We start from the raw sequence: 56,687 nt of genomic DNA on the forward strand, positions 1-56,687 counted from the left end.
AGGACGAGACCGGGGGCCGCGGCCCCGACGCCGTCATCGACGCCGTCGGCACCGAGGCGCACGGCAGCACCGTGGCCAAGCTGGTCCAGCAGTCCGCGGCCGTGATGCCCCGGGCCATCGGCGGCCCGCTCGCGGAGCGCTTCAGCGTCGACCGGCTCGCGGCCCTGTACACCGCGATCGACCTGGTGCGGCGCGGCGGCACCATCTCGCTGAGCGGCGTCTACGGCGGCATGGCCGACCCGATGCCGATGCTCACCCTGTTCGACAAGCAGATCCAGATGCGGATGGGGCAGGCCAACGTGCGCCGCTGGAGCGACGAGATCGTCCCGTATCTCACGGACGAGGACCCGCTCGGCGTCGACGACTTCGCCACCCACCGGGTCCCGCTCGCCGAGGCGCCGCGCGCGTACGAGATGTTCCAGAAGAAGCAGGACGGAGCGGTCAAGGTGCTCATGAAGCCGTAGCCGTAGCGCTCAGGGGCCCCCGAGGATCTCCGCCAGGTCGTAGCGGACCGGTTCCTCCAGCTGGGCGTAGGTGCAGCTCTCCGGCGTGCGGTCCGGGCGCCAGCGGCGGAACCGGGCCGTGTGCCGGAAACGCGCCCCGTTCTCCATGTGGTCGTACGCCACCTCGACCACGCGCTCCGGCCGCAACGGCACCCAGGACAGGTCCTTCTTGCCCGACCAGCGGCTGGGCGCGCCGGGCAGCCGCGCCGACTCGTGCGCCGCCTCCTCCGCCCAGGCGGCCCACGGATGCCCCCGGACGTCGTCCATGCGCAACGGCTCCAGCTCCTCCACCAGCTCGGCGCGGCGCTTCATGGAGAACGCGGCGCTCACCCCGACGTGCTGGAGCCGGCCCCGGTCGTCGTACAGGCCCAGCAGCAGGGAACCGACCACGGGTCCGCTCTTGTGCAGGCGGTAGCCGGCGACGACGACGTCCGCCGTCCGCTCGTGCTTGATCTTGAACATGGCCCGCTCGTCCTGCCGGTAGCGCAGGTCGGGCGGCTTGGCCACGATGCCGTCCAGCCCCGCCCCCTCGTACTGCTCGAACCACTGCCGGGCCACCTCGATGTCTTCCGTCGCCGGGGCCACGTGCACCGGTGGCGTGGCCCCCGACAGCGCCCGGACCAGTAGCTCCCGCCGGTCGGTGAGCGGCACGTCGAGCAGCGACTCGTCGTCCAGCGCCAGCAGGTCGAAGGCGACCAGCGAGGACGGCGTCCGCTCGGCCAGCATCCGCACCCGGGAGTCCGCCGGGTGGATCCGCTCGGTCAGCGCGTCGAAGTCCAGGTGCCCCTCCCGCGCGATCACGATCTCCCCGTCCACCACGCACCGCTGCGGCAACCGCTCCCGCACGGCCTCCACCAGCTCCGGGAAGTACCTGGTCAGCGGCTTCCCCGTCCGGCTGCCGAACTCCACCTCGGCGCCGTCGCGGAACACGATCACCCGGAAGCCGTCCCACTTCGCCTCGTACCGCATGCCCGGCGGGATCTTCGCCACGGACTTGGCGAGCATCGGCTTCACGGGCGGCATGACGGGAAGATCCATGCACCGATTCTGCGCGCACCCCGCACCGAATGCGCGATATGCGAAGTGCGCGGGGTACGCCTACCGTGGCTCGCATGGCGGAAGCGGTGGAACTGGAGACGGACGGACGGACCGTACGGCTGTCCAGCCCGGGCAAGGTGTTCTTCCCGGAGCACGGCTACACCAAGCTGGATGTCGCCCGCTACTACCAGGCGGTCGCCCCCGGCATCCTGCGCGCCCTGCGCGACCGGCCCACGACCCTGGAGCGCCACCCCGACGGGATCACGGGCGAGTGGTTCTACCAGAAGCGCGCCCCCAAGGGCATGCCCGACTGGATCCCCACCGCGCACATCACCTTCCCCAGCGGACGCAGCGCCGACGAGATGTGCCCCACCGAAGAGGCCGCGGTCGTGTGGGCCGCCCAGTACGGCACCCTCACCTTCCACCCCTGGCCCGTGCGCCGCGACGACGTCGACCACCCCGACGAACTGCGCATCGACCTGGATCCCCAGCCCGGCACCGACTACGACGACGCGGTCCGCGCCGCGCACGAACTGCGGGCGGTGCTGGAGGAGTTCGGGAACCTGCGCGGCTGGCCGAAGACCTCCGGCGGGCGCGGCATCCACGTCTTCGTGCCGATCGAGCCGCGCTGGACCTTCACCCAGGTGCGCCGCGCCGCCATCGCCGTCGGGCGGGAGCTGGAGCGGCGGATGCCGGACCGGGTCACCATCAAGTGGTGGAAGGAGGAACGCGGCGAGCGCATCTTCGTCGACTACAACCAGACCGCCCGGGACCGCACCATCGCCTCCGCCTACTCCGTGCGCCCCCGGCCGCACGCCCCCGTCTCCGCGCCGCTGCGCTGGGACGAGGTCGGTGTCGCGCACCCGCGGGACTTCGACATCACGACCATGCCCGCGCGCTTCGCCGAACTCGGCGACGTGCACGCGGACATGGACGATCACGCCTACTCCCTCGACGCCCTGCTGGACCTGGCGACGAAGGACGAGCACGACCACGGACTCGGTGATCTGCCGTACCCGCCCGAGTATCCGAAGATGCCGGGAGAACCCAGGCGGGTACAGCCGAGCCGGGCGAAGAAGCCCGTCTCAGGAGCGGAGTGAGCTACAGCTCCTTGATGCGGACGTCCCGGTACGAGACCACGTCCGTCGTGCTGTGCACCTGGAGCCCGACGTAGCCGGAGGCGAACCGCCGCCCGTCCGTGCCCGGGTCGTCCGAGCGCGCCGGGTAGAAGTCCTGACCGCCGATGTTGTCGAACTCGTTGATCAGCACGCCGTTGCGGTACACCGAGTAGTGCTGGTCGACCACGCGGATCTCGTAGTCGTTCCAGGTGCCCTTCCCGGTGACGCCGGCCCCGGCGAGCCCGACCCGGTCGAATCCGTAGAGGGACCCGGTCTTGTACATGTCGCCGGTCGGGCTGTCGAGCACCTGCACCTCGTGCCCGTACTTGATGGCGACCCACTCCGGCCGCGTCTCCTCCGGGTGGTCGTGGACCCACGGGAAGCGTACGAACACGCCGCCGTTGGCGTTCCCGGAGGCCGGTGCGTCGTCACGCCACTGGAGCTTCAGCGAGAAGTCGCCGTACTTCCGCTCGGGGAACCACAGCATGCCCATGCCCGGCGTGCTGGTGCTGGAGGTGATCGACCCGTCCGCGTTCAGCGCGAACGAACCACCGCCCACCTGCTCCCACTTCGCGAACGACTCCTGGGTGCCGTCCATGATCTTGCGGTAGCCGTCGGTCTGGCCGGGCTTGCCGATCCCGGACTGGCGGGCGGCCTTGTTGATCGCCTTGACCTCCCGCTTGTCGACGACGCCCTCGTCCAGGAGCGCGTCCAGGACCTCCCCGACGTGCTTGAGGAAGAGCGCCTGGGACGTCCACTCCTTCTCGTCCTCGATCAGCTCGTTGATGCGGCACCGGTTGTTCGTCACCCGGTTCGGCACCCCCGAGTCGACCGTGCCGACGATCACCGTCAGCCGCTCGTCGTACTCCGGGCACGGCGGCGCCGGCACGCCTCCGCCCGCCACCACCGTGAAGCTCACGCTCAGCGGCTCGGACGTGTTGCCCGCCCGGTCGCTCGCCCGGTAGGTCACGGTGTGCCGTCCGGCCCGGTCGACGACCACGGGCGCGGTGTAGGCCAGGTAGGGCCCGGCGTCGAGGGAGTACTCGATGCCGGCCACGCCGGAACCGCCCTCGTCCGCGGCGCTGACGGTCACCCGCGCGTTGCCGACGTACGCGCCGTCGGAGTTCTTCGTGCCCTCCACGGTCGCGCCCGTCACCGGGGCGGTGGTGTCCTGCGGGGGAGCGGCGACGACCGTGAACTCGACGCTCTTGTCGGCCGCGACGTTGCCCGCCTTGTCGGTGGCGCGGTACCGCACGGTGTGGGTGCCCACCTGATGCACCATCACCGGCGCCGTGTACGCCTGCCAGGCACCGTCGCCGACCGCGTACTCGATGCCGTTGACGCCGGAACCGGTGTCGGAGGCCGTGACGGTCACCGTCGCCATGTCGATGTAGGCGCCGTCCGCGTTCCGCTCGCCGCCGACCGTCGCCGAGGTCTCCGGCGGCGTGGTGTCGTCGGTCGGCGGGGTGACCACGGTGAACGTGACGCTCTTCTCGGCGGCTGCGTTGCCCGCCTTGTCGAACGCCCGGTAGCGCACCGTGTGTTCACCGACCTGGTCCACCACGACCGGCGCGGTGTACGGCTGCCAGGCACCGTCGGCGCCGATCGCGTACTCGACGCGGTCCACCCCGGAACCGCCCTCGTCGGTCGCCGCGATCGTGACGGCCGCGGAACCGACGTACGCGCCGTCGGCGTTCTTCGTGCCGTCCACCTTCGCCGAGGTCGCGGGCGCCGTGGTGTCGTCGCCGCCCCCGCCCTCGGTGACCGTGAGCACGCCCGTCATCTGACCGTGGCCGGGGATCGTGCAGTGGTACAGGTAGCGGCCCGGGGTGAGGGTGACTTCGACGCTGTGCTTGCCGCCCTGGGCGTCGAACGGGTTGGCCAGGATGTTGAGCTGCACGTCGGTGTTGTACGCCGGGTCACTGGTCACGAACGTCAGCGTGTGCGGCATACCGGTGGTGTTGCCGGTCGCCTCGCTGTTCTCGAAGACGATCGTCGCCGGTCCGGCCACCGCCGTCTCGGGTGCGGACGTGTACTTGGTGATGTCGTCACCGGCGGTCCAGGTGAGGACCTGCTCGGCGGCCGGCGCCTCGGCCCGGGGCCGTCCGGAGGCGGACGTGGCCTGGAGGCCGAGCACCATCAGCAGGCCGGCCAGCAGGGCGGCCCACATTCTTCGTCGGCGTATCACTCGGTCCCCCTCGCCAGTTGTGCGGCGGCCGGGGTCGGCCCACCGCCCTTGTAGGTGACCCGCCACAGGGCCGACTTGGAGTCGGAGGTGAAGAAGCCGCGGCCGTAGTCGAGGACGTACAGCGCGCCGTCCGGGCCGAACTTCCAGCCCATCAGGTTCTTGATGCCGTCGTTGCCGACCGGCACGATCTTCTTCAGCGACTCCGCGTGCACCGGCAGACCGCCGTCGCCCTGCGTCCTCGGGTCCATCAGCACCGCGTTGCGCGGCTGGTCGGCGTCGTAGAAGTCGCCGACGAACCACTTGCCGTCCCAGTAGGCCGGCCACTTGGTCTCGCTGGTGCTCGCCGCGTCGTAGCGGTAGACCGGGCCGTTCATCGCGGCCTGGCCGCCGCCCTTCAGCCAGGGCAGCCTGTAGGTGGCCTCGTCCTGCTTGTACGACGGGACGCCGTTCTCGTCGCGCGGGAAGTCGGGGCCGCCGCCCTGCGGCGAGTACCAGATGTTGTTGCCGGTCACCGGCGGCAGGTTGACCAGGCCGTCGTTGTTCGGCGACTCGTTCTTCGGGTGGTCGCAGTCGTACCAGCCCAGCGGCTTCGACGGGTCCGGCAGGTTCCGGTCCCGGTACGGCTGCTTGTCGCCCATGCAGTACGGCCAGCCGCGGTTGCTCGCCTTGGTGATCACGGCGAAGGTGTCGTACTTGGCCGGGCCCCACGTCGGCGACGGCGCGCCCGCGTCCGGGCCGACCCAGCCCGCGTAGAGGGTGTCGGTCGACTTGTCGACGGAGATGCGTGCCGGGTTGCGGACGCCCATCACGTAGATCTCGCCGCGCGTCTTGCCGCCGCCCTCGGCGGTCTCCTTGCCGGTGAACAGGTTGCCCTCGGGGAGCGTGTAGGTCCCGTCCGGCTCCGGGTGGATGCGCAGGATCTTGCCGTTGAGGTTGTTGGTGTTGCCGGCGGTGCGGCGCGCGTCGGCGAAGGACACACCCTTGAAGTTGGGCTGCGGGTTGTTGCCCGAGTAACCGTCGCTGAAGCCGCTGGAGTTGTTGTCACCGGTGGCGATGTACAGGTTGCCCTTGGAGTCCCAGGCCATCCCGCCGCCCGCGTGGCAGCAGCTGTGGATCTGCACCGGCCACTTCAGCAGCACCTTCTCGCTGCCCAGGTCCAGCTTGTTCGTCGCCCGGTCGAGCGTGAAGCGGGAGACGCGCCGCTCGGCCATGTGGGTGTCGCGGTTGATGCCGGAGTGCGGCGTGTAGTGCAGGTACACCCACCCGTTCTGTTCGAAGGCCGGGTCCAGCTCGATGCCGAGCAGGCCCTCCTCGACCTTGACCAGTTCGTCGCCGCCGCCCTTGTTGCCGAAGACGGTCAGCTCACCGGCCAGTGTCACCTTCCCGGTCTTCGGGTCCCAGACGTGGACCTGGCCCTTGCCCTTGCCGATGTCCGGGTTGTTCCAGTCGGTGACGACGTGCTGCGACGAGTCCGCGCCGCCCCGGCCGATGTAGAACACCCGGCCGTCGGGCGCGGTGACCAGGCCGTGCGGCTCGCCGATCTGGTCGTTCTGGCCGGCCTGGTTGGGCTGGGTCAGCCGCTCGGCCCGGTAGTTGCCGGTGATGGTCGCCTTGCAGTCGGCCTGCACCAGCCGTGTCGTCCACAGCAGGGCGCCGCGCAGGTGGGCGCGGAAGTCGGTCTCGTCGTACGACGACACCGTCCCGCCCATGCCGGTGTAGAAGGACCGCCCGCCGTCGTAGTCCCGGCACCAGCTGACCGGGTGGTCGGCTCCGTTGGCGCTCGCGCCGGGAGCGTACGTCGACTCGCGGACCCGGGCCACGGTGTGGACGTCACCGGACGGGTTCTTCTGCCAGTTCAGCCACGCGTCGGGGCGCTTCCACTCCAACGGCAGGTCCTTGGTGGCCGGATGACGCCGGTCGCCGACCTCCACCGTGGCCCGCTGGACCTTCGCCGGGCTGGAGGCGGCCGGCCGCGCCCCCACCAGACCGGTGAACCAGTCCGAGTAGGGCTCGGCGCGGGCCGCGTCGTGGACGCCGACGAAACCGCCGCCGGCCTCCATGTACGCCTCCAGACCCGCCTCCTGGTCCGGATCGAGGACGTCACCGCCCCCGGTCAGGAACACGACCGCGTTGAAGCGGCCGAGCTTCTTCCCGTTGGTGAACACCGAGGCGTCGTCCGTCGCCTCGACCTTGAAGCGTTCCCTCGCCGGGCCGGTCAGCCCGATCCGCTCGATCGCCGCGATCCCGGCGTTCACCACCGGTGACTCGTCCCCGGCCGCGGCGGAACCGTAGAAGATCAGGACGCGGACGTTCTCGCCCCCCGGCGGCGACTTGATCGACATCGTTGTCAGGGATGGATCCGGCGCGGGCCGCGCACTGGCGGCGGGGCCTGACAGCAGTCCGGCGGCGACGAACCCGGCGGTCGCGAACGCCGCCCAGCCCCTTCTTCTCGTGCTCAACCCTCGTAAGCGCATGGGCACCTCCTAGGTCACGGCAGCAGCGCCATGGAAGTTAGACCTCTTTGCGCGATTCGCCAATAGGTATCACCGGGATGGGTCGAACTTTGTCCTGAGTGTGGATAAACAGAGCGGGGCCCGGTACCGTCTCACAGGGTCATCACAGCTACGTCTGAGCAAATTCCGTACCAGTGTGGGGAGTTCGGCATGGACAGACGGGGCTTCAACCGCCGCGTGCTGCTGGGCGGCGCTGCCGCGGCGACATCGTTGTCGGCGGCCTCCGGAGCGGCCGGCGCCGCCGACCGTACGCAGGCGGTGCAGGCGGTGCAGGCGGTGCAGGCGGTGCAGGCGGGAACGGCGACGGCGCCGGCCGGCGGCAAGGTGAAGCACATCAAGCTGTACGCCGAGAAACTGCCCGACGGGCAGATGGGGTACGGCCTGGAGAAGGGCCGGGCGACGATCCCCGGCCCGCTGATCGAGCTCAACGAGGGCGACACGCTCCACATCGAGTTCACCAACACGATGGACGTGGCGGCGAGCCTGCACGTCCACGGTCTCGACTACGAGATCTCCAGCGACGGCACGAAGATGAACCGGAGCGACGTCGAGCCCGGCGGCACCCGCACCTACACCTGGCGCACCCACGCCCCCGGCCGCCGCCCGGACGGCACCTGGCGGTCGGGCAGCGCGGGCTACTGGCACTACCACGACCACGTCGTCGGCACCGAACACGGCACCGGCGGCATCCGCAACGGCCTCTACGGTCCGGTCGTCGTCCGCCGCAAGGGCGACGTGCTGCCGGACGCCACGCACACCATCGTCTTCAACGACATGCGGATCAACAACCGTGCGCCGCACACGGGTCCGGACTTCGAGGCCACCGTGGGCGACCGCGTCGAGTTCGTGATGATCACGCACGGCGAGTACTACCACACCTTCCACATGCACGGTCACCGCTGGGCGGACAACCGCACCGGCATGCTCACCGGTCCGGACGATCCGAGCCGGGTCGTCGACAACAAGATCGTCGGCCCGGCGGACTCCTTCGGCTTCCAGGTGATCGCGGGGGAGGGGGTCGGTGCCGGGGCGTGGATGTACCACTGCCACGTGCAGAGCCACTCCGACATGGGGATGGTGGGGCTGTTCCTGGTGAAGAAGACGGACGGCACGATTCCCGGGTACGAGCCGCACGAGCACTCCCAGCCGGCCGGGGACGCCCCGGAGCACGAGCACTGACGACGGGCGGCGGCCGGTGCGCCGGCCCCGCCCGCGCCCTCCCCGAGCATCCCGGCCGCAGGGGCCGGGAGCCGGCTCCCGCCCGGCGACCTGCCGCTATCCTGAGCGGCAGCCGCCGAGGAGGAGCCCGTGACCGAGACCGCGCCGCGTCCCACGCTGGAGGCCGTGGCCGCGCGGGCCGGGGTCTCCCGGGCCACCGTCTCCCGTGTGGTCAACGGAGCGCACGGGGTGCGGGACGCGCTGGCCGAGCGGGTCCGGCGCGCCGTGGAGGAGCTCGGCTACGTCCCCAACCAGGCCGCCCGCAGCCTGGTGACGAGACGCCACGACGCCATCGCCGTCGTCGCCGCCGAACCGGAGACCCTGGTCTTCGCCGACCCCTACTTCGCCCAGCAGCTCCGCGGCATCAGCAAGGAGCTGACCGCCCACGACAACCAGCTCGTCCTGCTGCTCACCGAGGGCCGCGAGGACCACGCCCGCGTCGGCCGCTACCTGGCCGGCGGGCACGTCGACGGCGCCCTCGTCTTCTCCCTCCACCTCGACGACCCGCTGCCCGGCCTCGTCCGCGGCGCCGGCCTGCCGACCGTGTTCGGCGGACGGCCCGGCTGGGACGACGGCCGGGAGGACGCGCTCTACGTGGACAGCGACAACCGCGGCGGCGCCCGAGAGGCCGTACGCCATCTGGCCGGACTCGGCCGCACCCGCATCGCGCACATCGCCGGCCCGCTCGACCAGACCTCCGCCGCCGACCGGCTCGCGGGCTTCCGGGACGTCCGGGTGGACGCCGGCCCGGGCCTGGTCGCGCAGGGGGACTTCACGCCGGGCGGCGGTGAGCGGGCGATGCGCGAGCTGCTGGACCGGCGTCCGGACCTGGACGCCGTGTTCGCGGCCAACGACCTCACCGCGGCGGGCGCCCTGCGGGTGCTGCGCGAGCGGGGACGGCGGGTGCCGGACGACGTGGCCGTGGTCGGCTTCGACGACATGGCGCCCGTCGCCGAGCAGACCGACCCCCCGCTCACCACGGTCCGCCAGGACATCGAGGGGATGGGCCGGCTGATGGCCCGCCTGCTGCTGCGGGTGCTGGACCGCGGGACGGCGGGCGACGGCGGGGACGCCGCGGTCCACGGGGCGGGAGCCGCGCCGGACACGGACACGGACCCCGGCGTGATACTGCCGACCACCCTGGTCCGCCGCGCCTCCGCCTGAGCGCGCCGGACCGGGCGCGCCGCTCAGCCCTGCCGCGGCGCCGGCCTGAGCACCGCGAACCGGGCGCCGTACGGGTCGGCGAGCCGGGCGAGGCGCCCGACGCCCTCGATGTCCGTCGCGGGCATCCGCACCGTGCCGCCCAGCTCCCCGGCCCGGGCGACCGTGGCGTCCGTGTCGGCGACGGCGAAGTACGGCAGCCAGTGGGCGTCCGTCTCCACCGCGTCGTCGGCGAGCGGCACGACACCGCCGAACATGCTCTCCTCGCCCTCCCCGGCCGGGTTCACGCACGTGTACGTCCCGGCGCCGGGGAAGGGGACGGCGGAGGTCTCCAGTCCCAGCGCCGCGTGGTAGTAGGCGGCGGCGGCCGCGACGTCCGGCGTGTACAGCTCGACCCAGCACAGGGCACCGGTCTCGCCGGCCACGCCGAGGCCGCCCAGCCGCCCCGGCTGCCAGACGCCGAACGGCACCCCGGCCCGGTCGGCGAGGATCGCCACGGTGCCCTGGCCCATCACGTCCGCCGGCCGCATGAGCACACCGCCGTGGGCCTGCTCGGAGGCCTTGGCGGTGGCCTCCGCGTCGGGGGTCTGGAAGTAGACCGTCCAGGACGGCGGTCCCTGGTCCGCCGTGGTCCGCATGCCGCCGGCCGCGATCCGGCCGTCCAGGTCGAAGAAGCCGTACCCCCCGGCCTCGGGCCCCGCCGACCGGAACCGCCAGCCGAAGAGACCGCCGTAGAAGGCCGCGGCGCCGTCGAGGTCGGACGTGCCGACGTCGATCCAGTTCGGCGCGCCGGTGACGAAACGGGTGGTGAGCATCATCGCCCTCCTCGGAAGGGTCCCGTTGCCTGCACTGCCGAGTCTTCCACCGGTCGCCGGCGATCGCTTCCGCGCGCCGCCGTGCCTGTCCCCCCGCGTGGGGGCGATCATCGGGGTGTTCGCCGGGGCGGCCGTCGCCCGGCCGCGGCGGCGTTGATCCCGCGTTGATCGAACGTTTTTCTCCGGCGGGCACCATCCTGCGCATGCACATCGACACGATCGCGACGCCCGACCTCACCTGGCAGCAGGAGGCGTTGTGCGCCCAGACCGGGGCCGATTTCTTCTTCCCCGAGCCCGGAAGCTCCGTGCGGGACGCGAAGCGGATCTGCGCGCTGTGCCCGATCCGCTCGGCCTGCCTGGAGTACGCGCTGAGCAACGACGAGCGCTTCGGCGTCTGGGGCGGGCTGTCGGAGAAGGAACGGCTGGCACTGCGGCGCACCGCGCGCTGAGCCGGACCGGCCCGCGCCCCCGCCGGACACCCCCGGCACACCGGAGCCCCGGGCGGTGTCGTCACCGCCCGGGGCCCCCGCGCCGTGCCCGCACCGGACCTCGCGGACCGGCCGGGCGGGACGCCATCGGGTCAGCCCGCGGCGCGCGCCGCCATCCGGGCCTTGCGCGCCGCCAGCTTCTCGTCGAACTTGGCGGCCTCCGCGTCGAGCCCGCCCATGTACAGGCCGAGCTCCTCCTGGGCCCGCTGCCCCTCGGGGCCGAGGCCGTCGATCTCCATGATCTTCAGGAAGCGCAGCACGGGCTGGATCACGTCGTCGTGGTGGATGCGCAGGTTGTAGACCTCGCCGATGGCCATCTGGGCCGCGGCGCGCTCGAAGCCGGGGATGCCGTGGCCGGGCATCCGGAAGTTCACGACCACGTCCCGCACCGCCTGCATCGTCAGGTCGGGCGCGAGGTCGAACGCGGCCTTGAGCAGGTTCCGGTAGAAGACCATGTGCAGGTTCTCGTCGGTCGCGATGCGGGCCAGCATGCGGTCGCAGACCGGGTCGCCGGACTGGTGGCCGGTGTTGCGGTGGGAGACGCGGGTGGCGAGCTCCTGGAAGGCCACGTACGCCACCGAGTGCAGCATCGAGTGCCGGTTGTCCGACTCGAAGCCCTCGCTCATGTGGGACATGCGGAACTGCTCCAGCTTGTCCGGGTCGACGGCGCGCGAGGCGAGCAGGTAGTCGCGCATCACGATGCCGTGCCGGCCCTCCTCGGCGGTCCAGCGGTGTACCCAGGTGCCCCAGGCGCCGTCGCGGCCGAAGAGGGAGGCGATCTCGTGGTGGTAGCTGGGCAGGTTGTCCTCGGTCAGGAGGTTCACCACCAGGGCGATCCGGCCGATCTCGGTGACCTTGGACTGCTCCTTCTCCCAGGCCTCGCCGTCCTCGAAGATCCCCGGGAAGTTGCGGGCGTCGCTCCACGGCACGTACTCGTGCGGCATCCAGTCCTTGGCGACCTTCAGATGCCGGTTGAGTTCGGTCTCGACCACTTCCTCCAGGGCCTGCAGCAGCCGGGCGTCGGTCCAAGCGGCGGAAGTGCCGAGGTGCGGGGAAGTGATCGTCACGGGTACTCCAGGGGACGTGCGACAGAGCGGATGGTGAACCGGCGAGCGGTGCCGGGAACCTACGGGATCGTAGGCTACGAAACCGTAGGTTACGAGACCGTAGGTTAAACGCACCGTAAAGGCACCTGATCAGCCGCTGTCCAACGGGGTGTGGCGCGGCCCGACCCGCAGGTCCTGGGCCGAACGGGTGAAAGGCGGTGGCGCCGACGGGCCATCATGCAGTGCCGGCACCCGCGCGCGGAACCCCCGGAGGCGTCCAGTGACGCCTCCGGGGGTTCCGCCCCGGCCGGAACGCCTCCGTCAGCCGGCCCGCTCTCCCGCGGCCGGGCCCGCCTCCCGCGTGACGTCCCTCAGCTCTCCCTCCTCCAGCAGCAGCCGGCGCGTGATGCCGAGCGAGTCCAGGAACGGCATGTCGTGACTGGCCACGATCAGCGCCCCCTCGTACGACTCCAGGGCCGTGGTGAGCTGCCGGACGCTCGCCATGTCCAGGTTGTTCGTCGGCTCGTCCAGCAGAAGCAGCTGGGGTGCGGGTTCGGCCAGCATCAGCGCGGCCAGGGTGGCCCGGAAGCGTTCGCCGCCGGACAGCGTGGCCGCCTTCCGGTCGGCCCGGGCGCCCCGGAACAGGAAGCGTGCCAGCCGCGCCCGGACCCGGTTGCCGGTCACGCCCGGCGAGAGACGGGCCACGTTCTCGGCGACGGTCAGTTCGTCGTCCAGGACGTCGAGCCGCTGCGGCAGGAACCGCAGCGGGACGTGCGCGGTCGCTTCGCCCGACACCGGTTCCAGCTCGCCGGCGATCGTGCGCAGCAGCGTGGTCTTGCCCGTGCCGTTGCGCCCGGTCAGCGCGATCCGCTCGGGACCGTGCAGATCGAGGCCGCCCCGCACCCGCGCGCCGTACACGAGCTCCAGGTCCCGCAGGGTGAGCACCGTCCGGCCCGGCGGGACGGCGGTGTACGGCAGGTCGACGCGGATCTCGTCGTCGTCCCGCACGGCCTCCACCGCGTCGTCGAGCCGCTCTCTCGCCTCGGCGAGTTTCTCCTCGTGCATGATGCGGTACTTCCCGGCCGACTCCTGGGCGGTGCGCCTGCGCATCCTCATCACCGCCCGGGGCTCGCGCTTGGTGTCGTACATCTTCTGCCCGTACCGCCTGCGCCGGGCCAGGACGACATGGGCGTCGGACAGTTCGCGCCGCTGTCTGCGCAGGTCGGCCTCGGCGACCCGCACCATGCGTTCGGCCGCCTCCTGCTCGACGGCCAGGGCCTCCTCGTAGGCGGAGAAGGTGCCGCCGTACCGGGTGATCCCGCCGGCCCGCAGGTCGGCGACCTGGTCGACGAGCTCGAGGAGCTCACGGTCGTGGCTGACCACGACCATCACCCCCGGCCAGGAGGCGACGGCCGCGTACAGCCGCCTGCGGGCGTACAGGTCCAGGTTGTTGGTCGGCTCGTCCAGCAGCAGGACGTCCGGCCGGCGCAGCAGCAGGGCCGCCAGCCGGAGCAGGACGGACTCGCCGCCGGACACCTCGCCGATGGTGCGGTCCAGCGCCACGTGGCCGAGGCCGAGTTCGCCGAGCGTGGCCAGCGCGCGCTCCTCGACGTCCCAGTCGTCGCCGACGGCCTCGAAGTGCTCCTCGGACACGTCACCGGCCTCGATGGCGTGCAGCGCGGCCCGCCGCGCGGCGATGCCGAGCACCTCGTCGACCCGCAGGCCGGTGTCGAGCGTGACGTTCTGCGGGAGGTGGCCCACCTCGCCGGCCACCCGGACGGTGCCGTCGGCGGGGCCGAGCCGCCCGGCGATCAGCTTCAACAGGGTGGACTTGCCGGACCCGTTGACACCGACGAGCCCGGTCCGGCCGGGGCCGAACGAGGCGTCGAGGCCCTCGAAGACGGAGGTGCCGTCGGGCCAGGAGAAGGAAAGGGCCGTACAGGTGATGGAAGCGGTCATACGAAGTCTCCGCGGTTGCTCGATGCGGTCAGGGGCAAACGCGTATCGAGACACCGGAAGGCGGCGGCCGCCGCAGGGCGGGGAAAGGAGGAGCCCGCCGGTGGCGGGCATGAGAAATGCCCTGTTCCGCCAGGGACGGCTCGAACGCCGAGGCCGCACGCGACGTTCACCCACGCTGGGCGGGTGACGCGGTGTCTCAGAACCTCAGACGAACAACGTCCTTCTCCGATCGGCGGCAACAGAAGCGTTGTACACCGTAGGAGCGCCCGATTCGGGCTGTCAACGCATTTACCGCGGAGCCGGTCCCACAGCCCCGAGGAGGCCCTCGTGCCCAACGGCCCACTCTCCCCGCCCTCCCGGCTCTGCCTGCTGGCCTGGAACCCGGCGCGGCCCGGAAGTGCCGACACGGCGCGGCTGCACCACCTGGTGCGCGCCGGCGCCCTCACCGAACTCGCCCGGCGCGGCCTGCTCACCGACGACGACGGCATCGCCACGCCCGTCGACCCCGACTCCCGCACCGGTGACGCCGTCCTCGACGGACTGCTGGACCTCGTCCGCGAGTCCGTGCCGCGCCGCTGGCGGGCGTGGGTGCGGCCGTACGCGCGTGTCACCTTCGACGCCGTCCGGGAGCAGCTCGTGGCCGACGGGTACCTGCGGGCGGAGAAGAAGCGGGTGCTCGGGGTTTTCCCCTCCGTGGACCACGTCCTGACCCGGGTCGCCGCGGCGCAGGCCCTGCGCGAGGAGGCGCGGGACGTCCTGGAGGGCCCGCTGCCGGCCGGGGAGGTCTCCGGGCGGGACGCGATCGTCGTCGCGCTGGCGGCCTCCGCCGAACTGCGCGCCCTGGGGCCCGTGGGGGACCGGGCGCGCAGGGAGGGCCGGATCGAGGAGCTGACCGCGCGCGGCGCGGCGGGGACGCCCGGTCTGGGGAAGGTGCTGCGGGAGGTGCGGGCGGAGGTGAGCGCGGAGACGGCGCGCGCGGTGGCTCCCGCGGGCCGCTGACGGACGTCCGTCAGGGGGACGGGCCCGGATCCGCGCCCGGGACCCGCCCGTCTCGGCCGCGCGGCGCGCGCCGGCCGGCCGGTCCGCTCAGCAGGTGCCCCGCATCAGCTCCGCCAGGTCGTGGTCCAGGTCCAGTTGCAGATGCTCCAGGCCCACCGGGACCAGCTCACTGGTGGCCTGCAGGAACCGGCGCAGCTCGCCGGAGCGGACGTGGACGACGGCGGTGCCCTCGGGGGCGTGGAACTCCAGGACGGTGCGGTCGTACCCGTAGGGCCGCACGCGCACGTCACCGTGGCCGTCGGGTTCCCGCATCCCGGCGATGAGCAGCTCGCGGGAGAAGGTCCAGCACACGTCCACGCCCTCCAGCGTGGCCGGGGCCGGGAAGCTCATGCGGACGGCGAACGGATCGCTGCGGTCGTAGTGCAGCGTGGCGGGAATGCTCGGCATACGCGGCGCGGCAGCGACGAGACGCGCCTCGACGGGCTGCTCGATGACGGTGGACAACGCCTTGCTCCCTCGTGACGGCTGGACGGGCTTCCGGGGGTGGTACGGGCCGGGCACTGGAAGAGACGACGGAATCAGCCAATCCGTGCACACGATGTGCGAGTGACCTCTGTCACCGCCTTCATGCACCCGAGTGACGAGACTCTCCTCGGCTGTCGCACAAGCCACTTGCGGCCGCCGCGCCACGCGCCCGTCCGCTGCCCCGCCCGGCGGAGCTCCGGACGCCGGGCAGGGTGTTCGTCCGTAACGTGGGTATCCGTTCGCTGAACGCGAGAGGAAGTGAGCGGACATGCCACGTGGTTCGAGCCCCAAGCGGGAGCGGCAGTACGAACACATCAAGGAGAGCGCCGAGGACCGTGGCGAGAGCACCGGCCGGGCGAAGGAGATCGCGGCCCGGACGGTGAACAAGGAGCGCGCGCAGTCGGGCGAGTCGAAGACCGCCGGCCGTACGTCCACGCAGGACAAGTCGCCGAGCAAGCGCGGCGGACAGCGCTCCGGGTCGCGGCAGGGCGCGCAGGGCCCCACCTTCGACCAGCTCTACCAGGAGGCCAAGCGCCGTGACATCAGCGGTCGTTCGAACATGAACAAGGGCGAGCTGCGGCGCGCGCTCGGCAAGTGAGCCGCGTCCGCCCTAACCGGGCGTCTCCCGGTAGCGCTCCAGCGCCGGGGCCGTCTTCGTGGCGACGAACTCGGTGACGCGGTACGCGCACACGCCCGCCTCGACGAAGGGATCGCCCGCGGTGATCTCCTCGATCCGTGCCCGGTTCTCCGCGACGGCGATGATCACTCCGCCGTTGCGGGGTTCCTGGCGCCCGGAGGCCAGGAACACTCCCTGTTCGTACAGGGCGTCGAGCCAGGCCACGTGAGCCGGCAGCACGGCGTCGACCGCTTCGAGCGGCGCGGTGTAGGACAGCTCCAGTACGAACATGACCGGGAGCCTACTCCCGGGGTCCCGTAGGCTTGCGGCCACCATGACGACCGTGACCGCGCAGACCCCCGCCGACTGGCCCACGACGGAGGAACGGGCCCGCGCCGTCCAGGACGAACTGCGGGCCCGGGTGGTGCTCGACGAGCCGGGCCCGCCCCCGGGCTCGGGACGGGTGACCGGCGTGGACGTCGCCTACGACGACGAGCGGGACGTCGTCGCGGCGGCCGCCGTCGTCCTCGACGCGGCGACCCTCGCCGTGGTCGCCGAGGCCACCGCCGTCGGCCGGATCTCCTTCCCCTACGTGCCCGGCCTGCTCGCCTTCCGCGAGATCCCCACCGTCCTCGCCGCTCTCGACGCCCTGCCCTGCCCGCCCGGCCTGGTCGTCTGCGACGGCTACGGACTGGCCCATCCGCGCCGCTTCGGCCTCGCCAGTCACCTCGGCGTGCTCACCGGACTGCCCACGGTCGGCGTCGCCAAGAACCCGTTCACCTTCACCCACGACGACCCCGGGGCTCCGCGCGGCAGCGCGTCCCCGCTGCTCGCCGGTGCCGAGGAGGTCGGGCGCGCGCTGCGTACGCGCCACGGGGTCAAGCCGGTCTTCGTCTCCGTCGGCCACCGCGTGAGCCTCGACAACGCCTGTGCGCACACACTGGCGCTGGCCCCCGCCTACCGCCTGCCGGAGACGACCCGCAGGGCGGACGCCCTGTGCCGCGCCGCCCTGCGGGATGCCACCTACTCGGCCCGGTCCTCGACGCTCCAGCGGCCCACCTCCCCGTACCGCGAGTCGTAGACCGCCGAGCCGTCGCCCGGGCGCAGTGCGTAGTGCCGCAGGTTGCCTCCCCAGTACCGCAGGATCCGCTGGACCTCACCCACCGGGTCCTCGGCGACCGCGCCGTCGTCCAGATCCACCTCGAGCAGGAACTTCGTCATGCCTCAATCGTTTCACTGAACTTCCCTTTGGTACTTGAGTCCGCGGCGACGCAGGTGAGGAGTGAAAGAGGCCGGCGAAGTCTCAAAGCAGGTGGATGCCAGGGGGTCAGCGCGCGGCGGCCACCCGGAAGGCGATGCCCGCGGTCCGCAGCCGCTCGGTGAGCGCGTCGCCCATCGCCACCGCCGTGGTGACCTGACCGGCCGTCGCCGGCAGGTCGTCGAGGGCGAGGGACAGTGCGGCCTCGGCGAACATCTTCGCCGTCTCGTCGTACCCGGGATCACCGCCCGCGACCTCGGTGAACACCCGGCGGCCACCGCCCTCGCCCACGAAGCGGACCCGGAACCAGCTCCTCGCGCGCTTCTGCGGGCTCGGTCCGTCACCCGGTGCGAGCAGGCCGGACAGGCGGCGCCGCACCGGCGGAACCTGCGCGGCGGCCACCAGTGCGCCGAGGGCCGTCACCGAGCCCACCGCGACGGGCAGATGCCGGACGGCCGCGTAGTGCCGGTAGCGGAAGTCGGGGCCGTACCGGTCGAGTGCCTTGGCGGAGCGGCGCACGATCTGCGGGTCGACGGTCGGCAGCGGCAGCGCCCAGGCCCCCACCTCACCGGCGTACCGCGGGGCGCCCGTCGGCGTCACCGCCCGGCGGCCCACCAGCCGCGGCTCGTGCCGGCGCCGTTCCCGCGCCGCGTCCCGCATCTGCCGGCCGCGTGCGAACTGGCCCAGTGCGGAGGCGAACGTGCCGCCGGAGAAGGCGGCACCGGCGGTCACGAAGCCGTCCACGGTCAGCGGCACGCCCTCCGGCAGCTGCCGCACCGTGAAGTACACGCCCAGGTCGTGGGGTACGGAGTCGAAGCCGCACGCGTGCACCAGCCGCGCTCCGGTCTCCCGGGCGCGTGCGTCGTGCCGCACGTACATGAGGTCCACGAACTCGGGCTCGCCGGTCAGGTCCAAGTAGTCCGTGCCGGTGTCCGCGCAGGCGGCGACGAGCCCCTCGCCGTACCGGATGTACGGGCCCACCGTCGAGGCGACCACGCGTGCCTGCTCGGCGAGCGCGCGCAGGGAGGCCGGGTCGGACACGTCCGCCCGCAGCATGCCGATGTCCGTGCCGCCGGGCAGCCGCTCGGCGAGCCGGCGCAGCCTGCCCTCGTCGCGCCCGGCGATCGCCCAGCTCAGTCCCTCCGGCGCGTGCGCGGCGAGGTACTCCGCGGTGAGCTCGCCGACGAATCCCGTCGCCCCGAAGAGCACGATGTCGTACGGCCGGTCCGACCTTTTTAGCCTGTTCATGACACTCCTTCGCCACCGTCCGGCATCCCGTCGGTGTCACTCGGCGGCCTCGCCGGCACCCCTGGGCCCACAGCACGCGCCGTCGCCGGTGGCTGAGGCTAGCGTGAGGAGTACCGGGCCCGGCGACGCGCCTGCCCCATAATTGGCTAAGCGCTTGCTCGTCAGGTCTTGTGTCGAGTGGAACACGTTCTTAGCATCGCTGGTGTTACATCAGTTGTGTCACAGAGCTTGGGGGCTCGATGACGGAGGCGAAGACGCCGGGTGACGGCCCGCTCAGCGGCGTGCGCGTGGTCGAACTGGCCGCCATCGGCCCCGGGCCCTTCGCCGCCATGCTCCTCGCCGACCTCGGCGCCGACGTGGTCCGCGTCGACCGGCCCGGCGGACCCGGCCTCGCCATCGACCCCGCCCTCGACGTCACCAACCGCAACAAGCGCTCGGTGGTCGTCGACCTCAAGGCGCCCGACGGCCCCGCCCGCGTCCTCGACCTCGCCGAACGCGCCGACGTCCTGATCGAGGGCTACCGCCCCGGAGTCGCCGAGCGCCTCGGCGTCGGCCCCGGGCCCTGCCACGCCCGCAACCCGCGCCTGGTCTACGGGCGCATGACCGGCTGGGGCCAGGACGGCCCCCTCGCCCAGCGGGCCGGCCACGACATCGGCTACATCGCCCTCACCGGCACCCTCGGCATGATCGGCGCCCCCGACGGACCGCCGGCGGTCCCCGCCAACCTGCTCGGCGACTACGCGGGCGGCTCGCTCTACCTGGTCGTCGGCATCCTCGCCGCCCTGCACCACGCCCGCGCGACCGGCACCGGCCAGGTCGTCGACGCGGCCATCGTGGACGGCGCCGCCCACCTCTCCGCGATGATCCACGGCATGCTCGCCGCCGGCGGCTGGCAGGACCGGCGCGGCAGCAACCTCTTCGACGGCGGCGCCCCCTTCTACGGCACCTACGAGACGGCCGACGGCGGGTACATGGCGGTCGGCGCCCTGGAGGCCAGGTTCTACGCCGAGTTCCTGGAGCGGCTCGGCATCCCGGACCAGGTGCCGTCCCGCGACGACCCGGCGCGCCGGAGCGAGCTGCGCGAGGCGATCGCCGCCCGCTTCAAGGCCCGCACCCGGGACGAGTGGACGGCCGTCTTCACGGACTCCGACGCCTGCGTGGCCCCCGTCCTGTCGCTGCGCGAGGCCCCGCGCCACCCGCACCTCGCCGCCCGCGGCACCTTCACCGACCACGGCGGCATCACCCAACCGGCCCCCGCGCCCCGCTTCTCGGCGACCCCCACCGCCGTCCGTACCGGACCCGCCCGGCCGGGCGCCGACGCGGAGGCCGTCGCCCGCGACTGGGGCCTGCCCCGCACCCCTCAGCAGAACAGCCCCGCGAACCCTCAGTGAAAGGCCTGCCAGTGAGCACCGAAGCGTACGTGTACGACGCGATCCGCACCCCGCGCGGACGCGGCAAGGCGAGCGGCGCCCTGCACGGCACCAAGCCCGTCGACCTGGTCGTCGGCCTCATCCACGAGATCCGCGCCCGCTTCCCCGGCCTCGACCCGTCCGCCGTGGACGACATCGTGCTCGGCGTGGTCGGCCCGGTCGGCGACCAGGGCTCCGACATCGCCCGCATCGCCGCCATCGCCGCCGGACTCCCCGACACGGTGGCCGGCGTCCAGGAGAACCGCTTCTGTGCCTCGGGTCTGGAGGCCGTCAACATGGCGGCCATGAAGGTCCGCTCCGGCTGGGAGGACCTGGTCCTGGCCGGCGGCGTCGAGTCCATGTCCCGGGTGCCGATGGCCTCGGACGGCGGCGCCTGGTTCAACGACCCGATGACCAACCTCGCCACCAACTTCGTCCCGCAGGGCATCGGCGCCGACCTGATCGCCACCATCGAGGGCTTCTCCCGCCGCGACGTCGACGAGTACGCGGCCCTCTCCCAGGAGCGCGCGGCCACGGCGTGGAAGGAGGGCCGCTTCGAGCGGTCCGTCGTGCCGGTGAAGGACCGCAGCGGCCTCACCGTCCTCGACCACGACGAGCACCTGCGCCCCGGCACCACCGCCGACTCCCTCGGAAAGCTCAAGCCGTCCTTCGCCGACATCGGCGAGCTCGGCGGCTTCGACGCCGTCGCGCTGCAGAAGTACCACTGGGTGGAGAGGATCGACCACGTCCACCACGCGGGCAACTCCTCCGGCATCGTCGACGGCGCGTCGCTGGTCGCCATCGGCTCCAAGGAGGTCGGCGACCGCTACGGGCTGACCCCGCGCGCCCGGATCGTCTCCGCCGCCGTGTCCGGTTCCGAGCCCACGATCATGCTGACCGGGCCGGCGCCCGCTACCCGCAAGGCCCTCGCCAAGGCCGGGCTGACCATCGACGACATCGACCTGGTCGAGATCAACGAGGCGTTCGCGGCGGTCGTCCTGCGCTTCGTCAAGGACATGGGGCTGTCGCTGGACAAGGTCAACGTCAACGGCGGCGCCATCGCGCTGGGTCACCCGCTCGGCGCCACCGGCGCGATGATCCTCGGCACCCTCGTGGACGAACTGGAGCGCCAGGACAAGCGGTACGGCCTCGCCACCCTGTGCGTGGGCGGCGGCATGGGCATCGCCACCATCGTCGAGCGCATCTGACCCCCTCCCGACGGATCACCTGGAGCACCCCCTCATGACCACCGAGTCCACCACCATCCGCTGGGAGCAGGACGACACCGGCGTCGTCACCCTCGTCATCGACGACCCCGACCAGTCCGCCAACACCATGAACGCCGCGTTCCGGGCGTCCCTCGCGGCCGTCGCCGACCGCCTGGAGGCCGAGAAGGACGCGATCCGCGGCGTCATCGTCACCTCCGCCAAGAAGACCTTCTTCGCCGGCGGCGACCTGCGCGACCTGATCCGGGTCACCCCCGAGACCGCGCAGGACCTCTTCGACGGCGGCATGGCGATCAAGCGCGACCTGCGGCGCATCGAGACCCTCGGCAAGCCCGTCGTCGCCGCGATGAACGGCGCCGCCCTCGGCGGCGGCTACGAGATCTCCCTCGCCTGCCACCACCGCGTCGCCCTGGACGCGCCCGGCTCCAAGATCGGCTGCCCCGAGGTCACCCTCGGCCTGCTCCCCGGTGGCGGCGGCGTCGTCCGCACCGTCCGGATGCTCGGCATCACCGACGCGCTGCTGAAGGTCCTCCTCCAGGGCACCCAGTACAGCCCGCGCCGCGCCCTGGACAACGGCCTGGTCGACGAGGTCGCCGACAGCCGCGAGGACATGCTCGCCAGGGCCCGCGCCTTCATCGACGCCAACCCGGAGTCCGCCCAGCCCTGGGACCGGCCCGGCTACCGCATCCCCGGCGGCACCCCCGCCCACCCGAAGTTCGCCGCCAACCTGCCCGCCTTCCCGGCCAACCTGCGCAAGCAGACGGCCGGCGCCCCCTACCCGGCGCCGCGCAACATCATGGCCGCCGCCGTCGAGGGCTCCCAGGTCGACTTCGAGACCGCTCAGGTCATCGAGGCCCGCTACTTCGTCGAGCTGGCCGCCGGCCAGACCGCGAAGAACATGATCCAGGCGTTCTTCTTCGACCTCCAGGCCGTCAACTCCGGCGCCAACCGCCCGAAGGACATCGAGCCGCGCAAGGTCACCAAGGTCGCCGTCCTGGGCGCCGGGATGATGGGTGCCGGCATCGCCTACTCGTGCGCCCGCGCCGGCATCGACGTCGTCCTCAAGGACGTCTCGCTGGAGGCGGCACTCAAGGGCAGGGCCTACTCCGAGAAGCTGTGCGCGAAGGCCGTCGCCAAGGGCCGCACGAGCCAGGACAAGGCCGACGCGCTGCTCGCCCGCATCACCCCGACCGCCGAGGCCGCCGACCTGGCGGGCTGCGACGCGGTCATCGAGGCGGTCTTCGAGGACACCTCCCTCAAGCACAAGGTGTTCCAGGAGATCCAGCACGTCGTCGCCCCCGACGCGCTGCTCTGCTCCAACACCTCCACACTGCCCATCACCGCGCTGGCCGAGGGCGTCGAGCGCCAGGACCACTTCATCGGGCTGCACTTCTTCTCGCCCGTCGACAAGATGCCGCTGGTCGAGATCATCAAGGGCGAGCGCACCGGGGACGAGGCCCTGGCCCGGGCCTTCGACCTGGTCCGGCAGATCAGGAAGACGCCGATCGTGGTCAACGACTCGCGCGGCTTCTTCACCTCCCGCGTGATCGGCCACTTCATCAACGAGGGCGTCGCCATGGTCGGCGAGGGCGTCGAGCCCGCCTCCGTCGAGCAGGCCGCGGCCCAGGCCGGCTACCCGGCCAAGGTGCTCTCCCTCATGGACGAGCTGACCCTCACCCTCCCCCGGAAGATCCGGAACGAGACCAAGCGGGCCGTGGAGGAGTCGGGCGGCACCTGGACCGCGCACCCCGCCGAGGCCGTCATCGACCGCATGGTCGACGAGTTCGAGCGCCCCGGCCGCTCCGGCGGCGCCGGCTTCTACGAGTACGGCGAGGACGGCAAGCGCGCCGGACTGTGGCCGGGCCTGCGCGAGCACTTCACCAAGCCGGGCTACGAGATCCCGTTCCGCGACATGCAGGAGCGCATGCTGTTCTCCGAGGCGCTGGACACCGTCCGCCTCCTGGAGGAGGGCGTGCTGACCTCCGTCGCCGACGCCAACATCGGCTCGATCTTCGGCATCGGCTTCCCCGGCTGGACCGGCGGCATCCTCCAGTACATCAACGGCTACGAGGGCGGCCTGCCCGGCTTCGTCGACCGCGCCCGGGAACTCGCCGAGCGCTACGGCGACCGGTTCACGCCGCCCGCGCTGCTCGTGGCGAAGGCGGAGAACGGGGAGGTCTTCACCGACGGCCGCTGACGGCAGCCTCCCACCGACGGCGAGCGACTGAGGAACTTCTCAGCGCTCGCCGTCGGCGTCCAGCCACTCCCGCAGCTCGTCCCGCAGCGACCGCTGGAAGGTGGTCAGCAGCGCCTGCACCACGATCGGGTGCATGTGGGCGGACAGGGACCGCACGTCCCGCGCGTCGCGCTCGGCGACGGCGTCGCGCAGCAGCCGCGACAGGTCGCGCGCGGCGGCCCGGGAGTGCTCGAGCAGAGAGGTGCGTGCGGCGAGGACCGTCTCGGAGGACAGGGGCACGTCGAGCAGCTCGACGCCGAGCCGGAGCAGCCCCGCGTCGACGCGGTAGGCGTCCCCGCGCCCCGTGTTCCCGCGCCCCGCGTTCCCGTTCTCCGCGTTTCCGTTCTCCGCGTCGCCGTCCCGCGCGACGATGTCCATCTCCGTCAGCCGGGCCACCTCGTCGTCGGTCAGCGGCCGCCCGGCCCGCCGGCCCAGCTCCTCGCGCGTGACCCGCTCCACCGTCTCCGGCGCCCAGGACGCCACCACCGCGCGGTGCAGCGCCAGGTCGTGGGCGGTCAGGTCGGGCGGCAGCTGCTTCAGATACCGCTCGATCGCGGCCAGCGTCATGCCCTGGTGCTGCAGCTCCTCGATCAGCGCCAGCCGGGCCAGGTGCTCCCGGCCGTACCGTCCCACCCGCCGAGGGCCGATCGCGGGCGGCGGCAGCAGGCCCTTGGTGCCGTAGAAGCGGACCGTGCGCACCGTGACGCCGGCCCGCGCGGCCAGCTCGTCGATCGTGAGGGCCGGCTCCCCGGTGTCGCTCGTCGTCATGTGCAGCAGTATCGCTGTCTCACCAGTGCTGTGACACCTCATGTGCCCCACGTGAAGGCACCCGGCGGGTCCTGTGAGAAGTCACGCTGTGTGACATGAACCACCGCATGTGAACGCAGAGTCGTGGGAAAGTGCTGCACTGGTCTGTGCCGCGAAGGGTGGTGCGGGCCACGTCACTGTACGGACGACCCGGGCGCACCCCGCCCGGGCGCACCAGAGAGTGGAACCACCCGTGAGCAAGGACGCCGTCGACACGGCACAGGCCGCCGCCCATCCCCAGGCGGCCGGGACACCCGCGGACGCGGGCGACGCCGGCTACAGCAAGGACCTCAAGGCCCGCCACGTCAACATGATCGCCATCGGCGGCGCGATCGGCACCGGCCTCTTCCTCGGCGCCGGCGGCCGGCTGCGCGACGCGGGCCCGGCGCTCGCCGTCGCCTACCTGGTCTGCGGTGTCTTCGCCTTCTTCGTGGTCAGGGCGCTCGGCGAGCTCGTGCTCTACCGACCCTCGTCCGGGTCGTTCGTGTCGTACGCGCGCGAGTTCCTCGGCGAGAAGGGCGCCTACGTCGCCGGCTGGATGTACTTCCTGAACTGGTCGACCACCGGCATCGCCGACATCACCGCGATCGCGCTGTACACGCACTACTGGAGCCTGTTCACGAGCATCCCGCAATGGGTGCTCGCCCTGGCCGCCCTCGCGGTGGTCCTGGCCGTGAACCTCATCTCGGTGAAGATCTTCGGCGAGATGGAGTTCTGGTTCGCGATCATCAAGGTCGCCACCCTGGTGGGCTTCATGCTGATCGGCATCTTCCTGCTGGCCACCCAGCACGACGTGGGCGGCTACACCCCGGGCGTCGGCATGATCACCGACCACGGCGGCATCCTCCCGCACGGCGTGATGCCCGTGGTGCTCGTGATGCAGGGCGTGATCTTCGCCTACGCGGCCCTGGAACTGGTCGGCGTGGCCGCCGGCGAGACCGCCGAGCCGGAGAAGGTCGTCCCGCGCGCGGTGAACTCGATCATGTGGCGCGTCGCCCTCTTCTACGTCGGCTCGGTCGTCCTGCTGGCCCTGCTGCTGCCCGGATCGCTCTACTCCGGCGACGAGAGCCCCTTCGTCACAGTGCTGTCCAAGGTCGGCGTCCCGGCGGCCGGCGACGTGATGAACCTCGTCGTCCTCACCGCCGCCATGTCGTCGCTGAACTCCGGCCTGTACTCCACCGGCCGCATCCTGCGCTCCATGGCGATGGCGGGCTCCGCGCCCAGATTCACCCGCGTGATGAGCCGCAGCCAGGTCCCCTACGGCGGCATCCTGCTGACCTGCGGCATCTGCGTGCTCGGCGTGGGCCTGAACTACCTGATGCCGAGCAAGGCCTTCGAGATCGTGCTGAACGTGGCCTCCCTCGGCATCATCAGCACCTGGGTGATCATCATGATCTGCCACCTGGTCTTCGTGCGCCGCGCCCGGGCCGGGCTGGTCACCCGCCCGCACTTCCGCCTGCCCGGCAGCCCGGTCACGGAGATCGTCACGGTCGTCTTCCTCGTGGCCGTGCTCTGCATGATGGGCAACGACCCCGAGATCGGCCGCTGGACCCTCCTGCTGATCCCGGTGATCGCGCTCATGCTGGTCGTCGGCTGGTTCGGCGTCCGCCGCCGGGTGGCGCACAACGCCGACCGGGAACTCGGCCGGCTGAACGGCTAGCGATCCGGGCCGCTGTCAGTGGCGGCCTCTACGGTGGCGTCATGCCGGAGATCGCGTACGTCCGTGGTGACGCCACCGCCCCGTCGGTGAAGGGCGTCAAGGTGATCGCCCATGTCTGCAACGACCTCGGCGGCTGGGGCAAGGGCTTCGTCCTGGCCCTGTCCCGCCGCTGGCCGGAGCCGGAGGCGGCCTACCGCGCCTGGCACCGCGACCGCGCCGCGAACGACTTCGGTCTGGGCGCCGTGCGGTTCGTCCAGGTCGAGCCCTGCGTATGGGTGGCCAACATGATCGGCCAGCGCGGCACCAGGACCGGCAGCAAGGGCGTCCCGGTGCGCTACGAGGCGATCGACACCGCGCTGGGCCGCGTCGCCGCCCGGGCGGCCGAGCTGAACGCCTCCGTGCACATGCCCCGCATCGGCTGCGGCCTGGCCGGCGGAAAATGGTCCCGCGTCGAGCCGCTCGTCACGCAGCGGCTCACCCGGCAGGGCATATCCGTGACCGTGTACGACCACGGGGACGGCGCCTGAGCGGACGCCGTCCCCGGTGCCTCAGTGCTCGTGCACGTCGTTCGTCGCGGCGATCCTCGTCCACGACCGCGGCTGCGCGGGCGCGGTCGGCGCCTTCGCGAGGGACGCCGCGCGAGCCGCCGGCGCGTCCGGCCTCGACGGCTGGAACAGCCAGATGTCGAACAGCGCGGCCAGCGGCTTGCCGGACACCTCCTCGGCGTACCGCCGAAAGTCGGCGACCGACGCGTTGCCGTAGGCGTACCGCTGCGGCCAGCCCTTCAGGACCTCGAAGAACGCCTTGTCCCCGATCTCGTTGCGCAGTGCCTGCACGGCCAGCGCGCCCCGGTCGTAGACCGCGGCGTCGAACTGGTTCTCCGGACCGGGGTCACCGGGCCGCACCGTCCAGAACGGGTCGTCGGCCGGATGCGAGGCGTACGTGTAGTCGGCGAGCTCCTGCGCCGTGCCCTCGCCCTCGTGCTCGGACCACAGCCACTGGGCGTACCGCGCGAAGCCCTCGTTGATCCAGATGTCCTTCCAGCCGCGCACGGACACCAGGTCGCCGTACCACTGGTGGGCCAGCTCGTGGACGACGACGGACACGTTCGACCCGTTCGCGAACTGCCGTGGGCTGTAGAAGGGCCGGGTCTGCGTCTCCAGCGCGTACCCGGTGGTCGTGTTCGGCACGTACCCGCCGAGCGCGTTGTAGGGGTACGGCCCGAAGTAGCCGCTCAGCCAGTCGGCGATCTCCCCGGTCCGCTCCACGCTGGCCCGCGCCGCGCCGTCGTGGGCGCCGAGGTCCTTGCTGTAGGCGTTGACGACCGGGATGCCGCTCTCGGTCGTGCCGGTGGTGAGGTCGAACCTCCCGACCGCCAGGGTGGCGAGATACGTGGCCTGCGGCTTGTCCGACCGCCAGTTGTAACGGGTCCAGCCGAGCCGTGAGCTGCTGGACTGGAGGGTGCCGTTGGAGATGGCCTGGGTGCCGTCCGGCACCTGCACCGACACGTCGAAGGTGGCCTTGTCGAGCGGGTGGTCGTTGCTGGGGAACCACCACCAGGCCGCCTCGGGCTCGTTCGCGCCGACTCCGCCGTCGGGGGTGCGGTGCCAGCTGGTGAAGCCGTACGCCTGCTCGGAGGACGGCACCCCGCTGTAGCGCACCACCACGGTGACGGGCGTGTCCTTGCGCAGCGGGCTCCTCGGGGTGATCACCAGCTCGTGCTCGCCCGACGTCGTGAACGACGCCTTCGCACCGTTCACCCGCACTTCGCCCACGTCCAGCAGGAAGTCCAGGTCGAAGCGCGACAGGTCCTGCGTGGTGCGGGCCAGGATCGTCGCCGTGCCCTCCAGGCGGTCGGTCGCCGGCTGGTACTTCAGGCGCAGGTCGTAGTGGGAGACGTCGTATCCGCCGTTGCCGTAGGCCGGGTAGTAGGGATCGCCGATGCCCGGAGCGCCGGGGGAGTGGGCCGCCGCCGACGCCGGGATCGCCAGCATGAGGGAGGCGGCGCCCAGTGCGCCCGGCACGATGAATCTGCGGTGCACGAAAGCTCCAAGTCGTCAGGTTGAGCGGTCTGTTCGGAGCCTATTCAGCACCTGTGCGCCCGGTCATGTCCACGGCCACCGCGGTCACACGATCGTCATCCGGCCGTCATGGAACACCGAGGGGCCCCGACACCCGCCGCCGGAGAGGTGAGTTCCGCGTCGCGCGTGGTATGGGCGTACCAGAGGACTATTTTCGGCCTCACCGATGTGAAAGGTGCCGCCTGTGACGCAGGACCGATCGAGCGACGAGGAACACCATGAAAGAGGCACGCTTCCGGGTTCGGAGGCGGCTCTCCCCGGGCAGGAGAAGCACCCCCGGACCGACCGGGTCGTCTTCGGCGTCACGGCTGCCCTGACCCTCGCCTTCGTCATCTGGGGCGCCGCCTTCACCGACTCGCTGGAGAACGCCTCCAGCACCATGCTCGGCGGCCTGATGCACAACGGCGGCTGGGCGTTCATGCTGGCCGCCTCGGGCTTCGTCGTCTTCGCCCTCTGGCTCGCGGCCAGCCGCTACGGCCGGATCCACCTCGGCAGCGAGGGCGAGAAGCCCGAGTTCCGCACGGTGTCCTGGGTCGCGATGATGTTCAGCGCGGGCATGGGCATCGGCCTGATGTTCTACGGCGTCAGTGAGCCGCTGGCGCACTACACGACGCCCCCGCCGGGCACCTCCCCGGCCGACTCCGGCGACCGCATGGAGACGGCCATGGCCACCACCCTGTTCCACTGGACGCTCCACCCGTGGGCGATCTACGCGGTGGTCGGTCTCGCCATCGCCTACAGCACCTTCCGCAGGCGCCGCCGCCAAACCATCAGCGCCGTGTTCACCCCGCTCATCGGCGAGAAGAACGCCAACGGCGTCGGCGGCCGGATCATCGACATGCTCGCCATCATCGCGACCGTCTTCGGCTCCGCCGCCTCGCTCGGCCTCGGCGCCCTGCAGATCGGCTCCGGCGTGGAGAAGCTGGACTGGCTGGACAAGGTCAGCACGGGACTGCTCGTCACCATCATCGCGGTGCTGACCGTGGCGTTCGTGGCCTCCGCGATCTCCGGTGTGGAGAAGGGCATCCAGTGGCTGTCCAACATCAACATGGTGCTGGCCCTGATCCTCGCGGTGTTCGTCTTCGTCGCCGGCCCGACCATCGTGGTCCTCGACCTGGTGCCCACCTCGGTCTTCGCCTACCTCGGCGACCTGCCCCAGCTGGCCGGCCGCACGGAGGCCAGCGGCGGCAAGGGCGTCGCCGACTGGCTGGGCAGCTGGACCGTCTTCTACTGGGCCTGGTGGATCTCCTGGACGCCCTTCGTCGGCATGTTCATCGCCCGCATCAGCCGGGGCCGGACGATCCGGCAGTTCATCGGCGGCGTCATCCTCGTGCCCAGCACGGTCAGCCTGATCTGGTTCGCGATCTTCGGCGGCTCGGCGATGAAGCTGCAGGAGCAGGGCCGTCTCGGCAACGACTCGACGCCTGAGGGCCAGCTCTTCGCCGTCCTCCAGGAATTCCCCGTCGCCACCGTCACCAGCCTGCTGGTGATGATCCTCGTCGGCATCTTCTTCGTCTCGGGTGCCGACGCGGCCTCGATCGTGATGGGCACCCTCTCGCAGAAGGGCGCGCTCGAACCCAGCCGCTGGGTGGTCGTGTTCTGGGGCGTGGTCACCGGTGCCGTCGCCGCGATCATGCTCCTGGTCGGCAGCGGCCAGGGCGACGCGCTGACCGGCCTGCAGAACCTCACGATCCTCGCGGCGGCGCCGTTCGTCATCGTGATGATCTTCATGTGTGTCGCCCTCATGCGCGACCTGCGCCGGGACCCGCTCATCGTGCGGGGCGAGATGGGCTCCGAGGCCGTCGAACTGGCCGTCATCGCGGGCCACGAGAAGTACGACGGCGAGTTCGAGCTCCGCATCGGCCCGGGCGCCGGCACGGAGGTGGAGGGCGACCCGATCGGCAAGCACGACGCCTGACCACCGCCGGGGCGGTCCCCGCGTCCCGCATCCGCGGGGCGGCCGGGGACCATGCCTCGCCTCGGTGGGAGAGGCGTCGCTCACGGGTCCGGCCTCCGGGTGGCTCCGCCCCCGGCCGGCCGGGCCCGCCCGGAGCCCGGCAGCCCCTTCGGTCTCGCCGAGGCCAGGGTGGCTGACCGCCGGTACCTGTCCGACCGCCCATGGGGTCCGACTGGTGGCGGTGCCGCCGGGGCCACCGGGTCATCTCCGGGCCCCGGCACCCGCCCGCCTGACCGCCCGCGCCGACCGGCGGCGGCTCCCACGGGGAGGGGCACCCCGCACCGTCCGCCGGCCCCGGCGGTGCCACCCGTGGTCCCGTCGTCAGCCTGCCGCCAGTCGCGCCGCCTCCCGGGCGCAGCCCCAGGCCACCGTCACGCCCGCGCCGCCGTGACCGTAGTTGTGGACCAGCAGCCGCCCGTCCGGCAGCCGCTCGCTCTCCAGCCGCACCGCGTCCCGCGCCGGCCGCAGCCCCACCCGGTGCTCCAGCACCCGCGCCCCGGCGATCTCCGGCCGCAGCGCGGCACACCGCCGCACGATCGCCTCCGCGACCGCCGGGTCCGGCTCCGCCGACCAGGCGTCCTCCTCGGCCGTGCCGCCCAGCACGAGCCGGCCGGGGTGCGGGAACAGGTACGCCATCTCCCCGGAGACCGGGTCGGTGGAGACCAGCCAGGTGTCGATGCCCGGGTTCTCCACCACGACCAACTGCCCGCGCACCGGACGCACGGACGCGTCCGGCACCAGCTCCCGGGCGCCCAGCCCCGTGCAGTTGACCACCACCGGCGCCCCGACCTCCGTCAGGTCGGCCACCGCCCGCGTCTCCACCACACCGCCCGCCGCCGCCAACCGCTTCCGGAGCCACGGCAGATGGGTCGACATGTCGATCAGGGGCAGCCGCGCCCACAGCCCCGACCCGCCGTACTCGTCGGCGCGCGCCGGACGGAGCCCCGGCAGCCGCGCGGTCGCCCATCCGTCGACCTCGGCCGGTTCCGTCTCGCCCAGCACCCCCTCGACCACGCGGACGCCCGTCCCCTCGGGCCGCGTCGCGAGTTCCTCGTACACGTCCAGGGAGCGCAGCGCCCATTCCCGCGCCAGCGCCACCGGTTCGATGCGGTACGGCCACCACAGCGCGCCCGCGACTGCGGAGGTGGTGCGCTCGACGGGCTCCCGCGTCCACACCCGCACCCGCCGGCCGCGCTCGGCGAGCACGACGGCCGTCGTCAGCCCGATCACACCGCCGCCGACCACGACGACCTCGTCATCCAGTTCGGTTTCCACACCGGGACGATAGGCCCTCGCCGCCCGAGAACGTCAGGGCGTGCACAGCCGAACGGCGCCGGCTGCCCCGCCCGACGGCGGCCGCCCGACGGCGGCGGGGCGCGGTTAGGATCGACGGTCTGATGACTGCCACCCTCGTCGCCAAGAACCTCGCCGCCGGCCACGGCGACCGCTCCCTGTTCACCGGGCTCGACCTCGTCGTCGCCCCCGGTGACGTGATCGGACTCGTCGGGGCCAACGGCGCCGGCAAGTCCACCCTCCTGCGGATGCTCGCCGGCCTCACCGCCCCGGAGCAGGGCGAGCTGCGCCTGTCCCCGCCGAGCGCCGCCGTCGGCCACCTCCCGCAGGAGCCGGAGCGCCGGCCCGGCGAGACCGTCCGGGCGTTCCTCGCCCGCCGCACCGGCGTCACCGAGGCCCAGCGCGCCATGGACGAGGCCACCGAGGCGCTGGTCGAGGGCGCCCCGGGCGCCGACGACGCCTACGCGACCGCCCTGGAACGCTGGCTCGCCCTCGGGGGCGCCGACCTCGACGACCGTGCGGAGGAGACCGCCGCCGCGCTGGGCCTCACGGTGGGTTTGGAGCAGCCGATGACGTCCCTGTCCGGCGGCCAGGCGGCGCGGGCGGGCCTCGCCTCCCTCCTCCTGTCCCGCTACGACGTCTTCCTCCTCGACGAGCCGACCAACGACCTCGACCTGGACGGCCTGGAGCGCCTCGAGCGCTTCGTGACCGGCCTGCGCGCCGGCACCGTCGTCGTCAGCCACGACCGCGAGTTCCTCACCCGCACCGTCACCAAGGTCCTGGAACTGGACCTGGCCCAGCGGCGGATCAACCTCTACGGCGGCGGCTACGAGGCCTACCTGGAGGAACGCGAGGTGGCCCGCCGGCACGCCCGCGACGAGTACGAGGAGTACGCCGACAAGCGCGGGGCGCTCCAGGACCGGGCGCAGATGCAGCGCACCTGGATGGACAAGGGCGTCAAGAACGCCCGGCGCAAGGCGGGCAACGACAACGACAAGATCGGCCGCAAGTTCCGCAGCGAGGCCAGCGAGAAGCAGGCGGCCAAGGCCCGCCAGACCCAGCGCATGATCGAACGTCTCGACGTCGTCGAGGAGCCGCGCAAGGAGTGGGACCTGCGCATGGAGATCGCGTCGGCGCCGCGCTCCGGCGCGGTGGTCGCCACGCTGCGCGACGCGGAGGTCCGGCGCGGCGACTTCACGCTCGGCCCGGTCTCCCTCCAGATCGACTGGGCGGACCGCGTGGCGGTCACCGGAGCCAACGGCGCGGGCAAGTCCACCCTCCTCGGCGCCCTCCTGGGCCGCGTCCCGCTCGACGCCGGGCACGCGGCGCTGGGCTCGGGCGTCCTGCTCGGCGAGGTGGACCAGGCCCGCGCGCTGTTCCACGGGCCCGAGTCCCTGCTGGACGCCTTCCGCACGGCGACACCGGACACCGAGCCGGCCGACATCCGCACCCTGCTGGCCAAGTTCGGCCTCAAGGCGGACCACGTCGTGCGCCCGGCGTCGACCCTCTCCCCGGGCGAACGCACAAGGGCCGCCCTGGCCCTCCTCCAGGGCAGGGGCGTCAACCTCCTGGTCCTCGACGAGCCGACCAACCACCTGGACCTGCCGGCCATCGAACAGCTGGAAGCGGCCCTGGACGCCTACGAGGGCACCCTCCTCCTGATCACCCACGACCGTCGCATGCTGGACGCCCTCCACGTCACCCGCCGCCTGGAGGTGACGGACGGCAAGGTGACGGAGACACCCGCATAGCTGCAGCCGGACCCGGCTGCGGGCAGGCGTGCCTCCCCCAGTGCCTTGAAGGCCTGGGAGGTACCCCCAGGGCGGCACGGGTGGGCGCAGCGGCACCCGGCAAGCGCCGTTCCGCGCACCCACCCCCCGCCATCACCCCGGCGGCCTACGCCAGCCCGGCCCGCCGCAACGCGTCGGCCATCGCCCCGTTGGAGGGCGCCGGAGCCGCCGAGGACCGCCCCTTCCCCCCGGAGCCCTGTCGCTGCTGCCGCTGCTTGGGGGGCCGGGCCCCCTGCCGCGGCTCCCGCTTCTGCTCCGTCTGCGGGGCGGCCTCGTCGTCCAGCCGCAGCGTCAGCGAGATCCGCTTGCGCGGGATGTCGACGTCCAGCACCTTCACCTTCACGATGTCCCCGGGCTTCACCACGTCCCGCGGGTCCTTCACGAACGTCTTCGACATCGCGGACACGTGCACGAGCCCGTCCTGGTGCACGCCGACGTCGACGAACGCCCCGAAGGCGGCCACGTTCGTGACGACGCCCTCCAGGACCATCCCGGACGCCAGGTCGGAGATCTTCTCCACGCCCTCCTTGAAGGTGGCGGTCCTGAACGCCGGCCGCGGGTCGCGCCCCGGCTTCTCCAGTTCCTTCAGGATGTCGCTCACCGTCGGCAGGCCGAACTTGTCGTCCACGAACTCCGCCGGCCGCAGCGACCGCAGCACCGAGGTGTTGCCGATCAGCCCGGCCACCTCCTGCCCGGCGGTCTTCACCATCCGCCGCACCACCGGGTAGGCCTCGGGGTGCACGCTGGACGAGTCCAGCGGGTCGTCGCCGCCCCGGATCCGCAGGAAGCCCGCGCACTGCTCGTACGCCTTCGGCCCGAGCCGCGACACCTTCTTCAGCTCGGTCCGCGAGCGGAACGGCCCGTTCGCGTCGCGGTGCGCCACGATGTTCTCGGCGAGCCCGGAGGTGATGCCGGAGACACGGGTCAGCAGCGGCGCGGAGGCCGTGTTGACGTCCACGCCCACGCCGTTCACACAGTCCTCGACCACCGCGTCCAGCGAGCGCGACAGCTTCACCTCGGACAGGTCGTGCTGGTACTGGCCGACGCCGATCGACTTCGGGTCGATCTTCACCAGCTCGGCCAGCGGGTCCTGGAGGCGCCTGGCGATCGACACGGCGCCGCGCAGCGACACGTCCATGTCGGGCAGTTCCTGCGAGGCGAAGGCGGACGCCGAGTACACCGAGGCGCCCGCCTCGGACACCATCACCTTGGTGAGCTTCAACTCCGGATGTTTGGTGATGAGTTCACCGGCGAGCTTGTCGGTCTCGCGGGACGCCGTGCCGTTGCCGATCGCGACCAGCTCGACCGCGTGCTCCTTCGCGAGCCGTGCCAGCCTGGCGATCGCCTCGTCCCACCGGTTGGCGGGGACGTGGGGGTGGATCACGTCCGTGGCCACGACCTTGCCGGTCGCGTCGATCACGGCGACCTTGACACCGGTGCGGAAGCCCGGGTCCAGGCCGAGCGTCGCACGCGTTCCGGCCGGGGCGGCCAGCAGCAGGTCGCGCAGGTTGGCGGCGAAGACGTTCACCGCCTCGTCCTCGGCGGCCGTGCGCAGCCGCAGCCGCAGATCGATGCCGAGGTGGACCAGGACCCGCGTGCGCCAGGCCCAGCGGACCGTGTCCGCGAGCCACTTGTCGCCGGGCCGCCCGCGGTCGGCGATCCCGTACCTGCTCGCGACGATCGCCTCGTACGACGACGGCCCGTCGGTGGGCTCCTCGGGCTCCAGGACGAGGTCGAGGACGTCCTCCTTCTCGCCGCGCAGCATCGCGAGGATCCGGTGCGAGGGCAGCTCGGTGAAGGGCTCGGTGAAGTCGAAGTAGTCGGCGAACTTGGCGCCGGCCTCCTCCTTGCCCGCCTTCACCTTGGCGGCGAGCCGTCCGCGCACCCACATCCGCTCGCGCAGCTCACCGATCAGGTCGGCGTCCTCCGAGAACTTCTCGGTCAGGATCGCCCGGGCGCCGTCCAGGGCGGCCTGCGGATCGGCCACCCCCTTGCCGGCGTCGACGAACGCGGCGGCCGCGGCGAGCGGGTCCACCGACGGGTCGCCGAGCAGCCCCTCGGCCAGCGGCTCCAGACCGGCCTCCCGCGCGATCTGCGCCTTCGTGCGCCGCTTGGGCTTGAACGGCAGGTAGATGTCCTCCAGGCGGGCCTTGGTCTCCGCCTCCAGGATCCGGGCCCGGAGCTCCTCGGTGAGCTTGCCCTGCTCGCGCACCGAGTCGAGGATCGCGGAACGCCGCTCCTCCAGCTCCCGCAGATAGCGCAGCCGTTCCTCGAGCGTGCGCAGCTGCGCGTCGTCGAGCATCTCGGTCGCTTCCTTGCGGTAGCGGGCGATGAAGGGCACCGTCGAGCCGCCGTCGAGCAGCTCCACCGCGGCCTTCACCTGCCGCTCCCGTACGCCGAGCTCCTCGGCGATCCTGCTTTCGATGGACCTCACGTCGATGGACGCGCTGGATCCGGGTGTCGTCACGATCCCGTACCGCCTTCTCACAGAGGTTGCGCGGCAATTGTGGCAGGTGACGACGACAATCGGGGATCAGGGCGCCGCCCGGCCCCGTCGCGGCCGGACGGCACGGCGACGGGGCATCAGGCCCTGCGGGCCGAGGACGAGGCCCCGCCGAACAGCCGGGCCACCGCCCGGAACGGAAGCGTGACGACGGTGGCGACGGCGCCGCCGATCTGGCGCAGGACGTCTGCGATGGCACGGAACACGTGAAGCCCCTTTCCTGCTCCCGGCCCCTCCGGCCGGGAGTAGTACAGGTACCTCGGGATCGGCCCCGCATGCCCCGTGCGCACGGACCGGGGGCTCAGCGCTTGCCGAGCAGGTCCGCCGGGAAGGCGCCGGCACCGAGTGCCCTGCGCGCGAAGACCGCCCCCAGCTCCGTCAGACGTGCCACGCCCTCCGCGCCCAGGTGCGCGTACGGGGCCTCGTCCATCCGGTCCGTCTCGCGCTCGATGCCGTCGCGCAGGGCGACGCCCCGCTCGGTCAGCTCACCGGCGCCGTCGAGCACCCCGCGCTCCCGCAGCCGGTCCGACGCCGCGTCCCACTCCTCCTGGTTCCAGCCACGGGTGGTGAACACCCACTTCGGCGTCATGCCCCGGCCGGTCGCGGTGTGCGTCACCAGCGCCTCCAGGCCGTCGAGGCCCGCGGCCAGCAGCGCGGCGACGTGCCCGTCGCCCCGGTGCTCGCGCAGCAGGGTCGCCGCGTGCCACAGCGCGAGGTGCGGATCGCCGGGCACGGGCAGGTCGGCGTGGGCCGAGTACAGCGGGCGTGCGCCGCGCGAGCAGCCCTCGGCGGCCCGCAGCGCCAGTCCGGCCGCCTCCGCCATCTCCGCGGACGCCACGGCCTCCTCGCCCAGCAGGCGGCGCAGGGTCGCGTCGACGGCACGCAGGCGGGCCTCCAGGACCTGAGCGGGCGTGACCGTCTCCCACACGGCGGGCACGTGCCGCGCCACCAGGTCGTGCTTGTAGTTGTAGAACGTCGCCGTCACGGCACCGGCACCGACCGGACCGAGCGCGGCGGCGCGCACCGCGAAGTTGACGGCCCGCGGGTCGGTGACCCCGAGGGCCGCCAGCTCGCGGCCCACGTCGGGCGAGAAGTAGTGCGTCGAGTGCAGGGAGTTCAGCGCGTTGTGGCAGCGGCGGCCGGCACGGGCGTCGAGAGCGGCGGTTGTCATGCTCGGCAGGTTACCAACCGCTCAGTACGCCCTACAGGGGTGTGGGAGGCACGGCAGGAAAGGTGGGGAACTCGTCATTGCGGTCACCGCGGGGCGGCCGAAGAATCGGCGGCATGGCGCAGCGCACCGTTCTCGTCGTCCTCTTCGACGACGTCCAGAGCCTCGATGTCACCGGCCCCGTGGAGGTCTTCGCGGGCGCCGAGACCCACACGCCCGGCACGTACCGCATCCGCACCGCCTCCCTGGACGGCGCTCCCGTGCGGACGTCCAGCGGCCTGACCGTCGTACCGGAACGGGCCCTCACCGAGGTGTCCGGCCCGCACACCCTGCTGGTCCCCGGCGGCCCCGGTACCCGGAAGCCGGACCCGCGCCTCATCGCGTGGCTGCGCACGCACGGGCCCCGCGCCCCGCGCCTGGTTTCCGTCTGCACCGGAGCCGGCCTGCTCGCCGCGGCCGGCCTGCTGGACGGCCGCCGCGCCACCACCCACTGGACCTACTGCGACCGGCTCGCCCGTGAGCACCCGGCCGTCGAGGTCGACCCCGACCCGATCTACGTCCGCGACGGCCACGTCGCCACGTCCGCCGGTGTCACCTCCGGCATCGACCTCGCGCTCGCCCTGGTGGAGGAGGACCTGGGCAGGGACGCCGCCCTCACCGTCGCCCGCCACCTGGTGGTCTTCCTGCGCCGGCCCGGCAACCAGGCCCAGTTCAGCGCCCAGCTCGCCGCCCAGACCGCGCGCCGCGAACCGCTCCGCGAGGTCCAGCAGTGGATCACCGAGCACCCCACCGAGGATCTGAGCGTCGAGTCCCTCGCCGCCCGCGCGGCCCTGTCCCCGCGCCACTTCGCCCGCGCCTTCCAGGCCGAGACCGGTACGACGCCCGGCCGGTACGTCGACCGGGTGCGCCTGGAACACGCCCGCCGGCTGCTGGAGGACGGCGGCGACGGCATCGAGGAGATCTCCCGCGCCAGCGGCTACGGCACCCCGGAGGCCATGCGCCGCGCCTTCGTCAAGGCCCTCGGCACCTCACCGGCCGAGTACCGCCGCCGGTTCCGGCCCGCGGCCGCCCGCTGACGACCACCCCCGCCCACCGGATGAACACGAAGCCCACGAGTCCCCACGAAAGGCCACACGTGCAGATCGCCATCGTCCTCTTCGACCGCTTCACCGCCCTCGACGCCGTGGGCCCGTACGAGATCCTGAGCCGCATCCCGGACGCGGAGACCGTCTTCGCCGCCGAGCGGACCGGCCCCGTCCGCAACGACACGGGGAGCCTCGCGCTGACCGCCGACCGGACCCTCGCGGACGTACCGGCCCCGGACGTCGTCCTGGTGCCGGGTGGCCCCGGTCAGGAGGCGCAGATGGACAACGGGACGCTGCTGGAGTGGCTGCGCGCCGCGGACGCCACCAGCACCTGGACCGCCTCCGTCTGCTCCGGCTCCCTGCTGCTCGCCGCGGCGGGGCTGCTCACCGGCCGCCGCGCCACCTCGCACTGGCTGGCCCTGGAGCTGTTGAAGCGGTTCGGCGCCGAGCCGACCGGGGAGCGGGTGGTCACCGACGGCAAGTACGTCACCGCGGCCGGCGTCTCCTCCGGCATCGACATGGGCCTCACCCTGGTGGGCCGGATCGCCGGAGACGAGCACGCCCAGGCGGTCCAGCTGCTGACCGAGTACGACCCGCAGCCGCCCTACGACGCCGGGTCCCCGCAGAAGGCTCCGGCGCGTCTCGTCGAGGAGTTCCGCACCGGGAGCCGCTTCATCCTGACGTAGGCACGCTCCAGCCGAAGCGCGGCTGCCTGCGCTCCAGGAACGCGGCGACGCCCTCCGCGGTGTCGCCGCTGCCGCGTGCCTGCGCGGTCCAGTGCTCGTCCCGGTCGGTGCGGCCGCCCGCGAACTCCTTCGCCGCCGCCTGCGTCAGCTGCGAACGCGAGACCAGGACGCGGGTGAACTCGGCCACCCGCTTGTCGAGTTCGTCCCCCGGCAGCACCTCGTCGACCAGACCGGTGCGCAGCGCCCGTCCGGCGTCGATCAACTCGCCGGAGAACAGCAGGTACTTCGCGGTGGCCGGTCCCACCAGCGACACCAGCCGCCGGGTCGCCGACGCCGGATACACCACGCCCAGCTTCGCGGGGGTGACGCCGAACAGCGCCCCCTCCTCGGCGAACCGCAGGTCGCAGGCCGCCGCCAGCTGGGCGCCGCCGCCCACGCAGTGACCGCGGATCGCCGCCAGCGTGGGCTTGGGAAAGGCCGCGAGGGCCTCCTCGGCGCGCACGGCGAGCAGCTGCGCCTCCTCCGCGGACTCCCGCAGGGTCGAGATGTCGGCCCCGGCGCAGAACGTCGCGCCCTCACCGGTGAGCACCAGCGCCCGCACCGAGGGGTCGCCCGCCAGACCGCCGAGCAGCTCCGGCAGCGCCCGCCACATCGCGGCCGTCATGGCGTTGCGCTTGACCGGGTGGTGGACGACGACGGTGGCTACCGAGTCGCGGACCCGGTGCAGCAGATGCGGTTCCATGCGCCGGATGCTATCCACCCGTGCCGGCGCTCCACGGAGCAGGTACGCGCGGGACAGGAACGGTCCCACAACCGACCGGGTCAAACGCCAACGGTCAGAACCGTTCGATAATTGCTGACTTGTGTTCAGTTCCCTGAGGGGGAGGGGCGCGTTACCAACACTCTGAGGGTGGTGACAATCGAGCCCGAGGGCGGCGACCGGACGATGGACGAGACCGGGCCCCCGCAGCCGCTGCCGTACGAAGGCGTCTGGCGGTTCACCGCGCCCGCCGTCGACGCCTCGGTCCCGCAGGCCCGGCACGCCGTCCGGGACCTGCTGGTACGCCAGGGCGTACCGGTCTCCGACGACGTCGCCCAGGGTCTGCTGCTGATCGTCTCCGAGCTGGTCACGAACGCCGTCCGGCACGCGGCGGTGCTGTCGCCGACGCTCGCCGTGGAGGTCGCCGTCGGACCCGAGTGGGTCCGGGTGTCCGTGGAGGACAGCCACCCGTACCGCCCGACCGCCCTGGAGACGGACCACGGCCGGACGGGCGGGCGCGGCCTGCTCCTGGTCCGGGAGATCGCGCTCGAGGCGGGCGGGGCGTGCGACGTCGCTCACACGGCGAGCGGCGGCAAGGTGATCTGGGCCGCCCTGCCGCTCAAGCCCGCACCGCACTAGCGCGGGGCGCCCGGGCGCACCCCGCGCCGCCATGGCTCACCAGCCGGCGGAGGGGCCCGTCAGCTCGCGGACGGCGGGCCTGGCCGCGTCCAGCACCGTCATGAACCACGCCGAGAAGGTGTCCTTCGCATGCCGTTCGGCCAGCTCGTCCGGGGTCACGAAGGCCGTCCCGGCCACTTCCTCCGCGTCGGGCCGCACAGGTGCCTGCACCAGGCCGACGAACAGGTGGTTGTACTCCTGCTCGACCAGCCCCGAGGCCGGGTCCGGGTGGTTGTAGCGCACCGTGCCCGCCTCGGCGAGCAGCGACGGCGAGACACCGAGCTCCTCGAACGTCCGCCGGGCCGCGGCGGCGAACGGCGCCTCACCGGGGTAGGGGTGACCGCAGCAGGTGTTGGACCACACACCGGGGGAGTGGTACTTGCCCAGGGCCCGCTGCTGGAGCAGCAGCCGGCCGCGCTCGTCGAAGAGGAACACGGAGAAGGCGCGGTGCAGCCGTCCTGGTGGCTGGTGCGCGGCGAGCTTCTCCGCGGTACCGATCGTCACGCCGTTCTCGTCGACCAGTTCCAGCAAAATCGCGTCTGCGGTGCCGTTCGACGAACTGTGCGTCGCGGTGGCAGGAGTGATCGGCATACCCATCCTTCACATCGGTCCTCGCGCCCCAAGTGTGCCCCACGCGTTCGGTACACCCGGCACTTACCGGCACACCCGCATGTCCCGCGCGCTCGCGCGGGCCGCGGCCTTCACCGGTCGGACACGCCGAGGGGGCCCGATGGAGGATCGTGCCCTGCGCCGCCCACCCGGAACCGTCCGGAACGCGACCTCGGGAAGCGCCGGGGGAGCGGGGACGCGGGGACCGGCGGACACCGGCGTCCCCCCCGGCGCACACCGCACCCGCCCACGCCCCCGGCCTCAGTGGCACAGCCGGGCCTCGTGCTCCGCGTGCCCGCCCGGCTCCAGCTGGAAGGTGCAGTGCTCCACGTCGAAGTGATCGCCCAGGCAGCCCTGCAGCTCGTGCAGCATCTTCTCGTGGCCGATCGTGCTCAGCGCCTCGCCGCTCACCACCACGTGCGCCGACAGGACCGGCATGCCCGACGTGATGGTCCACGCGTGCAGGTCGTGGACGTCCTCCACGCCGTCCAGCGCGAGTATGTGGGCGCGCACCTCGGCGATGTCCACGCCCTTGGGAGCCGCCTCCAGCAGCACGTCCAGCGTCTCCCGCAGCAGCCGCAGCGTGCGCGGCACGATCATCAGGCCGATCAGCAGGGAGGCGATCGGGTCGGCCGCCTGCCAGCCGGTGGCCAGGATCACCAGCGCCGAGACGATCACCGCCAGCGAGCCCAGCGCGTCCGCCGCCACCTCCAGGAAGGCACCGCGCACGTTCAGGCTGTCCTTCTGCCCCCGCATCAGCAGCGTCAGCGACACCATGTTCGCCACCAGGCCGATCACGCCGAAGACGACGGTCAGCCCGCCCGCGGTGCCGGCCGGTGTGATGAACCGCTCGATCGCCTCGTACAGGACGTACCCGCCGACCCCGAGCAGCAGCAGACAGTTCGCCAGGGCCGCGAGGATCTCCGCGCGGGCGTGGCCGAAGGTGCGCCGGTCGCTCGGCGGCCGGTTCGCGAAGTGGATCGCCAGCAGCGCCATGCCCAGCCCGAGCGCGTCCGTCGCCATGTGCGCCGCGTCGGCGACCAGCGCGAGGGAGTCGGCGAGCACACCGCCGACGATCTCGACGACCATGACGGTGAGCGTGATCGCCAGCGCACCCCGCAGCCTGCCGCGATACGCGGCCGTCGCCGTCCCGCCGGCGTGCGCGCCGTGCGCGTGTCCGTGATCGTGCCCTGCCCCCATGAAGGCCGCCTCCCTGTGTCTGCGGATCCCCAGTCAACTACGGGCGGGGGGTATGGGGCAACGCGGCACTGAACACCGTTGTCATGTGCCCTGACCTGCGGAAACGTTACGCAGGTCAGGGCGGTGCCCGGATGCCGGAGCGCCCCCGGCGCCCGCTCGCACGCGGCCCGGTCTGACCCTCCGCGCACGCCCCTCGACACTCCGCGATGCCCTTGATGTCCGTTTGGGGAGCGCGGTTTGTGGGGCGGGCCCCGGATCCCCGATGATGATCGCGGCTAAGGCGGGTGCAAGCGGCGTCGACCGACCGTGAAACGGGCGGTGAACACGGTGTTCCGGGCATCCGATAACCTCTGCCGACATGCCGCCCGGGTGCCCCAGGCACGGGCGCTCCACCATGCACAGGCCGGCGCGCTGGCGCCGGCACCAGGGAGTGAGTTCGGTTGTCGACCGCCATCCTCACCGGTCAGCCGGTCCCCGGTTCGTCCGTCGAGAGCGAGCTGCGGTCCCTCGGCTTCGACGTTCGGCTCGCCTCCGACGCGGCGGACGCCGAGACGCTGCTGGCCCAGGTACCGGGCGAGGAGCGGGTCGCCGTCGTCGACGCCCGCTTCGTGGGCCATCCGCACGCCCTGCGCCTCGGCCTCACCGACCCGCGCTTCCCGATCGCCGCGATCCCCGGCGCCGTGACCGCGCAGCCCGACGCCCGCCGGGCCCTCACCCGCGCGATGGCCCGGGAGAAGCTCCTCGGCCGGCGGCGCGGCGGACGGGGGAGCCCCCGCGCGGGCCGGGGCGGGCGTGGAGGTCGTCGACAGCCTCGCCGACCGGATCGTCTCCGCGCTCGACGCCGACGGCACCGACGTGCACCGGCCGGAGCTCGGCAGTCTCGTCGCCGTCGTCCCCACCGACCCGCAGGCCCGCAACGAGGCACGGCAGGCCGTGGCCTCCGTCGACGACGAGGCCGTACGCCTGAGGTCGGCGGTCAAGGCCCGTGACGGCTTCGTCACCACCTTCCTCATCAGCCCCTACTCCCGCTACATCGCCCGCTGGTGCGCGCGCCGCGGGCTGACCCCCAACCAGGTCACCACCGCCTCGCTGCTCACCGCGCTCATAGCGGCGGCCTGCGCGGCCACCGGCACCCGCGGCGGCTTCGTCGCCGCCGGCGTCCTGTTGATCGCCTCCTTCGTGCTCGACTGCACCGACGGACAGCTCGCCCGTTACTCCCTGCAGTACTCCACCCTCGGCGCCTGGCTGGACGCCACCTTCGACCGCGCCAAGGAGTACGCCTACTACGCGGGCCTCGCCCTCGGGGCCGCCCGCGGCGGCCATGACGACGTATGGGCCCTCGCGCTCGGCGCGATGGTCCTCCAGGCCTGCCGGCACGTCGTGGACTTCTCCTTCAACGAGGCCAACCACGACGCCACCGCCAACACCAGCCCCACCGCGGCCCTCTCCGACAAGCTCGACAGCGTCGGCTGGACGGTCTGGGTGCGCCGCATGATCGTCCTGCCCATCGGCGAACGCTGGCTCATGATCGCCGTCCTGACCGCGGCCACCACCCCCAGGATCACCTTCTACGCGCTGCTGATCGGCTGCGCGTTCGCCGCGACGTACACCACGGCGGGCCGTGTCCTGCGCTCGCTCACCCGTCGGGCCACCCGGACCGACCGGGCGGCGAAGGCGCTCGCGGACCTCGCCGACTCCGGCCCGCTCGCCGAGGCCGTCGCCGCCGGCCTGCGCGGGCCCGCCCGCCGGCTGCCCGGCTCCACCGCCCCGGCGGTCGCCCTCCTCGGCGGCCTCGCCGTCGTCGCGACGGCCGCGTTCACCGACTTCGGCGGCCCGTGGCCGGCCGTCGCCGCGGCCGTCTACGTGCTGACGTCCGCGCTCGCCGTCGCCCGCCCCCTCAAGGGCGCCCTCGACTGGCTGGTTCCGCCCTTCCTGCGCGCCGCCGAGTACGGCACCGTCCTGGTGCTGGCGGCGAAAGCGGACGTGAACGGGGCGCTTCCGGCGGCTTTCGGGCTGGTGGCCGCGGTCGCCTACCATCACTACGACACGGTCTACCGCATCCGCGGCAACGCGGGCGCGCCCCCGCACTGGCTGGTGCGGGCGATCGGGGGGCACGAGGGCCGCACGCTGCTGGTCACGGTGCTGGCCGTGCTGCTCACCGCCTCCGCTCTCAAGGTCGCGCTCACGGTCCTCGCCGTGGCCGTCGCCCTCGTGGTGCTCGTCGAGAGCATCCGTTTCTGGGTCGCCGCCCACAAGGTCGGCGCACCCGCCGTACACGACGAAGGAGAACCCGCATGATCGGCCTCGTGCTGGCGGCCGGCGCCGGACGCCGTCTGCGCCCCTACACCGACACCCTGCCCAAGGCACTGGTCCCGGTCGGCCCCGAGGGCGCGGAGGACGACATCACGGTGCTGGACCTGACCCTGGGCAACTTCGCCGAGGTCGGCCTCACCGAGGTCGGGGTGATCGTCGGGTACCGCAAGGAGGCCGTGTACGAGCGCAAGGAGGCGCTGGAGCAGAAGTACGGCGTCAAGCTCACCCTCATCGACAACGACAAGGCCGAGGAGTGGAACAACGCCTACTCCCTGTGGTGCGGCCGTGACGCCCTCAAGGACGGCGTGATCCTCGCCAACGGCGACACCGTGCACCCGGTCTCCGTCGAGAAGACCCTGCTCGCCGCCCGCGGCGACGGCAAGCGGATCATCCTGGCGCTGGACACCGTGAAGTCCCTCGCCGAGGAGGAGATGAAGGTCGTCGTCGACCCCGACAAGGGCGTCCAGCGCATCACCAAGCTGATGGATCCGGCCGAGGCGACCGGCGAGTACATCGGCGTCACCCTCATCGAGGGCGAGGCCGCCGCGGAGCTGGCCGACGCGCTGAGGACCACCTTCGAGCGCGACCCGCAGCTGTACTACGAGGACGGCTACCAGGAGCTGGTCAACCGCGGCTTCCGGATCGACGTGGAGCCCATCGGCGACGTCAAGTGGGTCGAGATCGACAACCACGACGACCTCGCCAAGGGACGGGAGATCGCGTGCCAGTACTGACGAGGCTCATCCCGTCGCCGGTCGTCGTGGACATCCGCCCGGGTGCCCTCGACGACCTGGGCTGTGTGCTCGCCGACGAGCGCATCTCCCACTCGGGCAAGCTCGCCGTCGCGGTCAGCGGCGGCTCCGGTGCCCGGCTGCGCGAACGCGTCGCCCCGTCGCTGCCCGGCGCCGACTGGTACGAGGTCGGCGGCGGCACCCTCGACGACGCCATCAAGCTGGCCGGCGCCATGAAGGGCGGCCACTACGACGCGGTCGTCGGCCTCGGCGGCGGCAAGATCATCGACTGCGCCAAGTTCGCCGCGGCGCGCGTCGGCCTGCCGCTGGTCGCCGTGCCGACCAACCTCGCGCACGACGGCCTGTGCTCCCCGGTCGCCACCCTCGACAACGACGCGGGCCGCGGCTCCTACGGCGTGCCCAACCCGATCGCGGTCGTCATCGACCTGGACGTCATCCGCGCGGCGCCGGTGCGGTACGTGCGCGCCGGCATCGGCGACGCCGTCTCCAACGTCTCCGCGATCGCGGACTGGGAGCTGGCCAACCGCGTCAAGGGCGAGCGCATCGACGGCCTCGCCGCCGCGATGGCCCGCCAGGCCGGCGAGGCCGTGCTGCGGCACCCGGGCGGCGTCGGCGACAACGAGTTCCTCCAGGTGCTGGCGGAGGCCCTCGTGCTCAGCGGCATCGCCATGTCGGTGTCCGGCGACTCGCGCCCGTCCTCCGGCGCCTGCCACGAGATCAACCACGCCTTCGACCTGCTCTTCCCGGAGCGCGCGGCGGCCCACGGCGAGCAGTGCGGCCTGGGCGCGGCGTTCGCGATGTACCTGCGCGGTGCCCACGAGGAGTCGGTGTACATGGCCGGCGTCCTGCGCCGGCACGGACTGCCGGTGCTGCCCCAGGAGATCGGTTTCACCCCGGACGAGTTCGTCCGGGCCGTGGAGTTCGCCCCCCAGACCCGGCCCGGCCGCTACACGATCCTCGAACACCTCGACCTCACGACCGACCAGATCAAGGACATGTACGCCGACTATGTCAAGGCCATCGGTAGCTGAACTACGCCCGGTCGTCCATCCCGCGGGGGTCAAGGACCGGCGCAGCGGTGAGCACTGGGCGGGACGCCTCTACATGCGCGAGGTCTCGCTGCGGATCGACCGCTACCTGGTGAATACCAGGATCACACCCAACCAGCTCACGTACCTGATGACCGTCTGCGGCGTCCTCGCCGCCCCGGCGCTGCTGGTGCCCGGCATCACGGGCGCCGTGCTCGGCGTGGTGGCGGTCCAGCTGTACCTGCTGCTGGACTGCGTCGACGGCGAGATCGCGCGCTGGAAGAAGCAGTACTCGCTCGGCGGCGTCTACCTGGACCGCGTCGGTGCCTACCTCACCGACGCCGCGGTCCTCGTCGGGCTCGGCCTGCGCGCCGCCGACCTCTGGGGCACCGGCCGGATCGACTGGCTGTGGGCCTTCCTCGGCACCCTGGCCGCCCTCGGCGCCGTCCTGATCAAGGCCGAGACCGACCTGGTCGGCGTCGCCCGGCACCAGGCCGGGATGCCGCCGGTCAAGGAGGCCGCCTCCGAGCCGCGCTCCTCCGGCATGGCCCTGGCCCGCCGGGCCGCCGGTGCGCTCAAGTTCCACCGGCTGATCCTCGGCATCGAGGCGTCCCTGCTGATCCTCGTCCTCGCCGTCGTGGACGCGAGCCGCGGCGACCTGTTCTTCACCCGCCTCGGCACCGCCGTCCTGGCCGGCATCGCCCTCCTGCAGACCCTGCTGCACCTGGTGTCCGTCCTCGCCTCCAGCAGGCTGCGATGAGCGGGGCCCCGAAGGTCGGCGCGGTCGTCATCACCATGGGCAACCGCCCCGGGGAACTGCGCGCCCTGCTCGACTCGGTCGCGGGACAGGACGGCGACCCGGTCGAGGTCGTCGTCGTCGGCAACGGCTCACCCGTCCCGGAGGTGCCCGCCGGCGTCCGCACCGTCGAGCTGCCCGAGAACCTGGGCATCCCCGGCGGCCGCAACGTCGGCATCGAGGCCTTCGGCCCCGGCGGCACCGACGTCGACATCCTGCTCTTCCTCGACGACGACGGCCTGCTCGCCCGGACCGACACCGCCGAGCTGTGCCGCAAGGCGTTCACGGACGACCCGGAACTCGGCATCATCAGCTTCCGCATCGCCGACCCGGACACCGGCGAGACCCAGCGCCGGCACGTGCCGCGCCTGCGCGCCTCCGACCCGATGCGCTCCTCCCGGGTGACCACCTTCCTCGGCGGCGCCAACGCCGTCCGTACCCGCGTCCTCGCGGAGGTCGGCAACCTGCCGGACGAGTTCTTCTACGCCCACGAGGAGACCGACCTGGCCTGGCGCGCCCTCGACGCCGGCTGGATGATCGACTACCGGTCCGACATGGTGCTGTACCACCCGACGACGGCGCCCTCGCGGCACGCGGTCTACCACCGCATGGTCGCCCGCAATCGCGTCTGGCTCGCCCGCCGCAACCTCCCCGCGCTCCTCGTGCCCGTCTACCTCGGGGTGTGGCTGCTGCTCACGCTGCTGCGCCGTCCCTCGCGCCCGGCCCTGAAGGCCTGGTTCGGCGGTTTCCGGGAGGGCTGGGGCACCTCGTGCGGTCCTCGCCGGCCCATGAAGTGGCGTACGGTGTGGCGGCTGACCCGGCTGGGCCGGCCTCCCGTGATCTGACAAGCTCGTATCCGAGAGAACTCCGGCCGTCCGAGGCCGGCCGGCTCATGCCGGGCCCGCAGGGGCCACGCATCGACGAAGACGAAAGTTTCCACTAGTGAGTGAGACAACGCACGACGGCACGGTCGCGATGACCAGGCCCGTGTCGCCCGACGACGGCCTCACGGCGGCACGGCTCGCCGCCAAGTACGGCCTGGCCGTGAGCGGCGCCCGGCCGTCCCTCGTCGAGTACGTCCGTCAGCTCTGGGGCCGGCGGCACTTCATCCTCGCCTTCTCGCAGGCGAAGCTGACCGCCCAGTACAGCCAGGCCAAGCTCGGCCAGGTGTGGCAGGTGGCCACCCCGCTGCTGAACGCGCTGGTCTACTACCTGATCTTCGGCCTGATCCTGGACGCGGGGAAGGGCATGCCGAAGGACGTGTACATCCCGTTCCTGGTGACGGGCATCTTCGTCTTCACCTTCACGCAGTCCTCGGCGATGGCCGGCGTCCGCGCGATCTCGGGCAACCTGGGCCTGGTGCGCGCCCTGCACTTCCCGCGCGCCTCACTGCCGGTCTCGTTCGCGCTCCAGCAGCTCCAGCAGCTGCTCTTCTCGATGATCGTGCTGTTCATCGTGGCCGCGGCCTTCGGCAGCTATCCCACGCTGTCCTGGGTGCTCATAGTCCCGGTGCTCGCCCTGCAGTTCCTCTTCAACGCCGGTGTCGCGCTGATCGTGGCGCGGATGGGGGCGAAGACGCCGGACCTGGCGCAGCTGATGCCGTTCCTCATGCGGACCTGGATGTACGCCTCCGGTGTCATGTTCTCCATCCCGGTCATGCTCAAGGACAAGCCGTCCTGGATCGCCGACGTGCTCCAGTGGAACCCGGCGGCCGTCTACATGGACCTGATGCGCTTCGCCCTGATCGACGGCTACGGATCCGGCAACCTCCCGCCGCACGTGTGGGCGGTGGCGGCCGGCTGGGCCGTCCTCGCCGTGGCCGGCGGCTTCGTGTACTTCTGGAAGGCGGAGGAGAGGTACGGCCGTGGCTGAGCAGCAGCAGGACGAGCGGGTGCCCACGGTCATCGCGGAGGACGTCCACATCGTCTACCGCGTCAACGGGGCCAGGACCGGCAAGGGCAGCGCCACCGCGGCCCTCAGCCGCATCGTGAGGCGAGGCTCCGGCCAGGCGGAGCGGGGCGTGCGCAAGGTGCACGCCGTGCGGGGCGTCTCCTTCGTCGCCTACCGGGGCGAGGCCATCGGCCTGATCGGCTCCAACGGCTCCGGCAAGTCGACGCTGCTGCGGGCCATCGCCGGCCTGCTGCCCGCCGAGAAGGGCAAGGTCTACACCGACGGCCAGCCCTCCCTGCTCGGGGTGAACGCGGCCCTGATGAACGACCTGACCGGCGAGCGCAACGTCATCCTGGGCGGTCTCGCCATGGGCATGAGCCGCGAGGAGATCAGGGCCCGCTACCAGGACATCGTCGACTTCTCCGGCATCAACGAGAAGGGCGACTTCATCACGCTGCCGATGCGCACCTACTCCTCCGGCATGGCCGCCCGGCTGCGCTTCTCCATCGCCGCCGCCAAGGACCACGACGTCCTCATGATCGACGAAGCCCTGGCCACCGGCGACCGCAAGTTCCAGACCCGCTCCGAGGAACGCATCCGCGAGCTGCGCAAGGAGGCCGGCACGGTCTTCCTGGTCAGCCACAACAACAAGTCCATCCGCGACACCTGCAACCGCGTCCTGTGGCTGGAACGCGGCGAACTGCGCATGGACGGGCCGACCGACGAGGTGCTCAGGGAGTACGAGAAGTTCACGGGCAAGTAGCCCGACACGCCCGGGGCCCCGCCGGAACTGTTCCGGCGGGGCCCCGCGTCTGCAAAGGAAGCGTCAACTCCTGTGCGGACAGGGAATCCTGGAGCCCGTCGGTGAGTTGTGGTGAGGCGGGGAAGACCCCGGCGGAGCTCGGTGAGTCGTACAACGTAAGCTGTACCGGTCCCGAAACGCGGCACATGGGGCCATAATGCCCGTCACCCTCGAGCGGGCCCGCCGCACGGGCGGCCGGGCGGCGTGTCCGAAATAGTGCGTATTGGGTCGGCAGTGTAGAACGGGAGATGTGACGGCAATGGCTACGGAAACTCCCCTGCTCCGCGGAGCGTGCGCCGTCCCCGTCCCGGGCAGCCGGCGATGACGGTGACCGCCACGGCGCACGCCGTGGACCCGGAACGCGCCACGCTCGACAAGGCCGCGGGCGAGAACTTCCCCGTGGCCCCCTTCTTCCTGCCCCGCGACTGGCGCACCGACCTCATGGCCGTCTACGGCTTCGCCCGCCTGGTCGACGACATCGGCGACGGCGACTTGGCCCCCGGCGGTGCCGACGCCCGCCTGCTCGGCGTCCCCGACGACGGCGCCGGCGACCGGCTGCTGATGCTGGACGCCTTCGAGGCCGACCTGCGCCGGGTCTTCGACGGCACGCCCCGCCACCCCCTGCTGCGGCGCCTGCAGCCCACCGTGCGCCGCCGCTCGCTCACCCCCGAGCCCTTCCTCGGTCTGATCGCCGCCAACCGCCAGGACCAGCTGGTCGGCCGGTACGAGACCTACGACGACCTCCTCGCCTACTGCGAGCTGTCCGCCAACCCGGTCGGCCGTCTCGTCCTCGCCGTCACCGGCACCTCCACACCCGAGCGGATCCGCCACTCCGACCGGATCTGCACGGCCCTGCAGATCGTCGAGCACCTCCAGGACGTCGCCGAGGACCTGACCCGGGACCGCGTCTACGTGCCCGCCGAGGACATGAAGCGCTTCCACGTCCAGGAGGCGGACCTCGCCGCACCCACCGCGGGCGCGTCGGTGCGCGCCCTGATCGCCTTCGAGGCCGGCCGGGCCCGCGATCTGCTGGACGAGGGTTCCCCCCTGGTGGGCAGCGTCCACGGAAGGCTGAGGCTGCTGCTCGCGGGATTCGTGGCCGGGGGGAGGGCGGCCGTCGGGGCGATCGCCGCCGCCGGTCACGACGTACTTCCCGGCCCGCCCAAGCCCGGTAAGGTCCGGTTGCTGCGCGAGGTGGGCTCGACCCTGCGAGGAAAGGGGTGATCCGGACCGTGGAGTCGTCAGCACACGTGTCCGCTCCGGTACTCGCCGCGTACAGCTACTGCGAGACCGTCACCGGACAGCAGGCCCGGAACTTCGCCTACGGCATCCGGCTCCTGCCGACGCCCAAGCGCCGGGCGATGTCGGCGCTGTACGCCTTCTCGCGCCGCGTCGACGACATCGGCGACGGCGATCTGCCGGCCGACGTCAAGGCCGTCCGGCTGGAGGAGACCCGGGCGCTGCTCGGCCGCGTGCAGGAGGGCGCGGTCGGCGAGGACGACACCGACCCCGTGGCCGTGGCCCTGGCCCACGCCGCGCGGCGGTTCCCGATCCCGCTGGGCGGACTGGACGAACTGATCGACGGCGTCCAGATGGACCTCCGGGGCGAGACCTACGAGACCTGGGACGATCTGAAGGTCTACTGCCGCTGCGTCGCCGGTGCCATCGGACGCCTCTCGCTCGGCGTCTTCGGCACCGGACCGGGGGCGCGCGGCGCCGAGCGCGCGCCCGAGTACGCCGACACGCTCGGGCTCGCGCTCCAGCTGACCAACATCCTCCGGGACGTCCGCGAGGACGCGGAGGACGGCCGCACCTACCTGCCCGCCGACGACCTCGCCAAGTTCGGCTGCTCGGCCGGGTTCGACGGGCCGACGCCACCGGAGGGCTCCGACTTCGCCGGCCTCGTGCACTTCGAGGTGCGCCGGGCCCGCGCCCTCTTCGCCGAGGGCTACCGGCTGCTCCCGATGCTCGACCGGCGCAGCGGTGCCTGCGTCGCCGCCATGGCCGGCATCTACCGCCGCCTCCTCGACCGCATCGAGCGCGACCCGGAGGCCGTGCTGCGCGGCAGGGTCTCGCTGCCCGGGCGGGAGAAGGCGTACGTCGCCGTGCGCGGGCTGTCCGGGCTGGACACCCGGCACGTGGCCCGGCGGGCCGTCAGGAGGCGCCCGTGAGGGGCGCACCGGCGCACGGCGGGACTCCTGACACCCGGCGGCGGGCAACCCTCGGGTGGCGGACGGCGTCCCTGACTGAGACGGTCGGCCGTACCGCGTTCACACACCACGGCGACCGGGCAGGAAAGGTGCACGATGACCCACGGCAACGGCATGCGTGACGACGGGACCCTCGGGGACGTCTCCGCCGTCCCGGCCGGCAGACACGCCGTCGTGGTCGGCGGCGGACTCGCCGGTGTCACCGCCGCGCTCGCCCTCGCCGATGCCGGGGTCCGCGTCACCCTTCTGGAGGGACGGCCGCGTCTGGGCGGGCTCGCCTTCTCCTTCCGGCGCGGCGAGCTGACCGTCGACAACGGGCAGCACGTCTACCTGCGCTGCTGCACCGCCTACCGCTGGTTCCTCGACCGCGTCGGCGGGACGGCGCTCGCGCCGGTGCAGGAACGTCTCGACGTGCCCGTCATCGACCTGGCCAAGCCCGAGGGACGGCGCCTCGGCCGGCTGCGCCGCGACGCGCTGCCCGTGCCCCTGCACCTGGGGCGCAGCCTCGCCGCGTACCCGCACCTCTCGCTGGCCGACCGCGCCCGCGTCGGGCGGGCCGCCCTCGCGCTCAAGGGCCTCGACCCCGCCGATCCGGCGCTGGACGGCCAGGACTTCGGCAGCTGGTTGACCGCGCACGGTCAGTCCGCGCGTGCCGTCGAGGCCCTGTGGGACCTGGTCGGTGTCGCCACCCTCAACGCGGCCGCCGGAGACGCCTCGCTCGGGCTCGCCGCGATGGTGTTCAGGACCGGCCTGCTGTCCGACCCGGGCGCGGCCGACATCGGCTGGGCCCGCGTCCCCCTGGGCGAACTGCACGACGGGCTGGCCCGCAGGGCGCTCGACTCCGCGGGCGTCCGTACCGAGGTCCGTACACGCGTCACCTCCGTCCACAGGAACGGAAACGGGGAGTGGAGCGTTCAGGTCCCCGGCGAAACGCTCGCGGCGGACGCCGTCGTCCTCGCCGTACCGCAGCGCGAGGCGCACGGACTGCTGCCCCCGGGCGCGCTCGACGCCCCCGGCAACCTGCTGGAGATCGGCACCGCACCGATCCTCAACATCCATGTGCTCTACGACCGGCAGGTCCTCGCGGCGCCCTTCCTCACGGCCCTCGGCACCCCCGTGCAGTGGGTCTTCGACCGCACCGCGGCCTCCGGCCTGAAGGACGGTCAGTACCTGGCGCTGTCCCAGTCGACCGCGCAGGACGAGATCGACACGCCCGTGGCCACGCTGCGCGAGCGCTACCTGCCCGAACTCGAACGGCTGCTGCCGCGCGCCCGGGGCGCCGAGGTGAGGGACTTCTTCGTCACCCGGGAGCGCACCGCGACCTTCGCGCCGGCCCCCGGTGTCGGCCGGCTCAGGCCCGGCGCCCGCACCAAGGCACCCGGCCTGTACCTGGCCGGGGCGTGGACCGCCACCGGGTGGCCCGCGACCATGGAGAGTGCCGTCCGCAGCGGTGTCGGGGCGGCGGGAGCCGCGCTCGCCGCCCTGGGACGGTCCCGCGACCGACTCCCCGACTTCGAGGAGGCGGCATGAGAACCGATCCGCGTGGGACCGACTCCCGCACTCCCGGTACCGCAACTGGAGGAGAGACTGTGTCCACTGTGCCCCCGGCCCCGAAGGCCGATCGACGGACCACGGTGGACGTGGCCTCGCTCCTGGAGCGCGGCCGGGATCTGGCCACGCCGGTGCTGCGAGCGGCCGTCGAGAGCCTGGCACCCCCCATGGACACCGTCGCCGCCTACCACTTCGGCTGGATCGACGCCCAGGGCAACCCCGCGGACGGCGACGGCGGCAAGGCCGTCCGGCCCGCGCTCGCGCTGCTCTCCGCCGAGGTCACCGGCGCCGCGCCCGAGGTCGGGGTGCCCGGCGCGGTCGCCGTGGAGCTGGTGCACAACTTCTCCCTCCTGCACGACGACCTGATGGACGGCGACGAGCAGCGCCGCCACCGGGACACCGTCTGGAAGGTGCACGGCCCCGCCCAGGCCATCCTGGTCGGCGACGCCCTGTTCGCCCTGGCCAACGAGGTGCTGCTGGAACTCGGCACCGTCGACGCGGGCCGCGCCACCCGCCGGCTGACCCGAGCGTCCCGCGCCCTGATCGACGGTCAGGCGCAGGACATTTCCTACGAGCACCGCGACCGGGTCAGCGTCGAGGAGTGCCTGGAGATGGAGGGCAACAAGACCGGCGCCCTGCTCGCCTGCGCCAGCTCCATCGGCGCGGTGCTCGGCGGCGCCGACGAGCGCACCGCCGACACCCTGGAGCGGTACGGCTACCACCTGGGCCTCGCCTTCCAGGCCGTCGACGACCTCCTCGGCATCTGGGGCGACCCGGACGCCACCGGCAAGCAGACCTGGAGCGACCTGCGCCAGCGCAAGAAGTCCCTGCCGGTCGTGGCCGCCCTGGCCGCGGGCGGCCCCGCCTCCGAACGGCTCGGGGAGATCCTCGCCGCCGACGCCAGGAGCAGCGACTTCGCGAACTTCTCCGAGGAGGAGTTCGCGGCCCGCGCCGCCCTCATCGAGGAGGCGGGCGGACGCGAGTGGACCGCCGACGAGGCGCGCCGCCAGCACACCATCGCCATCGAAGCCCTCGACGCCGTCGACATGCCCGACCGGGTACGGGACCGGTTCACGGCGCTCGCCGACTTCGTCATCGTACGAAAGAGATGATCACTATCGGTCGAATAGCCCTCGCGTAGTCGCCGGCCGGTGTCGCGGGAAGCGGAGCACCGGCCGACGGCGGACCCACAGCAGAAGCACCACCTGCACACTGCACGAAGGGGAAGCCATGACAGCGACGACCGACGGAAGCACCGGGGCGACCCTCCCGTCCCGCGCAGCCGCGGCCAGCGAAACAGCCGACATCACGAGCCCCGCCGCGGCGGCCGGGGTACACGAAGCCGCCGTCCGCGCGACCCAGCGCGCCACCGACTTCCTGCTTTCCCGGCAGGACGCCGAGGGCTGGTGGAAGGGCGACCTCGAGACCAACGTCACGATGGACGCCGAGGACCTGCTTTTGCGTCAGTTCCTCGGCATCCGGGACGCGGAGACCACCCGCGCCGCAGCCCTCTTCATCCGCGGCGAGCAGCGCGAGGACGGCACCTGGGCCACCTTCCACGGCGGCCCCGGAGACCTGTCCGCCACCGTCGAGGCCTACGTCGCCCTCCGCCTGGCAGGCGACGCGCCCGACGCCCCGCACATGGCGAAGGCCGCGGAATGGGTCCGGGCCCGGGGCGGCATCGCCGCCTCCCGCGTCTTCACCCGGATCTGGCTGGCCCTGTTCGGCTGGTGGAAGTGGGACGACCTGCCCGAACTCCCGCCGGAGCTGATCTACTTCCCGACCTGGGTGCCGCTGAACATCTACGACTTCGGCTGCTGGGCCCGGCAGACCATCGTGCCGCTGACCGTCGTCTCGGCGAAGCGGCCGGTGCGCCCGGCGCCGTTCCCGCTCGACGAACTGCACACCGACCCGGCCCGGCCCAACCCGCCCCGCCCCCTGGCACCGGCGGCGAGCTGGGACGGCCTCTTCCAGCGCCTCGACAAGGCGCTGCACGTCTACCGCAGGGTGGCGCCGAAACGCCTGCGCCGGGCCGCGATGAACACCGCCGCCCGCTGGATCGTCGAACGGCAGGAGAACGACGGCTGCTGGGGCGGCATCCAGCCCCCGGCCGTGTACTCCGTCATCGCCCTCCACCTCCTCGGCTACGACCTCGGGCACCCCGTCATGCGGGCCGGCCTGGAGTCCCTGGACCGCTTCGCCGTGTGGCGCGAGGACGGGGCCAGGATGATCGAGGCCTGCCAGTCCCCGGTGTGGGACACCTGTCTGGCGACCATCGCGCTCGCCGACGCCGGGGTGCCCGCGGACCACCCGCAGCTGGTGAAGGCCGCGGACTGGATGCTCGGCGAGCAGGTCGTGCGTCCCGGCGACTGGTCGGTGAAGCGTCCCGGTCTTCCGCCCGGCGGCTGGGCCTTCGAGTTCCACAACGACAACTACCCCGACATCGACGACACCGCCGAGGTCGTCCTCGCCCTGCGCCGCGTCCGGCACCACGACGCCGAGCGCACGGAGAAGGCCATCGCGCGCGGGGTGCGCTGGAACCTCGGCATGCAGTCGAAGAACGGCGCCTGGGGCGCCTTCGACGTCGACAACACCAGCGCCTTCCCCAACCGCCTGCCGTTCTGCGACTTCGGCGAGGTGATCGACCCGCCGTCCGCGGACGTCACCGCGCACGTCGTGGAGATGCTCGCGGTCGAGGGCCTCGCCCACGACCAGCGCACCCGGCGCGGCATCGAGTGGCTGCTCGCCGAGCAGGAGGCGGACGGCTCCTGGTTCGGCCGCTGGGGCGTCAACTACGTCTACGGCACCGGCTCCGTCGTCCCCGCCCTGACCGCCGCGGGCATCCCCGCCTCGCACCCGGCCGTCCGCCGCGCGGTGACCTGGCTGGAGTCCGTCCAGAACGACGACGGCGGCTGGGGCGAGGACCTGCGCTCCTACCGCCACGTCAGGGAGTGGAGCGGCAGGGGCGCCTCCACCGCCTCCCAGACGGCCTGGGCGCTGATGGCCCTGCTGGCGGCGGGCGAGCGGGACTCCAAGGCCGTCGAGCGCGGCATCGGGTGGCTCGCCGCCACCCAGCGGGAGGACGGATCCTGGGACGAGCCGTACTTCACCGGCACCGGCTTCCCCTGGGACTTCTCCATCAACTACCACCTGTACCGGCAGGTGTTCCCGCTCACCGCGCTCGGCCGGTACGTCCACGGCGAGCCCTTCGCCAAGGCGCCCCGCACGGTCCAGGCGTTCGCCGAGTCGCTGTCCGAGGCGAAGGGGAGCTGATGAGCGCCCAGCCCGGACCGGCCCCGCTGCTGATCGCCTGCGCGCTCGGCATCGAGCACCTCGCCCTGCGCGCCGGCGACCGCGGCGGGGCAGGGGGGCCGGTCACGGTCCTGCGCACCGGCATGGGACCGAAGGCGGCCGAACGCTCCGTCGTCCGGGTCCTGGCCGGCCCGGGGTTCGGCGACGCCGCCGTGCTGGCCACGGGCTTCTGCGCGGGACTCGCCCCCGGGA

General features: G+C 72.5%; 50 protein-coding genes and 1 pseudogene (2 of these 51 only partly in view). 32 read left to right on the forward strand and 19 right to left on the reverse strand.

From position 1 onward, the window contains the following. A protein-coding gene (locus AC0VYN_RS12350; protein WP_386921285.1) for a zinc-dependent alcohol dehydrogenase crosses the window boundary here: on the forward strand, positions 1-464 show its end. The gene continues 727 nt to the left of window position 1, outside the view; the window shows 464 of its 1,191 coding nt (coding positions 728-1,191); its start codon lies beyond the left edge, outside the window; the stop codon is at positions 462-464. A gap of 9 nt (positions 465-473) precedes the next feature. Here the strand turns inward: AC0VYN_RS12350 and AC0VYN_RS12355 are convergent, their stop codons facing one another. Then, positions 474-1,541 (reverse strand): ATP-dependent DNA ligase, encoded by a 1,068-nt coding sequence (locus AC0VYN_RS12355; protein WP_475536014.1) that lies wholly within the window; start codon positions 1,539-1,541, stop codon positions 474-476. Between the two features lie 74 nt (positions 1,542-1,615). On the opposite strand from AC0VYN_RS12355, the gene ligD reads away from it, so the two are divergent. Beyond that, a complete protein-coding gene (ligD, locus tag AC0VYN_RS12360) occupies positions 1,616-2,641 on the forward strand; it encodes a non-homologous end-joining DNA ligase (RefSeq protein ID WP_475536015.1) in 1,026 nt (341 codons plus the stop codon). A 1-nt stretch (position 2,642) separates the two neighbouring features. On the opposite strand, the gene AC0VYN_RS12365 is transcribed toward ligD, so the two are convergent. After that, positions 2,643-4,829, reverse strand: a complete 2,187-nt coding sequence (locus AC0VYN_RS12365) for an OmpL47-type beta-barrel domain-containing protein (RefSeq protein ID WP_475536016.1) — start codon at positions 4,827-4,829, stop codon at positions 2,643-2,645. 14 nt (positions 4,830-4,843) lie between these two features. Beyond that, the gene (locus AC0VYN_RS12370; protein ID WP_475536017.1) at positions 4,844-7,321 is read right to left on the reverse strand and encodes a ThuA domain-containing protein; all 2,478 of its coding nucleotides are present in this window, start codon (positions 7,319-7,321) and stop codon (positions 4,844-4,846) included. Between the two features lie 189 nt (positions 7,322-7,510). Here AC0VYN_RS12370 and AC0VYN_RS12375 point away from each other — a divergent pair, with 189 nt between their 5' ends. Continuing rightward, positions 7,511-8,539: a multicopper oxidase domain-containing protein gene (locus AC0VYN_RS12375; protein ID WP_475536018.1), complete on the forward strand. Its 1,029-nt coding sequence runs from the start codon at positions 7,511-7,513 to the stop codon at positions 8,537-8,539. Between the two features lie 129 nt (positions 8,540-8,668). Next, positions 8,669-9,742, forward strand: coding sequence for a LacI family DNA-binding transcriptional regulator (locus AC0VYN_RS12380; RefSeq protein WP_475536019.1), 1,074 nt, complete (start codon positions 8,669-8,671; stop codon positions 9,740-9,742). A 23-nt stretch (positions 9,743-9,765) separates the two neighbouring features. Here AC0VYN_RS12380 and AC0VYN_RS12385 read toward each other — a convergent pair whose 3' ends face one another. Next, positions 9,766-10,554 (reverse strand): VOC family protein, encoded by a 789-nt coding sequence (locus AC0VYN_RS12385; protein WP_475536866.1) that lies wholly within the window; start codon positions 10,552-10,554, stop codon positions 9,766-9,768. Between the two features lie 203 nt (positions 10,555-10,757). On the opposite strand from AC0VYN_RS12385, the gene AC0VYN_RS12390 reads away from it, so the two are divergent. After that, a complete protein-coding gene (locus tag AC0VYN_RS12390) occupies positions 10,758-11,003 on the forward strand; it encodes a WhiB family transcriptional regulator (protein ID WP_385460816.1) in 246 nt (81 codons plus the stop codon). Positions 11,004-11,134: 131 nt separating this feature from the next. Here AC0VYN_RS12390 and AC0VYN_RS12395 read toward each other — a convergent pair whose 3' ends face one another. Together AC0VYN_RS12395 and AC0VYN_RS12400 are read right to left on the reverse strand one after the other, a co-directional pair. Next, the gene (locus AC0VYN_RS12395) at positions 11,135-12,109 is read right to left on the reverse strand and encodes an acyl-ACP desaturase (RefSeq protein WP_475536020.1); all 975 of its coding nucleotides are present in this window, start codon (positions 12,107-12,109) and stop codon (positions 11,135-11,137) included. Between the two features lie 300 nt (positions 12,110-12,409). Continuing rightward, positions 12,410-14,047: an ABC-F family ATP-binding cassette domain-containing protein gene (locus AC0VYN_RS12400; RefSeq protein WP_475536021.1), complete on the reverse strand. Its 1,638-nt coding sequence runs from the start codon at positions 14,045-14,047 to the stop codon at positions 12,410-12,412. A 327-nt stretch (positions 14,048-14,374) separates the two neighbouring features. Here AC0VYN_RS12400 and AC0VYN_RS12405 point away from each other — a divergent pair, with 327 nt between their 5' ends. After that, the gene (locus tag AC0VYN_RS12405) at positions 14,375-15,046 is read left to right on the forward strand and encodes a GOLPH3/VPS74 family protein (RefSeq protein WP_475536022.1); all 672 of its coding nucleotides are present in this window, start codon (positions 14,375-14,377) and stop codon (positions 15,044-15,046) included. A gap of 87 nt (positions 15,047-15,133) precedes the next feature. On the opposite strand, the gene ssgD is transcribed toward AC0VYN_RS12405, so the two are convergent. After that, entirely contained in the window at positions 15,134-15,550 is a 417-nt protein-coding gene (gene ssgD / locus AC0VYN_RS12410; protein WP_475536023.1) for a spore wall synthesis regulator SsgD, read from the reverse strand. 289 nt (positions 15,551-15,839) lie between these two features. On the opposite strand from ssgD, the gene AC0VYN_RS12415 reads away from it, so the two are divergent. Next, positions 15,840-16,169, forward strand: coding sequence for a plasmid stabilization protein (locus AC0VYN_RS12415; RefSeq protein ID WP_475536024.1), 330 nt, complete (start codon positions 15,840-15,842; stop codon positions 16,167-16,169). 12 nt (positions 16,170-16,181) lie between these two features. Here AC0VYN_RS12415 and AC0VYN_RS12420 read toward each other — a convergent pair whose 3' ends face one another. Next, a complete protein-coding gene (locus AC0VYN_RS12420; RefSeq protein ID WP_475536025.1) occupies positions 16,182-16,478 on the reverse strand; it encodes a YciI family protein in 297 nt (98 codons plus the stop codon). A 43-nt stretch (positions 16,479-16,521) separates the two neighbouring features. Here AC0VYN_RS12420 and AC0VYN_RS12425 point away from each other — a divergent pair, with 43 nt between their 5' ends. Then, positions 16,522-17,268 (forward strand): endonuclease V, encoded by a 747-nt coding sequence (locus AC0VYN_RS12425; RefSeq protein ID WP_475536026.1) that lies wholly within the window; start codon positions 16,522-16,524, stop codon positions 17,266-17,268. On the opposite strand, the gene AC0VYN_RS12430 is transcribed toward AC0VYN_RS12425, so the two are convergent. Together AC0VYN_RS12430 and AC0VYN_RS12435 are read right to left on the reverse strand one after the other, a co-directional pair. Continuing rightward, positions 17,211-17,408 carry a hypothetical protein gene (locus AC0VYN_RS12430; protein ID WP_475536027.1) on the reverse strand — a complete coding sequence of 66 codons (198 nt, stop codon included), beginning with the start codon at positions 17,406-17,408 and terminating at the stop codon, positions 17,211-17,213. The genes AC0VYN_RS12425 and AC0VYN_RS12430 overlap by 58 nt on opposite strands. A gap of 106 nt (positions 17,409-17,514) precedes the next feature. Beyond that, positions 17,515-18,693 (reverse strand): saccharopine dehydrogenase family protein, encoded by a 1,179-nt coding sequence (locus AC0VYN_RS12435; protein ID WP_475536028.1) that lies wholly within the window; start codon positions 18,691-18,693, stop codon positions 17,515-17,517. A 239-nt stretch (positions 18,694-18,932) separates the two neighbouring features. Here AC0VYN_RS12435 and AC0VYN_RS12440 point away from each other — a divergent pair, with 239 nt between their 5' ends. The 3 genes from AC0VYN_RS12440 to AC0VYN_RS12450 are packed head-to-tail and all read left to right on the forward strand — an operon-like array spanning position 18,933 to position 23,525. Beyond that, on the forward strand, positions 18,933-20,084 hold the full coding sequence (locus tag AC0VYN_RS12440) for a CaiB/BaiF CoA transferase family protein (RefSeq protein ID WP_475536029.1): 1,152 nt from the start codon (positions 18,933-18,935) through the stop codon (positions 20,082-20,084). Positions 20,085-20,095: 11 nt separating this feature from the next. Then, positions 20,096-21,310, forward strand: coding sequence for an acetyl-CoA C-acetyltransferase (locus AC0VYN_RS12445; protein ID WP_475536030.1), 1,215 nt, complete (start codon positions 20,096-20,098; stop codon positions 21,308-21,310). Between the two features lie 34 nt (positions 21,311-21,344). Beyond that, positions 21,345-23,525: a 3-hydroxyacyl-CoA dehydrogenase NAD-binding domain-containing protein gene (locus AC0VYN_RS12450; protein ID WP_475536031.1), complete on the forward strand. Its 2,181-nt coding sequence runs from the start codon at positions 21,345-21,347 to the stop codon at positions 23,523-23,525. A gap of 39 nt (positions 23,526-23,564) precedes the next feature. Here AC0VYN_RS12450 and AC0VYN_RS12455 read toward each other — a convergent pair whose 3' ends face one another. Continuing rightward, entirely contained in the window at positions 23,565-24,332 is a 768-nt protein-coding gene (locus tag AC0VYN_RS12455) for a MerR family transcriptional regulator (RefSeq protein ID WP_475536032.1), read from the reverse strand. 232 nt (positions 24,333-24,564) lie between these two features. On the opposite strand from AC0VYN_RS12455, the gene AC0VYN_RS12460 reads away from it, so the two are divergent. Continuing rightward, positions 24,565-26,031 (forward strand): amino acid permease, encoded by a 1,467-nt coding sequence (locus AC0VYN_RS12460; protein ID WP_475536033.1) that lies wholly within the window; start codon positions 24,565-24,567, stop codon positions 26,029-26,031. A gap of 41 nt (positions 26,032-26,072) precedes the next feature. Beyond that, the gene (locus AC0VYN_RS12465) at positions 26,073-26,558 is read left to right on the forward strand and encodes a macro domain-containing protein (RefSeq protein ID WP_475536034.1); all 486 of its coding nucleotides are present in this window, start codon (positions 26,073-26,075) and stop codon (positions 26,556-26,558) included. 21 nt (positions 26,559-26,579) lie between these two features. Here AC0VYN_RS12465 and AC0VYN_RS12470 read toward each other — a convergent pair whose 3' ends face one another. After that, positions 26,580-28,073: a M1 family metallopeptidase gene (locus AC0VYN_RS12470; protein ID WP_475536035.1), complete on the reverse strand. Its 1,494-nt coding sequence runs from the start codon at positions 28,071-28,073 to the stop codon at positions 26,580-26,582. A gap of 223 nt (positions 28,074-28,296) precedes the next feature. Between AC0VYN_RS12470 and AC0VYN_RS12475 the strand changes: the two genes are divergently transcribed. Further along, positions 28,297-30,030 (forward strand): BCCT family transporter, encoded by a 1,734-nt coding sequence (locus AC0VYN_RS12475; protein WP_475536036.1) that lies wholly within the window; start codon positions 28,297-28,299, stop codon positions 30,028-30,030. A 360-nt stretch (positions 30,031-30,390) separates the two neighbouring features. Here the strand turns inward: AC0VYN_RS12475 and AC0VYN_RS12480 are convergent, their stop codons facing one another. Beyond that, positions 30,391-31,344, reverse strand: coding sequence for an FAD-dependent oxidoreductase (locus tag AC0VYN_RS12480; protein ID WP_475536037.1), 954 nt, complete (start codon positions 31,342-31,344; stop codon positions 30,391-30,393). A 122-nt stretch (positions 31,345-31,466) separates the two neighbouring features. Here AC0VYN_RS12480 and AC0VYN_RS12485 point away from each other — a divergent pair, with 122 nt between their 5' ends. Next, positions 31,467-33,113 carry an ABC-F family ATP-binding cassette domain-containing protein gene (locus AC0VYN_RS12485; protein WP_475536038.1) on the forward strand — a complete coding sequence of 549 codons (1,647 nt, stop codon included), beginning with the start codon at positions 31,467-31,469 and terminating at the stop codon, positions 33,111-33,113. A gap of 145 nt (positions 33,114-33,258) precedes the next feature. Here AC0VYN_RS12485 and AC0VYN_RS12490 read toward each other — a convergent pair whose 3' ends face one another. The 3 genes from AC0VYN_RS12490 to AC0VYN_RS12500 all read right to left on the reverse strand — a co-directional run bounded on the left by AC0VYN_RS12490 (position 33,259) and on the right by AC0VYN_RS12500 (position 36,826). Then, positions 33,259-35,619, reverse strand: coding sequence for a Tex family protein (locus AC0VYN_RS12490; protein WP_475536039.1), 2,361 nt, complete (start codon positions 35,617-35,619; stop codon positions 33,259-33,261). Positions 35,620-35,735: 116 nt separating this feature from the next. Beyond that, positions 35,736-35,861 (reverse strand): LPFR motif small protein, encoded by a 126-nt coding sequence (locus AC0VYN_RS12495; protein ID WP_385467347.1) that lies wholly within the window; start codon positions 35,859-35,861, stop codon positions 35,736-35,738. Positions 35,862-35,956: 95 nt separating this feature from the next. Then, positions 35,957-36,826 carry an SCO6745 family protein gene (locus AC0VYN_RS12500; RefSeq protein WP_475536040.1) on the reverse strand — a complete coding sequence of 290 codons (870 nt, stop codon included), beginning with the start codon at positions 36,824-36,826 and terminating at the stop codon, positions 35,957-35,959. Positions 36,827-36,939: 113 nt separating this feature from the next. On the opposite strand from AC0VYN_RS12500, the gene AC0VYN_RS12505 reads away from it, so the two are divergent. Together AC0VYN_RS12505 and AC0VYN_RS12510 are read left to right on the forward strand one after the other, a co-directional pair. After that, complete coding sequence (locus tag AC0VYN_RS12505) at positions 36,940-37,899, forward strand: GlxA family transcriptional regulator (protein ID WP_475536041.1); 960 nt, start codon at positions 36,940-36,942, stop codon at positions 37,897-37,899. Between the two features lie 59 nt (positions 37,900-37,958). Then, complete coding sequence (locus AC0VYN_RS12510; RefSeq protein ID WP_475536042.1) at positions 37,959-38,594, forward strand: DJ-1/PfpI family protein; 636 nt, start codon at positions 37,959-37,961, stop codon at positions 38,592-38,594. Here AC0VYN_RS12510 and AC0VYN_RS12515 read toward each other — a convergent pair. Further along, positions 38,581-39,336: an enoyl-CoA hydratase/isomerase family protein gene (locus tag AC0VYN_RS12515; protein ID WP_475536043.1), complete on the reverse strand. Its 756-nt coding sequence runs from the start codon at positions 39,334-39,336 to the stop codon at positions 38,581-38,583. The two genes, AC0VYN_RS12510 and AC0VYN_RS12515, sit on opposite strands and share 14 nt — an antisense overlap. Positions 39,337-39,540: 204 nt before the next feature. On the opposite strand from AC0VYN_RS12515, the gene AC0VYN_RS12520 reads away from it, so the two are divergent. Further along, positions 39,541-39,993, forward strand: a complete 453-nt coding sequence (locus AC0VYN_RS12520) for an ATP-binding protein (RefSeq protein WP_475536867.1) — start codon at positions 39,541-39,543, stop codon at positions 39,991-39,993. Positions 39,994-40,029: 36 nt separating this feature from the next. On the opposite strand, the gene idi is transcribed toward AC0VYN_RS12520, so the two are convergent. Both idi and AC0VYN_RS12530 read right to left on the reverse strand, forming a co-directional pair. Further along, entirely contained in the window at positions 40,030-40,623 is a 594-nt protein-coding gene (gene idi, locus AC0VYN_RS12525; protein ID WP_385467361.1) for an isopentenyl-diphosphate Delta-isomerase, read from the reverse strand. Between the two features lie 279 nt (positions 40,624-40,902). After that, positions 40,903-41,841 carry a cation diffusion facilitator family transporter gene (locus tag AC0VYN_RS12530; protein ID WP_475536044.1) on the reverse strand — a complete coding sequence of 313 codons (939 nt, stop codon included), beginning with the start codon at positions 41,839-41,841 and terminating at the stop codon, positions 40,903-40,905. A 440-nt stretch (positions 41,842-42,281) separates the two neighbouring features. Here AC0VYN_RS12530 and AC0VYN_RS12535 point away from each other — a divergent pair. The 14 genes and pseudogenes from AC0VYN_RS12535 to AC0VYN_RS12600 form a co-directional block, all read left to right on the forward strand. Continuing rightward, positions 42,282-44,139 (forward strand): annotated as a pseudogene (locus tag AC0VYN_RS12535) (DUF5941 domain-containing protein). Continuing rightward, a complete protein-coding gene (locus tag AC0VYN_RS12540; RefSeq protein ID WP_451691387.1) occupies positions 44,136-44,888 on the forward strand; it encodes a phosphocholine cytidylyltransferase family protein in 753 nt (250 codons plus the stop codon). The pseudogene AC0VYN_RS12535 and the gene AC0VYN_RS12540 overlap by 4 nt, the downstream one beginning before the upstream one ends. Then, the gene (locus AC0VYN_RS12545) at positions 44,876-45,937 is read left to right on the forward strand and encodes an iron-containing alcohol dehydrogenase family protein (protein WP_475536045.1); all 1,062 of its coding nucleotides are present in this window, start codon (positions 44,876-44,878) and stop codon (positions 45,935-45,937) included. Before AC0VYN_RS12540 ends, AC0VYN_RS12545 begins: the two co-directional genes overlap by 13 nt. Further along, positions 45,915-46,694: a CDP-alcohol phosphatidyltransferase family protein gene (locus AC0VYN_RS12550; RefSeq protein ID WP_475536046.1), complete on the forward strand. Its 780-nt coding sequence runs from the start codon at positions 45,915-45,917 to the stop codon at positions 46,692-46,694. The genes AC0VYN_RS12545 and AC0VYN_RS12550 overlap by 23 nt, the downstream gene beginning before the upstream one ends. Next, positions 46,691-47,575 carry a glycosyltransferase family 2 protein gene (locus tag AC0VYN_RS12555; protein ID WP_386921238.1) on the forward strand — a complete coding sequence of 295 codons (885 nt, stop codon included), beginning with the start codon at positions 46,691-46,693 and terminating at the stop codon, positions 47,573-47,575. Before AC0VYN_RS12550 ends, AC0VYN_RS12555 begins: the two co-directional genes overlap by 4 nt. A gap of 97 nt (positions 47,576-47,672) precedes the next feature. After that, positions 47,673-48,602, forward strand: a complete 930-nt coding sequence (locus tag AC0VYN_RS12560; RefSeq protein ID WP_475536047.1) for an ABC transporter permease — start codon at positions 47,673-47,675, stop codon at positions 48,600-48,602. Next, the gene (locus AC0VYN_RS12565; protein ID WP_475536048.1) at positions 48,595-49,383 is read left to right on the forward strand and encodes an ABC transporter ATP-binding protein; all 789 of its coding nucleotides are present in this window, start codon (positions 48,595-48,597) and stop codon (positions 49,381-49,383) included. The genes AC0VYN_RS12560 and AC0VYN_RS12565 overlap by 8 nt, the downstream gene beginning before the upstream one ends. Before the next feature lie 360 nt (positions 49,384-49,743). Continuing rightward, entirely contained in the window at positions 49,744-50,646 is a 903-nt protein-coding gene (gene hpnC, locus AC0VYN_RS12570; protein WP_385467386.1) for a squalene synthase HpnC, read from the forward strand. Continuing rightward, positions 50,643-51,593 (forward strand): presqualene diphosphate synthase HpnD, encoded by a 951-nt coding sequence (gene hpnD, locus AC0VYN_RS12575; RefSeq protein WP_475536049.1) that lies wholly within the window; start codon positions 50,643-50,645, stop codon positions 51,591-51,593. The genes hpnC and hpnD overlap by 4 nt, the downstream gene beginning before the upstream one ends. After that, positions 51,590-51,754, forward strand: a complete 165-nt coding sequence (locus tag AC0VYN_RS12580; protein ID WP_475536050.1) for a DUF6380 family protein — start codon at positions 51,590-51,592, stop codon at positions 51,752-51,754. The genes hpnD and AC0VYN_RS12580 overlap by 4 nt, the downstream gene beginning before the upstream one ends. Then, a complete protein-coding gene (hpnE, locus tag AC0VYN_RS12585; RefSeq protein WP_475536051.1) occupies positions 51,729-53,162 on the forward strand; it encodes a hydroxysqualene dehydroxylase HpnE in 1,434 nt (477 codons plus the stop codon). Before AC0VYN_RS12580 ends, hpnE begins: the two co-directional genes overlap by 26 nt. Positions 53,163-53,230: 68 nt before the next feature. Next, positions 53,231-54,295 (forward strand): polyprenyl synthetase family protein, encoded by a 1,065-nt coding sequence (locus tag AC0VYN_RS12590; protein WP_475536868.1) that lies wholly within the window; start codon positions 53,231-53,233, stop codon positions 54,293-54,295. Positions 54,296-54,413: 118 nt separating this feature from the next. Next, positions 54,414-56,456 (forward strand): squalene--hopene cyclase, encoded by a 2,043-nt coding sequence (shc, locus tag AC0VYN_RS12595; protein ID WP_475536052.1) that lies wholly within the window; start codon positions 54,414-54,416, stop codon positions 56,454-56,456. After that, on the forward strand, positions 56,456-56,687 hold the 5' end (the start) of the coding sequence (locus tag AC0VYN_RS12600) for a phosphorylase family protein (RefSeq protein WP_475536053.1). The gene runs 410 nt beyond the window's last position; 232 of the gene's 642 nt are visible here — the first part of the coding sequence; its start codon is at positions 56,456-56,458; the stop codon falls past the right edge of the window. The genes shc and AC0VYN_RS12600 overlap by 1 nt, the downstream gene beginning before the upstream one ends.

It is taken from the genome of Streptomyces sp. 63XJN7_1_ISO-PGPR-S23-121, assembly GCF_056173025.1.

What these genes read in the sequence shown, in the direction of transcription:
- AC0VYN_RS12355 (WP_475536014.1), bottom strand. Translation starts at nt 1,541, where the DNA reads ATGGATCTTCCCGTCATGCCGCCCGTGAAGCCGATGCTCGCCAAGTCC.
- ligD (WP_475536015.1), top strand. Translation starts at nt 1,616, where the DNA reads ATGGCGGAAGCGGTGGAACTGGAGACGGACGGACGGACCGTACGGCTG.
- AC0VYN_RS12365 (WP_475536016.1), bottom strand. Translation starts at nt 4,829, where the DNA reads ATGTGGGCCGCCCTGCTGGCCGGCCTGCTGATGGTGCTCGGCCTCCAG.
- AC0VYN_RS12370 (WP_475536017.1), bottom strand. Translation starts at nt 7,321, where the DNA reads ATGCGCTTACGAGGGTTGAGCACGAGAAGAAGGGGCTGGGCGGCGTTC.
- AC0VYN_RS12375 (WP_475536018.1), top strand. Translation starts at nt 7,511, where the DNA reads ATGGACAGACGGGGCTTCAACCGCCGCGTGCTGCTGGGCGGCGCTGCC.
- AC0VYN_RS12385 (WP_475536866.1), bottom strand. Translation starts at nt 10,554, where the DNA reads ATGCTCACCACCCGTTTCGTCACCGGCGCGCCGAACTGGATCGACGTC.
- AC0VYN_RS12390 (WP_385460816.1), top strand. Translation starts at nt 10,758, where the DNA reads ATGCACATCGACACGATCGCGACGCCCGACCTCACCTGGCAGCAGGAG.
- AC0VYN_RS12400 (WP_475536021.1), bottom strand. Translation starts at nt 14,047, where the DNA reads ATGACCGCTTCCATCACCTGTACGGCCCTTTCCTTCTCCTGGCCCGAC.
- AC0VYN_RS12415 (WP_475536024.1), top strand. Translation starts at nt 15,840, where the DNA reads ATGCCACGTGGTTCGAGCCCCAAGCGGGAGCGGCAGTACGAACACATC.
- AC0VYN_RS12420 (WP_475536025.1), bottom strand. Translation starts at nt 16,478, where the DNA reads ATGTTCGTACTGGAGCTGTCCTACACCGCGCCGCTCGAAGCGGTCGAC.
- AC0VYN_RS12425 (WP_475536026.1), top strand. Translation starts at nt 16,522, where the DNA reads ATGACGACCGTGACCGCGCAGACCCCCGCCGACTGGCCCACGACGGAG.
- AC0VYN_RS12430 (WP_475536027.1), bottom strand. Translation starts at nt 17,408, where the DNA reads ATGACGAAGTTCCTGCTCGAGGTGGATCTGGACGACGGCGCGGTCGCC.
- AC0VYN_RS12435 (WP_475536028.1), bottom strand. Translation starts at nt 18,693, where the DNA reads ATGAACAGGCTAAAAAGGTCGGACCGGCCGTACGACATCGTGCTCTTC.
- AC0VYN_RS12440 (WP_475536029.1), top strand. Translation starts at nt 18,933, where the DNA reads ATGACGGAGGCGAAGACGCCGGGTGACGGCCCGCTCAGCGGCGTGCGC.
- AC0VYN_RS12450 (WP_475536031.1), top strand. Translation starts at nt 21,345, where the DNA reads ATGACCACCGAGTCCACCACCATCCGCTGGGAGCAGGACGACACCGGC.
- AC0VYN_RS12455 (WP_475536032.1), bottom strand. Translation starts at nt 24,332, where the DNA reads ATGACGACGAGCGACACCGGGGAGCCGGCCCTCACGATCGACGAGCTG.
- AC0VYN_RS12465 (WP_475536034.1), top strand. Translation starts at nt 26,073, where the DNA reads ATGCCGGAGATCGCGTACGTCCGTGGTGACGCCACCGCCCCGTCGGTG.
- AC0VYN_RS12485 (WP_475536038.1), top strand. Translation starts at nt 31,467, where the DNA reads ATGACTGCCACCCTCGTCGCCAAGAACCTCGCCGCCGGCCACGGCGAC.
- AC0VYN_RS12500 (WP_475536040.1), bottom strand. Translation starts at nt 36,826, where the DNA reads ATGACAACCGCCGCTCTCGACGCCCGTGCCGGCCGCCGCTGCCACAAC.
- AC0VYN_RS12505 (WP_475536041.1), top strand. Translation starts at nt 36,940, where the DNA reads ATGGCGCAGCGCACCGTTCTCGTCGTCCTCTTCGACGACGTCCAGAGC.
- AC0VYN_RS12515 (WP_475536043.1), bottom strand. Translation starts at nt 39,336, where the DNA reads ATGGAACCGCATCTGCTGCACCGGGTCCGCGACTCGGTAGCCACCGTC.
- AC0VYN_RS12520 (WP_475536867.1), top strand. Translation starts at nt 39,541, where the DNA reads ATGGACGAGACCGGGCCCCCGCAGCCGCTGCCGTACGAAGGCGTCTGG.
- idi (WP_385467361.1), bottom strand. Translation starts at nt 40,623, where the DNA reads ATGCCGATCACTCCTGCCACCGCGACGCACAGTTCGTCGAACGGCACC.
- AC0VYN_RS12530 (WP_475536044.1), bottom strand. Translation starts at nt 41,841, where the DNA reads ATGGGGGCAGGGCACGATCACGGACACGCGCACGGCGCGCACGCCGGC.
- AC0VYN_RS12540 (WP_451691387.1), top strand. Translation starts at nt 44,136, where the DNA reads ATGATCGGCCTCGTGCTGGCGGCCGGCGCCGGACGCCGTCTGCGCCCC.
- AC0VYN_RS12550 (WP_475536046.1), top strand. Translation starts at nt 45,915, where the DNA reads ATGTCAAGGCCATCGGTAGCTGAACTACGCCCGGTCGTCCATCCCGCG.
- AC0VYN_RS12555 (WP_386921238.1), top strand. Translation starts at nt 46,691, where the DNA reads ATGAGCGGGGCCCCGAAGGTCGGCGCGGTCGTCATCACCATGGGCAAC.
- hpnC (WP_385467386.1), top strand. Translation starts at nt 49,744, where the DNA reads ATGACGGTGACCGCCACGGCGCACGCCGTGGACCCGGAACGCGCCACG.
- hpnE (WP_475536051.1), top strand. Translation starts at nt 51,729, where the DNA reads ATGACCCACGGCAACGGCATGCGTGACGACGGGACCCTCGGGGACGTC.
- shc (WP_475536052.1), top strand. Translation starts at nt 54,414, where the DNA reads ATGACAGCGACGACCGACGGAAGCACCGGGGCGACCCTCCCGTCCCGC.